Origin of the sequence: Terrabacter sp. NPDC080008 (genome assembly GCF_040702505.1) — a bacterium.
Classification (GTDB): Bacteria; Actinomycetota; Actinomycetes; order Actinomycetales; family Dermatophilaceae; genus Terrabacter.
The window spans coordinates 613,208-669,446 of sequence record NZ_JBFBLC010000002.1 but is presented as its reverse complement, the minus strand read 5'-3'; the positions used below and the strand labels follow the sequence as shown (position 1 = coordinate 669,446).

Annotated in this window: 53 protein-coding genes and 1 tRNA gene (2 of these 54 cut by a window edge); 32 read left to right on the top strand and 22 right to left on the bottom strand. The window is 72.1% G+C overall.

From position 1 onward, the window contains the following. On the top strand, nt 1-446 hold the 3' portion of the coding sequence (locus AB0316_RS09145; protein ID WP_366272414.1) for an acetyltransferase. Its footprint begins 187 nt before the window's first position; 446 of the gene's 633 nt are visible here — the last part of the coding sequence; its start codon lies beyond the left edge, outside the window; its stop codon occupies nt 444-446. Between the two features lie 11 nt (nt 447-457). After that, nucleotides 458-1,066 carry a GNAT family protein gene (locus AB0316_RS09140; protein WP_366272412.1) on the top strand — a complete coding sequence of 203 codons (609 nt, stop codon included), beginning with the start codon at nt 458-460 and terminating at the stop codon, nt 1,064-1,066. A gap of 75 nt (nt 1,067-1,141) precedes the next feature. Here the strand turns inward: AB0316_RS09140 and AB0316_RS09135 are convergent, their stop codons facing one another. The 5 genes from AB0316_RS09135 to AB0316_RS09115 form a co-directional block, all read right to left on the bottom strand. Beyond that, on the bottom strand, nt 1,142-1,330 hold the full coding sequence (locus AB0316_RS09135) for a hypothetical protein (RefSeq protein WP_366272410.1): 189 nt from the start codon (nt 1,328-1,330) through the stop codon (nt 1,142-1,144). Next, complete coding sequence (locus AB0316_RS09130) at nt 1,327-1,710, bottom strand: DUF3037 domain-containing protein (RefSeq protein WP_366272408.1); 384 nt, start codon at nt 1,708-1,710, stop codon at nt 1,327-1,329. The genes AB0316_RS09135 and AB0316_RS09130 overlap by 4 nt, the downstream gene beginning before the upstream one ends. After that, a complete protein-coding gene (locus AB0316_RS09125) occupies nt 1,707-2,477 on the bottom strand; it encodes a HipA family kinase (protein WP_366272406.1) in 771 nt (256 codons plus the stop codon). The genes AB0316_RS09130 and AB0316_RS09125 overlap by 4 nt, the downstream gene beginning before the upstream one ends. A gap of 4 nt (nt 2,478-2,481) precedes the next feature. Then, complete coding sequence (locus AB0316_RS09120; RefSeq protein WP_366272404.1) at nt 2,482-3,750, bottom strand: MFS transporter; 1,269 nt, start codon at nt 3,748-3,750, stop codon at nt 2,482-2,484. Between the two features lie 83 nt (nt 3,751-3,833). Continuing rightward, the gene (locus AB0316_RS09115) at nt 3,834-4,376 is read right to left on the bottom strand and encodes a MarR family transcriptional regulator (RefSeq protein WP_366272402.1); all 543 of its coding nucleotides are present in this window, start codon (nt 4,374-4,376) and stop codon (nt 3,834-3,836) included. 216 nt (nt 4,377-4,592) lie between these two features. Between AB0316_RS09115 and AB0316_RS09110 the strand changes: the two genes are divergently transcribed. Beyond that, on the top strand, nt 4,593-6,044 hold the full coding sequence (locus AB0316_RS09110; protein ID WP_366272400.1) for a glycoside hydrolase family 3 N-terminal domain-containing protein: 1,452 nt from the start codon (nt 4,593-4,595) through the stop codon (nt 6,042-6,044). A gap of 74 nt (nt 6,045-6,118) precedes the next feature. Here AB0316_RS09110 and AB0316_RS09105 read toward each other — a convergent pair. After that, nucleotides 6,119-6,205 (bottom strand) — tRNA-Leu (locus tag AB0316_RS09105). Nucleotides 6,206-6,359: 154 nt separating this feature from the next. On the opposite strand from AB0316_RS09105, the gene AB0316_RS09100 reads away from it, so the two are divergent. Beyond that, nucleotides 6,360-7,703, top strand: coding sequence for a M20/M25/M40 family metallo-hydrolase (locus tag AB0316_RS09100; protein WP_366272398.1), 1,344 nt, complete (start codon nt 6,360-6,362; stop codon nt 7,701-7,703). A gap of 60 nt (nt 7,704-7,763) precedes the next feature. Here AB0316_RS09100 and AB0316_RS09095 read toward each other — a convergent pair whose 3' ends face one another. Then, a complete protein-coding gene (locus AB0316_RS09095; protein ID WP_366272396.1) occupies nt 7,764-7,949 on the bottom strand; it encodes a DUF5703 family protein in 186 nt (61 codons plus the stop codon). Nucleotides 7,950-8,182: 233 nt separating this feature from the next. Here AB0316_RS09095 and AB0316_RS09090 point away from each other — a divergent pair, with 233 nt between their 5' ends. Together AB0316_RS09090 and AB0316_RS09085 are read left to right on the top strand one after the other, a co-directional pair. Next, nucleotides 8,183-9,019, top strand: coding sequence for an LppX_LprAFG lipoprotein (locus AB0316_RS09090; protein WP_366272394.1), 837 nt, complete (start codon nt 8,183-8,185; stop codon nt 9,017-9,019). Between the two features lie 171 nt (nt 9,020-9,190). Continuing rightward, nucleotides 9,191-9,652, top strand: coding sequence for a hypothetical protein (locus tag AB0316_RS09085; RefSeq protein WP_366272392.1), 462 nt, complete (start codon nt 9,191-9,193; stop codon nt 9,650-9,652). Here AB0316_RS09085 and AB0316_RS09080 read toward each other — a convergent pair. Beyond that, nucleotides 9,649-10,584 carry an aldo/keto reductase gene (locus AB0316_RS09080; RefSeq protein WP_366272390.1) on the bottom strand — a complete coding sequence of 312 codons (936 nt, stop codon included), beginning with the start codon at nt 10,582-10,584 and terminating at the stop codon, nt 9,649-9,651. The two genes, AB0316_RS09085 and AB0316_RS09080, sit on opposite strands and share 4 nt — an antisense overlap. A gap of 75 nt (nt 10,585-10,659) precedes the next feature. Between AB0316_RS09080 and AB0316_RS09075 the strand changes: the two genes are divergently transcribed. Then, nucleotides 10,660-11,727: an LLM class F420-dependent oxidoreductase gene (locus tag AB0316_RS09075; RefSeq protein WP_366272388.1), complete on the top strand. Its 1,068-nt coding sequence runs from the start codon at nt 10,660-10,662 to the stop codon at nt 11,725-11,727. A 191-nt stretch (nt 11,728-11,918) separates the two neighbouring features. Continuing rightward, nucleotides 11,919-12,779: an undecaprenyl-diphosphate phosphatase gene (locus AB0316_RS09070; RefSeq protein ID WP_366272386.1), complete on the top strand. Its 861-nt coding sequence runs from the start codon at nt 11,919-11,921 to the stop codon at nt 12,777-12,779. A 67-nt stretch (nt 12,780-12,846) separates the two neighbouring features. On the opposite strand, the gene corA is transcribed toward AB0316_RS09070, so the two are convergent. Further along, nucleotides 12,847-13,848: a magnesium/cobalt transporter CorA gene (corA, locus tag AB0316_RS09065; RefSeq protein WP_366272384.1), complete on the bottom strand. Its 1,002-nt coding sequence runs from the start codon at nt 13,846-13,848 to the stop codon at nt 12,847-12,849. A 155-nt stretch (nt 13,849-14,003) separates the two neighbouring features. Here corA and AB0316_RS09060 point away from each other — a divergent pair, with 155 nt between their 5' ends. From AB0316_RS09060 to mshC, 4 genes are all read left to right on the top strand, one after another. Continuing rightward, complete coding sequence (locus AB0316_RS09060; RefSeq protein WP_366272383.1) at nt 14,004-14,735, top strand: MSMEG_4193 family putative phosphomutase; 732 nt, start codon at nt 14,004-14,006, stop codon at nt 14,733-14,735. Between the two features lie 10 nt (nt 14,736-14,745). Further along, the gene (locus AB0316_RS09055; RefSeq protein ID WP_366272382.1) at nt 14,746-15,291 is read left to right on the top strand and encodes a DUF3090 domain-containing protein; all 546 of its coding nucleotides are present in this window, start codon (nt 14,746-14,748) and stop codon (nt 15,289-15,291) included. Then, nucleotides 15,275-16,084 carry an SCO1664 family protein gene (locus AB0316_RS09050; protein WP_366272380.1) on the top strand — a complete coding sequence of 270 codons (810 nt, stop codon included), beginning with the start codon at nt 15,275-15,277 and terminating at the stop codon, nt 16,082-16,084. Before AB0316_RS09055 ends, AB0316_RS09050 begins: the two co-directional genes overlap by 17 nt. A 76-nt stretch (nt 16,085-16,160) precedes the next feature. Next, nucleotides 16,161-17,417 carry a cysteine--1-D-myo-inosityl 2-amino-2-deoxy-alpha-D-glucopyranoside ligase gene (mshC, locus tag AB0316_RS09045; RefSeq protein WP_366272379.1) on the top strand — a complete coding sequence of 419 codons (1,257 nt, stop codon included), beginning with the start codon at nt 16,161-16,163 and terminating at the stop codon, nt 17,415-17,417. A gap of 200 nt (nt 17,418-17,617) precedes the next feature. On the opposite strand, the gene AB0316_RS09040 is transcribed toward mshC, so the two are convergent. After that, nucleotides 17,618-18,472, bottom strand: a complete 855-nt coding sequence (locus AB0316_RS09040; RefSeq protein ID WP_366272377.1) for a PAC2 family protein — start codon at nt 18,470-18,472, stop codon at nt 17,618-17,620. A gap of 322 nt (nt 18,473-18,794) precedes the next feature. On the opposite strand from AB0316_RS09040, the gene metH reads away from it, so the two are divergent. Then, nucleotides 18,795-22,511: a methionine synthase gene (metH, locus tag AB0316_RS09035; protein ID WP_366272837.1), complete on the top strand. Its 3,717-nt coding sequence runs from the start codon at nt 18,795-18,797 to the stop codon at nt 22,509-22,511. Between the two features lie 4 nt (nt 22,512-22,515). Continuing rightward, nucleotides 22,516-23,226 carry an HAD family hydrolase gene (locus AB0316_RS09030; RefSeq protein WP_366272375.1) on the top strand — a complete coding sequence of 237 codons (711 nt, stop codon included), beginning with the start codon at nt 22,516-22,518 and terminating at the stop codon, nt 23,224-23,226. Nucleotides 23,227-23,235: 9 nt separating this feature from the next. On the opposite strand, the gene AB0316_RS09025 is transcribed toward AB0316_RS09030, so the two are convergent. Continuing rightward, on the bottom strand, nt 23,236-24,018 hold the full coding sequence (locus tag AB0316_RS09025; RefSeq protein ID WP_366272373.1) for a LysR substrate-binding domain-containing protein: 783 nt from the start codon (nt 24,016-24,018) through the stop codon (nt 23,236-23,238). A 101-nt stretch (nt 24,019-24,119) separates the two neighbouring features. On the opposite strand from AB0316_RS09025, the gene AB0316_RS09020 reads away from it, so the two are divergent. Both AB0316_RS09020 and AB0316_RS09015 read left to right on the top strand, forming a co-directional pair. Further along, the gene (locus AB0316_RS09020; RefSeq protein WP_366272371.1) at nt 24,120-24,482 is read left to right on the top strand and encodes a DUF5997 family protein; all 363 of its coding nucleotides are present in this window, start codon (nt 24,120-24,122) and stop codon (nt 24,480-24,482) included. Nucleotides 24,483-24,514: 32 nt separating this feature from the next. Continuing rightward, entirely contained in the window at nt 24,515-24,970 is a 456-nt protein-coding gene (locus AB0316_RS09015; RefSeq protein WP_366272369.1) for a YdeI/OmpD-associated family protein, read from the top strand. A gap of 29 nt (nt 24,971-24,999) precedes the next feature. Here the strand turns inward: AB0316_RS09015 and AB0316_RS09010 are convergent, their stop codons facing one another. Then, a complete protein-coding gene (locus AB0316_RS09010) occupies nt 25,000-26,352 on the bottom strand; it encodes a PLP-dependent aminotransferase family protein (protein ID WP_366272367.1) in 1,353 nt (450 codons plus the stop codon). A gap of 60 nt (nt 26,353-26,412) precedes the next feature. Between AB0316_RS09010 and AB0316_RS09005 the strand changes: the two genes are divergently transcribed. From AB0316_RS09005 to AB0316_RS08985, 5 genes are all read left to right on the top strand, one after another. Then, complete coding sequence (locus AB0316_RS09005) at nt 26,413-27,918, top strand: CoA-acylating methylmalonate-semialdehyde dehydrogenase (RefSeq protein ID WP_366272365.1); 1,506 nt, start codon at nt 26,413-26,415, stop codon at nt 27,916-27,918. A 20-nt stretch (nt 27,919-27,938) separates the two neighbouring features. Further along, the gene (locus AB0316_RS09000; protein ID WP_366272364.1) at nt 27,939-29,321 is read left to right on the top strand and encodes an aspartate aminotransferase family protein; all 1,383 of its coding nucleotides are present in this window, start codon (nt 27,939-27,941) and stop codon (nt 29,319-29,321) included. 379 nt (nt 29,322-29,700) lie between these two features. Beyond that, entirely contained in the window at nt 29,701-30,387 is a 687-nt protein-coding gene (locus AB0316_RS08995) for an acetate uptake transporter (protein WP_366272362.1), read from the top strand. 266 nt (nt 30,388-30,653) lie between these two features. Continuing rightward, nucleotides 30,654-30,824 (top strand): hypothetical protein, encoded by a 171-nt coding sequence (locus AB0316_RS08990; protein WP_366272360.1) that lies wholly within the window; start codon nt 30,654-30,656, stop codon nt 30,822-30,824. A gap of 265 nt (nt 30,825-31,089) precedes the next feature. Continuing rightward, on the top strand, nt 31,090-31,893 hold the full coding sequence (locus tag AB0316_RS08985; RefSeq protein WP_366272359.1) for an alpha/beta hydrolase: 804 nt from the start codon (nt 31,090-31,092) through the stop codon (nt 31,891-31,893). A 57-nt stretch (nt 31,894-31,950) separates the two neighbouring features. Here the strand turns inward: AB0316_RS08985 and AB0316_RS08980 are convergent, their stop codons facing one another. Beyond that, nucleotides 31,951-32,790: a PD-(D/E)XK nuclease family protein gene (locus AB0316_RS08980; protein WP_366272358.1), complete on the bottom strand. Its 840-nt coding sequence runs from the start codon at nt 32,788-32,790 to the stop codon at nt 31,951-31,953. Nucleotides 32,791-32,906: 116 nt separating this feature from the next. Here AB0316_RS08980 and AB0316_RS08975 point away from each other — a divergent pair, with 116 nt between their 5' ends. The 4 genes from AB0316_RS08975 to arc all read left to right on the top strand — a co-directional run bounded on the left by AB0316_RS08975 (nt 32,907) and on the right by arc (nt 37,923). Next, on the top strand, nt 32,907-34,049 hold the full coding sequence (locus tag AB0316_RS08975; RefSeq protein ID WP_366272357.1) for a site-2 protease family protein: 1,143 nt from the start codon (nt 32,907-32,909) through the stop codon (nt 34,047-34,049). 150 nt (nt 34,050-34,199) lie between these two features. After that, a complete protein-coding gene (locus tag AB0316_RS08970; protein WP_366272356.1) occupies nt 34,200-34,757 on the top strand; it encodes a single-stranded DNA-binding protein in 558 nt (185 codons plus the stop codon). 11 nt (nt 34,758-34,768) lie between these two features. Further along, a complete protein-coding gene (locus AB0316_RS08965; protein WP_366272355.1) occupies nt 34,769-36,079 on the top strand; it encodes a tRNA (adenine-N1)-methyltransferase in 1,311 nt (436 codons plus the stop codon). A gap of 56 nt (nt 36,080-36,135) precedes the next feature. Continuing rightward, nucleotides 36,136-37,923: a proteasome ATPase gene (gene arc / locus AB0316_RS08960; RefSeq protein WP_366272354.1), complete on the top strand. Its 1,788-nt coding sequence runs from the start codon at nt 36,136-36,138 to the stop codon at nt 37,921-37,923. Nucleotides 37,924-38,094: 171 nt separating this feature from the next. Here arc and AB0316_RS08955 read toward each other — a convergent pair whose 3' ends face one another. From AB0316_RS08955 to AB0316_RS08945, 3 genes are read right to left on the bottom strand one after another with little or no spacing between them, the layout of a single operon-like run. Beyond that, entirely contained in the window at nt 38,095-38,490 is a 396-nt protein-coding gene (locus AB0316_RS08955; protein ID WP_366272352.1) for a DUF3054 domain-containing protein, read from the bottom strand. After that, nucleotides 38,487-39,476 (bottom strand): ribose-phosphate pyrophosphokinase, encoded by a 990-nt coding sequence (locus AB0316_RS08950; protein WP_366272351.1) that lies wholly within the window; start codon nt 39,474-39,476, stop codon nt 38,487-38,489. The genes AB0316_RS08955 and AB0316_RS08950 overlap by 4 nt, the downstream gene beginning before the upstream one ends. Before the next feature lie 52 nt (nt 39,477-39,528). Then, nucleotides 39,529-40,527 (bottom strand): alpha/beta hydrolase, encoded by a 999-nt coding sequence (locus AB0316_RS08945; RefSeq protein ID WP_366272349.1) that lies wholly within the window; start codon nt 40,525-40,527, stop codon nt 39,529-39,531. 127 nt (nt 40,528-40,654) lie between these two features. Between AB0316_RS08945 and AB0316_RS08940 the strand changes: the two genes are divergently transcribed. From AB0316_RS08940 to prcA, 5 genes are all read left to right on the top strand, one after another. Further along, nucleotides 40,655-43,207: a lysylphosphatidylglycerol synthase transmembrane domain-containing protein gene (locus AB0316_RS08940; RefSeq protein ID WP_366272347.1), complete on the top strand. Its 2,553-nt coding sequence runs from the start codon at nt 40,655-40,657 to the stop codon at nt 43,205-43,207. 82 nt (nt 43,208-43,289) lie between these two features. Further along, nucleotides 43,290-44,810 carry a depupylase/deamidase Dop gene (dop, locus tag AB0316_RS08935; protein WP_366272345.1) on the top strand — a complete coding sequence of 507 codons (1,521 nt, stop codon included), beginning with the start codon at nt 43,290-43,292 and terminating at the stop codon, nt 44,808-44,810. 76 nt (nt 44,811-44,886) lie between these two features. After that, nucleotides 44,887-45,093, top strand: a complete 207-nt coding sequence (locus tag AB0316_RS08930; protein WP_366272343.1) for a ubiquitin-like protein Pup — start codon at nt 44,887-44,889, stop codon at nt 45,091-45,093. After that, nucleotides 45,090-45,923 (top strand): proteasome subunit beta, encoded by an 834-nt coding sequence (gene prcB / locus AB0316_RS08925; RefSeq protein WP_366272341.1) that lies wholly within the window; start codon nt 45,090-45,092, stop codon nt 45,921-45,923. The genes AB0316_RS08930 and prcB overlap by 4 nt, the downstream gene beginning before the upstream one ends. After that, on the top strand, nt 45,920-46,711 hold the full coding sequence (gene prcA / locus AB0316_RS08920; protein WP_366272339.1) for a proteasome subunit alpha: 792 nt from the start codon (nt 45,920-45,922) through the stop codon (nt 46,709-46,711). The genes prcB and prcA overlap by 4 nt, the downstream gene beginning before the upstream one ends. A gap of 64 nt (nt 46,712-46,775) precedes the next feature. On the opposite strand, the gene AB0316_RS08915 is transcribed toward prcA, so the two are convergent. The 6 genes from AB0316_RS08915 to AB0316_RS08890 all read right to left on the bottom strand — a co-directional run bounded on the left by AB0316_RS08915 (nt 46,776) and on the right by AB0316_RS08890 (nt 54,385). Further along, nucleotides 46,776-48,089 carry a hypothetical protein gene (locus AB0316_RS08915; protein ID WP_366272337.1) on the bottom strand — a complete coding sequence of 438 codons (1,314 nt, stop codon included), beginning with the start codon at nt 48,087-48,089 and terminating at the stop codon, nt 46,776-46,778. Between the two features lie 133 nt (nt 48,090-48,222). Next, nucleotides 48,223-49,182 carry an ABC transporter permease gene (locus AB0316_RS08910; RefSeq protein WP_366272335.1) on the bottom strand — a complete coding sequence of 320 codons (960 nt, stop codon included), beginning with the start codon at nt 49,180-49,182 and terminating at the stop codon, nt 48,223-48,225. 8 nt (nt 49,183-49,190) lie between these two features. Then, nucleotides 49,191-50,249: an ABC transporter permease gene (locus AB0316_RS08905; protein ID WP_366272333.1), complete on the bottom strand. Its 1,059-nt coding sequence runs from the start codon at nt 50,247-50,249 to the stop codon at nt 49,191-49,193. Next, the gene (locus AB0316_RS08900; RefSeq protein ID WP_366272331.1) at nt 50,246-51,412 is read right to left on the bottom strand and encodes an oligopeptide/dipeptide ABC transporter ATP-binding protein; all 1,167 of its coding nucleotides are present in this window, start codon (nt 51,410-51,412) and stop codon (nt 50,246-50,248) included. Before AB0316_RS08900 ends, AB0316_RS08905 begins: the two co-directional genes overlap by 4 nt. Next, nucleotides 51,409-52,500 carry an ABC transporter ATP-binding protein gene (locus tag AB0316_RS08895; protein ID WP_366272329.1) on the bottom strand — a complete coding sequence of 364 codons (1,092 nt, stop codon included), beginning with the start codon at nt 52,498-52,500 and terminating at the stop codon, nt 51,409-51,411. Before AB0316_RS08895 ends, AB0316_RS08900 begins: the two co-directional genes overlap by 4 nt. A 70-nt stretch (nt 52,501-52,570) precedes the next feature. After that, nucleotides 52,571-54,385 carry an ABC transporter substrate-binding protein gene (locus AB0316_RS08890; RefSeq protein ID WP_366272327.1) on the bottom strand — a complete coding sequence of 605 codons (1,815 nt, stop codon included), beginning with the start codon at nt 54,383-54,385 and terminating at the stop codon, nt 52,571-52,573. Nucleotides 54,386-54,624: 239 nt separating this feature from the next. On the opposite strand from AB0316_RS08890, the gene AB0316_RS08885 reads away from it, so the two are divergent. After that, a complete protein-coding gene (locus AB0316_RS08885) occupies nt 54,625-55,305 on the top strand; it encodes a response regulator transcription factor (protein WP_366272326.1) in 681 nt (226 codons plus the stop codon). A 7-nt stretch (nt 55,306-55,312) separates the two neighbouring features. Then, nucleotides 55,313-56,239: the 5' portion of a HAMP domain-containing sensor histidine kinase gene (locus AB0316_RS08880; protein WP_366272325.1), read on the top strand. The gene runs 492 nt beyond the window's last position; only the first 927 of its 1,419 coding nucleotides appear in the window; the start codon lies at nt 55,313-55,315; the stop codon falls past the right edge of the window.

Below are 56,239 nucleotides of genomic sequence, written 5' to 3'. Positions count from 1 at the left end.
CCGACGTGCCCGCGATGCTGGAGCTCGACGCCGCTACCGCCGGCGACTATCCCGGCAGCGTCGCGACCGCACACGAACCCCTGACCGAGGGGCGCGCCTGCCCGACCCCCGCCCGGCGCGCCTTCGGCGTTCTCGACACGGACGGGCGGCTGGTCGCCCTGACCTTCGTCGACGTCGATGGTCGAAAGGCGGAAGTCGACTTCACCGTCGTGGCGCCGGACCGACGCGGCCAGGGCCTCGCGGTGGCGGTCAAGGCCGCCTCGCTGCTCGCGCTGGCCCGCGACGGTGTGACGGTGGTTCGCACGGGAGGCTCAGCCGACAACGGCCGCATCCTCGCCGCGAATGTCGCCCTGGGCTTCCGCGTGGACGAGCACTGGCTGACCCTGACCGCGCCGGAGACCCGCACCGGCGGCGTCGAGGCAGCCCACGCCCCGCAGCCCCGGTGAGCGGCGGGGGAGTGAACACCGGCGGGGCCCCGCCCGAGCCGATGCAGCAGATGCGCTACGGTCCGGTCGCTATGGACCTCTCCCGGCCGTTGACCGATGGGCACGTCACCGTGCGAGCAGCGGAGGACGCCGACGCTGCCGCCTTCCTCGACTACAAGCGTCGCCCCGAGTGCCAGGCATACGTCTCCCGCACCGTCGACACGCTGGAGCAGTCGAGCACCTTCATCGACAGGTGCCGGACCGAGCCGGACGCCCTGCTCTGTGCCGTCGTGGTGGACGGACACGTCGTGGGTGACATCGGCGGCCGCCGCTACCGGCCCGAGTCGTTGGGCCCGGAGCCGGACGTGCACGACTTCTACCTCGGCTACTCGATCAGCCCCGACCACTGGAACCGGGGCCTCGCCGGCGCCGCCGTCGCGCTCGTCGTACCGGCCCTCCACGAGGCAGGGATCCGCCGCGTCGTGGCGAAGACCTTCGCCGAGAACGCGGCGTCGCTCCGCGTCCTGACGAGAAACGGCTTCCGTCTCGAGGGCACGGAGCGTCAGGCGGTCCTGGGCCGCGACGGCCGCTGGCTCGACGACTGCACCCTGGCGCACCTCGCCGAGCCGGCTCCCCGCTGACGTGTCCAGCCGGCACAGGCGCGGAACCGGGCGGTGGGTGACAGAGCGCGCAACGACCCCCGGTCCCGCGGCGAGTCAGGAGACGAGAGCGAGCCAGTCCTGGACCCTGGGCACGCGCCGCGCGAGGGGATGGAAGTAGAAGACGCTCTCGTGGCGGATCTCGCCCACGAGGACCACGTGCTCCAGCTCGCCGCGAGCGGCTCGACTGTCCGCGGCACCCAGCTCGACGAACATGCGGCGGCCGTCGTGCTCGGGCGTCTTCATCGTGGCCGGCGCACGAGCCGGTCGAGCAGGCGCTCGAGCTCCGCAGCCGGGTCCTCGCAGAGGCCCCCGTGCACCGGCCCGGGCTGCAGCACGGTCGAGCGCGGGGCGATGATCCAGCCGAAGCGCTGGCCGGGCTTGTCGAGGGTCGGCAGCCCCCGCCCGGTCTCGCCGCGGCACACGGCGCGGACGCGCTCGAGCATCGACCGCACGCCGTCGAGGTCGCACGCGGGTGCCAGGGCCAGCGCGCGGCGCTCGTCGAGGTCCCATGCCGCGTCGAGGAAGCCGGCGTCCTGGGAGTAGAGGACGACGCCGACGTTGATGAACTCCTCACGGTCGACGCGCGGGACCAGTCGGAGCAGGACGTACTGGTACGCGTTCACGCCGCCGCTCCCGTCGGCACCCACGTGAGCGGACCGTCCAGGCGGGCCTGCAGCATGAGGGCGTATGCCGCTCGCACCGCAGGCGCGTCGGCGAGGTCCGGGGTGGGCTCGATCCACTCCTCGGGCACCTCGGCGACCACGGCGTCGATCGCCTCGGGCGTGAGCCGGGCGGCGAGCTCGTCGTGGCGGCGGGCGACGTCGCCGGCCACGTCACGCAGGACGTGCCGGCTGGCGTCGAAGGGCTGGGCGGCGAAGCGCTCGGGGGCCGGCGGCCGACTCGGCCAGGAGTGGTGGAAGTAGAGGGCGGCGCCGTGGTCGATGGCCCACGTGCGTCCGTGCCAGACCAGCAGGTTGGGGTTCGACCACGTGCGGTCGACGTTGGCCGTCAGGGCGTCGAGCCAGATGATCCGCTCGGCCAGGTCGGCGTCCGGCGGCCGCGAGCCGTCGTAGCCGAGGGAGCCCGGGAGGAAGTCGACGCCCAGATTGGTGCCCAACGAGGCCGTGAGCAGGTCCTGGACCTCCTCGTCGGCCTCGTACCGGGCGATGCGCGGGTCGAGGCGCACGACGGCCAGGTCGGGGACCGGGATCTCGAGCAGGCGGGCGATGCCGGCGACGAGGACCTCGGCCACTAGGACCTTCAGTCCCTGGCCTGCGCCGCGGAACTTCAGGACGTAGGTGCCGTCGTCGTCGGCCTCGACGATCCCGGGCAGCGAGCCGCCCTCCTTGAGCGGCGTCACGTAGCGGGTGGCGGTCAGCTCGGGAAGCACCGCGTCAGCCTAGTGGCCGCTCGAGGTCGGCCGTGGTGGCCCGCTGCCACAGTCCGCCGAGCGCCATGGCGGTGGCGCCGTAGAGGCAGGCGAAGGCCACGAGCGGCCACCACGCCAGCCCGGTGGCCGGCAGCACGACGGCGCCGAGCGCGGCCGCCGCCACCATGCCGGCGTTGTAGACGACGTCGTACGCGGAGAACGCGCGACCCAGCAGGTGGTCGGGCACGTGCGCCTGCATGAGCGAGTCGACGGTGATCTTGACGCACTGGGAGGTGAACGAGACGGCGAGCCCCACGGCGACGATCGTCCACGGGTGCAGGAACGGGCCGAGCACGGCACAGACCAGGGCGCCGAGCGCGAGCATGCGGGCGGCATACGGCACGGCGCCCAGTCGCGGGGCGAGCCACGGCGTCACGACCGCGGCGGCCACGAACCCGACTGCGGACGCGGCGGCGGCGACGCCGAAGCCGAGAGGTCCGTGACCGTCCTCGAAGGGGCCGCGGAAGAGCAGCAGGCTCTGGAGCAGCAGGAAGCCGAAGGGGATCCGTGTCACGAACACGAGCAGCAGGAGCAGTCGAGCGCGGCGAGGCAGCGTGCGGGCGGCCTCGACGAGGCCGCTGACGACGGACCGGGCGATCTGGCCCATGGACGGCCCGCGACCCGTGTCGTCCGGACCGACGAAGGGCAGTCGCGCGGCCGCCCACGCGGCCACCGCGACGCCCGCGGCGGCCAGGAGCACGTCGGTCACGTCGCTGCCCCCGAGGGCCCGGACACCGGTGCCGACGGCTCCACCCAGCAGGTAGGCCACCGAACCGCACGTGGGGGCGACGGAGTTGGCGCTCACCAGTTCCTCGCGCTCGACGACGTGTGGCATGGCGGACGACAGGCCGGCGAGGATGAAGCGGTTGACGGAGAAGACGAGCAGCACGAGGCCGTAGAAGGCGGGCGGCGAGTCGGCCCCGGTCACCAGGGCGGCGACCGCGAGCATCGCCGCGACACGGATCAGCTGGCTGACGACCAGCACCCGCCGCCGTGGCCACCGGTCGAGCAGGACACCCACGAAGGGCCCGAGCACGCTGTAGGGGAGCAGGACGATCGCGAACGCGATGGCGATGGCGCGGGCGTCCGCACCCTGCTCGGGGTTGAAGAGCACGTGGCTGGCGAGCGCCACCTGGAAGAGGCCGTCGGCGAACGACGACGTCATGCGACTGGCGAAGAGCCGCCGGAACCCATGCCCCCTGAGCAGGGTGAGCAGGGCCCGCAGGAAGGTCACGCGGCACAGCGTACGGTCACGTCACCCACGGACGGGGTCAACCCCACCCAGTGCACGGCGCAGGCCGACGGCAGCGGCTCCGGCTATCCGTCCAGAACAGGCTGTCTGCTGGTCTCGGGACGCGTGTCCGCCTGAGCGCCCAGGGGGATGGTCGGCGCGCTCTCGACCGGGTCGGGCGCATCGGGGATGCCCGCGGCGACGCGGGCGATGGTGGGCAGCGCCTCCGCCAGGCGCCGGCGCTCCTCGTCGGGCAGCTGGGCGAGGACTGCCGCCGTCGCCTGCGAGCGCCGGTCGCGCCACTGCTCGAGACCTTCCCTGGCCGACGGCGTCAGGTCGAGGCGTGCGAGCCGGCGGTCGCTCAGGTCGCGGGTGCGGACGAGCGCGTCCACGGCCAGCAGCTGCCCGACGAGGGTCGACACGGTGTTGGGCGCGAGGCCGAGCATGCGCGCCGCCTCGGCGACCGTGATGCCGGGGTTGCGGCGCACGGCTCTCAGCAGCTCGAGCTGGGCTCCGGAGAGGGCGAGCTCGGGAAGCGGCGCCCCGACGAGGCGCCGCGAGCGGCGACGCAGCAGCCCGACGACGTCGTACAGGTCGTCCACCAGCCCGGGCAGGTTCTCGTCGCTCACGCTCGAAGGGTACGGCGCCCGGGCAGTGGCAGCCAGAGCCCGTTCAGCCAGAAGACGGCCGCCGGCCGTCTTGCGCCCCTGGAGGGCGGCGCCGGCCCGGAGGGAGGGGCGGCACGATCTGCCGATTCCACCTCGGCAGCGGTCGCCTTCCTCCTACACTCCGACGACCCGGACCGGACGAATCGGTCCAATCCGCCACGACACCAGGTGGTCCTGTTGCCCCGTCGCACCCGTTCACTCGTCACCGCCTGCCTGTTCCCGGTCCTCACCGCGGCAGCCGCCGGCGCGCTCGCCCCACCGGTCGCGTCCGGCGTGACGGCTCGTCCGGAGACGGTTCCGGCGGCAGCCACCCTCACACCGTCAGCGCAGGCACAGGCCGTCTACAACCGCATGTCCTCCGCGCAACGGATCGGGCAGCTCTTCATGGTCGGAGGATCCGCCACCGGTGTCGGCACCGCGACGGCGACCGCTATCACCCGCTACCACGTCGGCAACCTGATCCTGATGGGACGCGCGACCACGGGGGCCGCGGACGTGCGCTACCTGACCGGGCGGGCGCAGACCTTGACGACGACCGCCGCGACGGCCGGTGTGCCGCTGTTCGTCTCGGCCGACCAGGAGGGCGGTCAGGTCCAGGTGCTGCAGGGACCCGGCTTCTCGCGCATGCCGACCGCCCTCACCCAGGGCACGTGGGCGGACCCGACCCTCACCGCATCCGCCAGGACCTGGGGCACTCAGGTGCTGCGGTCGGGGGTCAACGTCGACCTCGCCCCGGTCATGGACACGGTCGCCAAGGGCTTCGCCGCGTCGAACAGGCCCATCGGCTTCTACCAGCGCGAGTTCGGCTACACCCCGGCGGCCGTCGCCGACAAGGGCACGGCCTTCCTCAGGGGCATGCAGGCCTCCGGCCTCGCCATGACCCCCAAGCACTTCCCGGGCCTCGGACGCGTCACGGGCAACACCGACACGACTGCGGGGGTCACCGACACGGTCACCACTCGCACGTCCGCAGACCTCGTGCCGTTCAAGGCCGCCGTCACGGCCGGCGCCCGCTTCCTCATGGTCTCCTCGGCCTACTACTCGCGGATCGACCGCAGCCACCCGGCCGTCTTCTCCTCCACCGTCATCGGCGGCATGATCAGGCACGACCTCGGGTTCACCGGAGTCGTCATCAGCGACGACCTCGGGGCCGCCAGGCAGGTGGCGGCCTGGTCGCCCGGCGCCCGGGCGGTCAACTTCATCAATGCCGGGGGAGACATGGTGCTGACCGGCAACGCGCCCGGCATCCCGGCCATGGTGGCCGCCGTGACGTCCCGTGCGGCGTCGGACAGTGCCTTCCGCTCCCGGGTGCAGGCGGCCGTGATGCGGGTGCTCACCGTCAAGGCGGAGTACGGCCTCCTCGCGCCACGCCTGCCCGTGACCGGTTCCCTGGACGTCCGGACGAAGACGGCTCTGCAGCGCTGGCTCGGCGTCGCCCAGACCGGTGTCTTCGACACCGCCACCGTCAGGGCGCTGCAGACTCGCACCGGTGCGCCCGTCACCGGCTCCTGGGGCGCCCGATCCGCTGCTGCGCTCCAGGACTACCTGGGCCTCTACCGCGACGGAGTGAGCACCTGGAACGCCCGCACCGTCGCCGGCCTCCAGCGCTACCTCGTGACCCAGCTCTGAGCTGCCGCTCCGCCCGGCGGTGCACGGAAGAGGGCGAGGGCCCCGGTCTCCCGGGGCCCTCGCCCTCTTCCTGCTGGTGTCGAGGGGGGGACTTGAACCCCCACGCCCGTTAAGGGCACTAGCACCTCAAGCTAGCGCGTCTGCCATTCCGCCACCCCGACAAGGTGATGCAAGGGGCTCGTGGGATTCCCTTGCGGCGAGGCGAAACGTTACACGTGGCCTTGCCAAAAGGCCAAACGGCCCCGGCGCCCTTGCCGGGCGGGCCGCGAAGGGCACGAGCAGCGGGTGCGCGGGCCCCGGCATACGCTGGCCGGCATGAGCCAGGACCCCGCCCGCACCGCCCAGTCCGCAACCGCCCCGGAGGAGGAGGTCGCGCGCATCTGCGCCGAGCTCATCCGCGTCGACTCCTCCAACTACGGCGACGGCTCGGGGCCGGGGGAGCGGAAGGCGGCCGAGTACGTCATGGGCGAGCTCGCCGAGGTCGGGCTCGAGGGCACGCTCCTCGAGAGCGAGCCCGGTCGGGCCACCGTCGTCGTCCGGCTCGAGGGTGAGGACCCGTCCCGTCCGGGCCTGGCTGTCCATGGTCATCTCGACGTCGTGCCCGCCGACGCGGCCGACTGGCAGGTCGACCCGTTCGCCGCCGAGGAGCGCGACGGCTGCATCTGGGGCCGCGGCGCCGTCGACATGAAGGACATGGACGCGATGATCCTCGCGAACATCCGCCACTTCGCGCGCACCGGGACCAAGCCCGCGCGCAACACGACCTTCGTGTTCTTCGCCGACGAGGAGGCCGGCGGCAGGCTCGGCAGCCACTGGCTCGTCGACCACCAGCCGCAGTGGTTCGAGGGCGTGACCGAGGCGATCAGCGAGGTCGGCGGCTACAGCGTCACGGTGCCGACACCGCAGGGCCAGCAGCGCGCGTACCTGCTCCAGACGGCCGAGAAGGGCATCGCCTGGCTTCGGCTGCGGGCGCACGGCCGTGCCGGCCACGGGTCGGTGCCCAACGACGAGAACGCCATCGTGCGCCTCGCCGCCGCCATCGGTCGCGTTGCCGCCCACGAGTGGCCGCGCGAGTACATCGCCTCGGTCCGCGAACTGCTCGACACGCTGGGCACCATGACCGGCCTGTCCTCGACCGACTCCGACCTCGAGCCGCTGCTCGCGACGCTCGGGGGCGCACAGGGGTTCGTGCGTGGCACGCTGCGTGACACGGCGAACGTGACGATGCTCGACTCCGGCTACAAGCACAACGTCATCCCGCAGACCGCGACCGCCGCCGTCGACTGCCGCTTCCTCCCCGGCCACGAGGACCAGCTCATGGACACCATCCGGGAGCTGGCCGGCGAGCACGTCGAGGTCGAGGTCGTGCACCACGACGTCGCGCTCGAGGCGCCCTTCTCGGGAGACCTCGTCGAGTCGATGAAGCAGGCCCTGCTGCGCGAGGACCCGGAGGCGGTCGTGCTGCCGTACTGCCTCTCCGGCGGCACCGACAACAAGGCGCTGGGCCGGCTCGGCATCCAGGGCTACGGGTTCGCGCCGCTGCGGCTTCCGGCCGACCTCAACTTCGCGCCGATGTTCCACGGGATCGACGAGCGGGTCCCCGTGACGTCCCTGGAGTTCGGGGCGCGGGTGCTCGGCGACTTCCTGCGGACCTGCTGAGCGCGGTGCGGCGTGACCGTGGCGGCTTCGGCGGCCAAGCGGGTCAGGCGGGTGAGGGGGTCAGGCGGTGCGCTGCACCCGCATGATCCGCCGCCGCAGCCACATGCGACGGACGCCGCCGACGTAGACGACCGTCCGCGAGAGCTCCCACCGGCCGTACTCGGCGTGCTCGCGCACCGCCTGTCGGGCCTCGGCCTTCGAGGTGTGCCGGTCGAAGGTCAGGACTCGGTACTCGTAATCCGTCATCGCCCTCCATTCTGGCACCAACCACGATGTGACCAACCGAGACGGCACCGAGACCGTATGCCGTGGGCGGGCGTCCCCGGGCCGCGGTACGGTCTTCGGGTCATTCGTCCGCCGGCCCGGCGAGCCCCCGAGGAAGCTCGGGAGCTCGCATCCCAGCAGCACAGGGCCGGCACCGGGGCGATCAGGGGAACCGCCCGGCACCGCCTGGCGTTATCGGCCCAGGAGGTCATCTCATGAAGTGGAACACCCGCCGCGTCGCCGCCGCAGCCATCGTCCTGCCCGCGGTCCTCGGCGTCGCCGCATGCGGCAAGAGCGAGTCGCCCGCCCCCACGAGCGGCCAGACGTCGGCCGCCGGCTCGACCGCCGCCTCGACCGCAGGCTCGTCGGCCTCGGCCGCTCCGTCGACGACGAGCGACACGCAGGCCAGTGGCCAGCCCTACCAGGACAAGGCCTCCTTCGTCGCTGCGATGAAGGCCGCCGGCAAGGACACGACCACCGCGCACGTGACCATGACGATGGACGCTGCCGGCCAGAAGGTCTCGATCAGCGGCGACACCAAGGTCGACGCGAGCAACCCGGCCATGAAGATGACCATGGACATGGGCCAGTCGATGAAGATCGACATGCTGCTCGTCGACAAGAAGGTCTACATGAAGGGCATCCCCAACCTGCCGGCGGGCAAGTGGGCCGTCATCGACAGCAGCTCCGCCATGGGCAAGCAGCTGATGCAGTCGCTCGGTCAGGCGGACCCGACGAAGATGTACGACCAGTTCGGTGCAGCGGTCACGGACGTCAAGCCCGTCGGTGAGGACACCGTCGACGGCGACAAGACCTGGAAGTACGACCTCACCCTCGACACCAAGGCGATGCAGGCGCAGATGCCCGCCGACGCCAAGTCGGCGATGCCCGCGAGCATCGACTACACGGTGTGGCTCGACCAGCAGGACCACCTGCGCAAGGTGACCTTCGACCTCTCCGGCGTCAAGGCGGACATGACCATGAGCAAGTACGGCGAGCCCATCGACGTCACCGCCCCCAAGGCGGCCGACACCGTCAAGGCGCCCATGTGAGCCACCGCAGGACCGGCTGACCCCGTCGGCTGACCCTGTCGGCAGCAGCCGCACCCAGAGGTCCCGCCGCGAGCACGACTCGCGGCGGGACCTCTGTGTCGCAGCAGCATTCCCGGCGAGCCGGGCCGCGATCCGGTTCTCACCCTCCCGCCGGTCGACTACGGTCGAGACATGACCGTCGACCCCCGCTCCGCCCTCGAGCAGCTCATCGCCGCCCTCGAGCGTCACTTCGAGGCCGCGAACGCGAGCCGCGACCCCGACCACCCCATGGTGCTGGCGGCGGCCCAGGACCTGGCCGAGGCCTTCGACGACTACGACGAGGCGCTCTACGACGCCACCGAGGTCGCCACCCCGCTCGCCATCTACGGCGATGACCTGGGCGGCCCCGAGGACGAGGACGGTCCCGACAACCGCGTCTACGCCGGCCTCGAGTCGGAGGACTACGACGACGAGGACGACGACGACCTCGACGAGGACGACGACGAGGACGACGAGGACCTCGACGAGGACGACGACGACCTCGACGACGAGTACGAGGACGACGACCCCGACGAGGACGACGACGAGGACGACGACAGGCGTGACGGGGCCGGGTCGCGTACCCGGCCGGACGGCACGGACCGGCGCGGCTAGAGCGAGACGTCGTCGAGCGCGGCGACGATCTCGTCCGGGAGCGTGAGCTCCAGGCTGGCCAGCGCCGAGCGCAGCTGCGTGGACGTGCGCGCGCCGACGATGGGGGCGGCCACGCCGGGGCGCTCGCGCACCCAGGCCAGCGCGACCTCGGCCGGCTTCGCCCCCAGGCCCCGGGCCGCCATGGCGACGGCGTCGGCGACCCGCCGCGCCGGCTCGTCGAGGAAGCGCTCCGCGAAGCCCGGGAAGTCCTTCGACGCTGCGCGCGAGCCCGACGGGATGCCGTTGCGGTACTTCCCCGTGAGCACACCGCGCCCGAGGGGCGACCACGGCAGCAGGCCGAAGCCGAGCGACGAGGCCGCGGGCGCCACCTCGTGCTCGGGGGTGCGGCACACCAGCGAGTACTCGACCTCGTTGGCCACCAGCGGGATCCGCGCCGACTCGAGCATGCTGAAGGCGCGGGCGGACTGCCACCCGGAGTAGTTCGAGACGCCGACGTAGCGGGCGCGGCCGGTGCTGGCGGCCCACTCGAGCGCCGACAGGGTCTCGGAGAGCGGCACCTCGTCGGACCACGTGTGCACGAGCCAGAGGTCGACGTGGTCGGTGCCGAGCCGCCGCAGGGACGTCTCGAGCTGCCCCATGAGCCCGCGCCGCGAGACGTCCACGCGGCGCTGGCCGCCGGCCCGCGAGATGCCCGCCTTGGTGCACACCACGAGGTCGTCCCGGTCGACGCTGCCGCCGAGCAGCTCGCCGAGGATCGTCTCGGCGTCGCCTCCGCCGTAGCCGTATGCCGTGTCGACGAGGTTGCCGCCCGCGTCGACGAACGCGCGTAGGTGGTCACCGGCCTCGTGGCGGTCGACGGCGTTGCCCCACAGCATCGTCCCGAGGGCCAGTGGGGTGACCGTGAGACCGGACGAGCCGAGACGCCTGCGCATGGCAGGAACGGTAGTGGGCCAGACCACGCCGACCGCGGGCGGCACGTCGGTCGGCGCGCCGATAGCCTGCGCTGCATGAGGATCGGCGTGAATCTCGGCTACTGGGGACGCGGTACGAGCGGCCCCGACCAGGTCGCGGTGGCCCGGGCGGCCGACCGCCTCGGCTACGACAGCGTGTGGGTCGCGGAGGCATACGGCTCCGACAGCCCGTCGATGCTGGCGTGGATCGGGGCGCTCACCGAGCACGTCGGGCTCGGCAGCGCCGTCATGCAGATCCCGGGTCGCACGCCGGCCATGACCGCGATGACGGCAGCGACCATCGACACGATGTCGGGCGGCCGGTTCCGGCTCGGCCTGGGGGTCTCCGGCCCGCAGGTCAGCGAGGGCTGGCACGGCGTGCCGTTCCGGCACCCCCTGGGGCGCACGCGCGACTACGTCGAGATCGTGCGGGCGGCACTGCGCCGGGACACCGTCGCGCACGCGGGGCCGCACTACCCGCTGCCGCTGCCGGGCGGCCAGGGCAAGGCGCTCAAGCTCGCGGCCCGGCCGGTGCGTCCCGACCTGCCGGTCTACCTCGCGGCGGTCGGGCCCAAGAACCTCGAGCTGACCGGTGAGATCGCCGACGGCTGGCTCGCGATCTTCTTCAGCCCGGAGCACGCGAGTGACCTGCTCGCCACTCTCGAGAAGGGGCGCCGCCTCGGTGGACGTGGCCCGGCCGAGGCGCCGATGGAGGGCTTCGACGTCGTGGCCGCCACGCCGGTCGTCCTCGTCGACGACGTCGCTGCCGCCGCGGACCACGTGCGCGACTACTGCGCCCTCTACATCGGTGGGATGGGCTCGCGGGAGCAGAACTTCTACAACCAGCTCGCCTGCCGGATGGGGTTCGAGGAGGACGCGGCCCGCATCCAGGACCTCTACCTCGCCGGGCGCCACCGCGAGGCGGCCGCGGCCGTGCCGCTCGAGTTCATCGACGAGACCGCGCTGCTCGGCTCGCCGGCGCGTGTCGCCCGCCGGATGGGCCGGTACGCCGACGCGGGCGTCACCACGCTCGCCGTCGCCGTGGGCGGCGGGATGACCCGGGCGCAGGCTCTGGCCACGCTCGAGGTCGTGGCCCGGGTGGGCGGCCTGGCGGAGCGCACCTGACGTCTCGGAGGTGCGCGCCGGCGCCACCCGACGGCCGACGCCGGCCGTTCACCCGGGCTTCGTCCGGTGGCCACCGTCTGTCGCGTTCGTGCGGCGGCGGTGGCCGCTAGGGTGCGACACTGTGCCCCGCGGCCGTCACCCCCGGGTGGAGCGGCCGGCCCCGTCCCCGCGCAGAACGGCCCACCCCACCCATGGCTGACCTCAGCTACCTCGACGCCGTCGTCCTCGGTGTCGTCGAAGGCCTCACCGAGTACCTCCCGGTCTCCTCGACCGGCCACCTCACCATCACCGAGCAGCTGCTCGGGCTCAAGGTCGACGACCCGGCAGTGACCGCGTACACCGCGATCATCCAGCTGGGCGCGATCGCAGCGACGCTGCTCTACTTCTTCCGGGACATCATCCGCTTCGCCGTGGCGTGGTTCCGGGGCCTCGTGCGCCCGGCCGAGCGGGAAGGCAGCGACTACGGCCTCGCCTGGGCGGTCGTCATCGGCTCGATCCCCGTCGGCATCGTCGGCTTCCTGGCCCGCGACGTCATCTCCGGGCCTCTGCGCAGCCTCTGGGTCGTGGCCGTCGCCCTCATCGTCTGGAGCGCCGTCATGGTCGCCGCCGAGCGGATGCACGCCGGCCTCGAGTCGCGAGGCGTGGTGCGCGGCGAGAGCGACGTGCGGCCCGTCGACGGCCTGGTCATCGGCCTGCTCCAGTGCTTCTCCCTGATCCCCGGGGTCTCCCGCTCCGGTGCCACGATCTCGGCCGGCCTCATGCGCGGCCTCGACCGCGTGACGGCGACACGGCTCAGCTTCTTCCTCGCGATTCCCGCGCTCACAGCAGCGGGCCTCTTCCAGGCCGTGCAGGAGCGGCACGGGCTGTCGGCGCTCGGCGTCGGCCCGATGGTCGTGGGCCTCGTGGTCGCCTTCATCGTCGCCTACGCCTCCATCGCGTGGCTGCTGCGCTTCGTCGCGACCAACACCCTGATCCCGTTCGTGTGGTACCGCGTGATCCTCGGCATCGTCCTCGCAGCCTCACTGGCCGCCGGGTTCATCAACGCCACCTGAGGCCCAGAGCCTCGATCTGCGGTCCGACGGCCGGCTGCCCGCCACGGGGAGCCGGCCGTCGCCGCACCTACAGCCAGCCGGAGCGCTTGAAGGCCCGGTAGAGCCCGATACAGGTGGCCGCCATGACGGCGATGGCGACGAAGTAGCCGTAGTAGAACTCGCCGCCACCGACGTGGAAGCTCACCGACAGCTCGGGGATGTGTTCGAAGTTCATGCCGTAGATCCCGGCGATCATCGTGGGCACCGCGGCCATGGCGACCCAGGCGGAGATGCGGCGCATGTCCTCGTTCTGCTGGACGCCGACGCTCGCCAGGTGCGCGGACAGGACGTCGGTCAGCAGTCGGTCGTAGGACTCGACGTGGTCGTTGACGAGGCGCAGGTGGTCGGCGACGTCGCGGAAGAAGGGACGCAGCTCGGTCCCGACGTCGTGTCCGCGGATGGGGTCCATGAACAGCGCCAGCGTGTCGGCCAGGGGCTGGCTCGCGCGGCGGAACTCGAGCACCTCGCGCTTGAGCCGGTAGATCGTGTTGGCGTCGCCGCCCTGGTTGGAGGCGAAGACCTGTTCCTCGATCTGCTCGAGGTCCTGGCGCACCTCGCGGTCGACGACCGTGTAGTTGTCGACGACGGAGTCCATGACGGCGTGCAACACCGTCATGGGCCCAAGGCGCAGGCGCTGGGGCATGGCCTCGAGGCGCTGGCGCACCCCGGCCAGCGGGTTGCCCTCGCCGTGGCGCACCGTGACGACGAAGCGGTCGCCGAGGAAGAGCATCACCTCGCCGGTCTCGATGTCGCTCGTCTCCTCGATGTAGCGCAGCGTCTTGAGCACGACGAAGAGGGAGGACTCGTAGTGCTCGATCTTGGCGCGCTGGTGGCCCTTGACGGCGTCCTCGACGGCGAGCGGGTGCAGGTCCAGCTCTGCGTTGACGAGGGCGAACTCGTCGTCGGTGGGGTCCTGCAGCCCGATCCAGAGGAACCCGTCCTTGCGCAGGCGCACGGCGTCGAGCTCGTCACTGAGGTCGCCGCAGGGCCGGCGGCGGCCGTTGCGGTAGATGGCCTTGTCCACGATCACAGGGGCTACTCCACCACGTCGGAAGCCTGCGGTCGCGGACACCCGCCGAACAGCCACGAGGCGGACGGTCACCGGTGCCTCAACCCTGACGCCAGCCCCGGCGCGACGGGACGTCGGGCCACGGGTGCAGCCGGAGCGCGGGCTAGGGTGGCAACGTGCCCACCGTCCTCTTCGTGCGCCACGGGCGCTCCACCTCCAACACCGCCGGAACCCTTGCGGGTTGGATGCCGGGGGTCTTCCTCGACGAGACGGGCGAGGCCCAGGCGGCCGCGGTGGGGCAGCGCATCGCCGCGGCCGTGCTGCCGGTCGTGGAGGTCGTCAGCTCGCCGCTCGACCGGTGCGTCCAGACGGCCGACCTGCTCTCGGCCGCCCTGCCCGACCACGTGAGCCGCAGCGTGCACCAGGGCCTGGGGGAGTGCCGCTACGGCGCGTGGACCGGCCGCCCGATCTCCGAGCTCGCCAAGGAGGAGCTGTGGAAGGTCGTGCAGGACCGCCCCAGCGAGGCGCGCTTCCCCGACTCGGCGGCATACCCGGGGGAGTCGATGGTGCAGATGCAGGACCGCGCGCTGCAGGCGGTGCGGGAGACGGACGCGCGCATCCTCGAGACACACGGCAAGGACGCCATCTGGGTGGCCGTCTCGCACGGTGACGTCATCAAGTCGATCCTGTCGCACGCGACGGGGGCGCACCTGGACGACTTCCAGCGCATCTTCGTCGACCCGGCCTCGGTGAGCGTGGTGCACTACACCAGCCGCAAGCCGTTCGTGCTGCGGCTCAACGACGTCGGCGGCGACCTCGCCGGCCTGCGACCCGCTGAGAAGCCTGCCGCCGAGGAGGGTGACGCGGTCGTCGGTGGGGGCGCCGGTGCGGCCCCGGCCGTCGGATAGGGTCGGGAGCATGACGGTCCAGGACTTCGATCCCGCTGACCGGTTCGTCGCCGGGACGGTCGGCCCCGCCGGCCAGCGGGCCTTCTACCTCCAGGCGAGCACCGGGCCCCTCGTGGTCACGGTGGGCGTCGAGAAGCAGCAGGTCTCCATCCTCGCCGACCGCATCAACGACGTCCTCGACCAGCTCGCGCCGGCCGAGGCGGTCGAGCCCGGTGAGCCGGGCGGCGTCGCGGAGGACACCGAGCCGCTGCAGACGCCGTTCGACGAGGACTGGCGCGTCCAGACCCTGTCGCTGGCCTGGGACGAGGACCGGCAGAAGCTCGTCATCGAGTGCCACGACCACGACCCCGACGAGGTCGACGAGCAGGCCGACGACGAGGTGGCCCCGCTGGCGCGCAACTCCATCCGGGTGAGCCTCAGCCCGGCGGAGGCCCGGGCCTTCGCCCGGCGCAGCAACGCCCTCGTGGCCGCGGGGCGCCCACCCTGCCCGTTCTGCGGCAACCCCCTCGACCCCACGGGCCACATCTGCCCGCGGGCCAATGGCTACAAGCGCTGACCCCACTCCGTCGGCGGTCGACCTGACCGGCGAGATCGAGGTGCTGGGGCGGGTAGCCGACTCCTCGAACCTCGCCGTCATCGCGCGCGTGTCCACGCTGCCCGGCGGCCACGTGATCTACAAGCCCGTCCGCGGCGAGCGCCCGCTCTGGGACTTCCCCGACGGCACGCTCGCCGGTCGCGAGGTCGCGGCCCACGTCGTGTCCGAGCTGGGCGGCTGGGACGTCGTGCCACCGACCGTCCTGCGTGACGGCCCCCTGGGTCCCGGCTCGGTGCAGCTGTGGATCGGTGACCCGTTCGACCCGGTCGCGGGCGACGTGGTCGTCGACCTCGTGCCTGAGGGCCAGACCCCCGAGGGCTGGCACGAGGTGCTCGACGGCGAGACGCCCGGCGGGCGGGCCGTGACCGTCGTGCACTCCGGCGCCGACGACGTGCGGTCCCTCGCGGTCCTCGACGCGGCGCTCAACAACTCCGACCGCAAGGGCTCGCACTGCCTGCGCGACAAGGACGGTCGCCTCTGGGCGATCGACCACGGGGTGACCTTCTCGCCGACGCCGAAGCTGCGCACCGTCCTGTGGGGCTGGGCGGGGGAGCCGCTCACCGACGCCGACAGCGCCCGGCTGCGACGGCTGCGCACCGCCCTCGACGACGAGGCCGACCGTGACCGGCTGCTCGCGCTGCTCCCGGAGGCCGACGTCGAGGCACTCGCCCTGCGGGTCGCGCGTCTCCTCGAGCGCGGCGTGCACCCCTATCCGAGGGGCGACTGGCCGTCGGTGCCCTGGCCGCCGCTGTGAGCCTGCCTGCCGAGGCTGCCGGCCGGGCTGCCGAACCGGTCCGGGAGCGCTGAGAGCCCCGGGATAGAGTCGGCGCGTGAGAAGCTGGCCGACGCCGTTCATCCCCAAGGTCCCGGGCAGCGCCCCCGAGGTGCTCGTGCGCGACACGGCAACCGGCGAGCTGGTCCCCGCCGCCCGAGGCGAGCAGGTGACGCTCTACGTCTGCGGCATCACGCCCTACGACGCGACGCACATGGGCCACGCCGCCACCTACGTCACCTTCGACCTGCTCGGCCGTGTGCTGCGCGACAGCGGCCACACCGTGCGCTACGTGCAGAACATCACCGACATCGACGACCCGCTGCTCGAGCGCGCCGAGCGTGACGGCATCGACTGGCGCGACCTCGCCACCCGCGAGATCGCGCTCTTCCGGGAGGACATGACGGCCCTCGCCGTCATCCCGCCGGACGAGTACCTCGGCGCCGTGGAGAGCATCCCGACGTTCGTCGGCCCCATCGAGAAGCTCGTGGCCGACGGGTGGGCGTATGCCGTGCCGGCGCCGGACGCGTCCCGCAAGGGCGCGTGCGACTACTACTTCGACGTCGCCCGCGATCCGCGCTTCGGCTCGGTGAGCCACCTCGACGAGGCCGGCATGATGGAGGTCTTCGCCGAGCGCGGGGGCGACCCCGACCGCGAGGGCAAGCGGAATCGCCTGGACGCGCTGCTGTGGCGCGCCCACCGCGAGGGTGAGCCCGAGTGGGACGGCGGCAGCCTCGGCCCGGGCCGTCCCGGCTGGCACATCGAGTGCGCGTGCATCGCCCTCGACCACCTCGGCATCCCGGTCGACGTCCAGGGCGGCGGCACCGACCTCGTCTTCCCGCACCACGAGATGAGCTCGGCCCACGCGCGGGCGATCAGCGGATCCGAGTCCTTCGCGGGCGCGTTCGTGCACCAGGGCATGGTCGGCCTCGACGGCGAGAAGATGAGCAAGAGCCGGGGCAACCTGGTGCTCGTCTCGCAGCTGCGCCGGCAGGGCGTCGACCCGATGGCCATCCGCCTGGCGCTGCTGGCCCGGCACCACGCCCACGACTGGATGTGGACCGACGCCCAGCAGGCCGAGGCACAGCAGCGACTCGCGACCTGGCGCGACGCCCTGTCCGGCAACGGCGGCCCGGTCGCCGACCAGACGGTCGACGACATCCGCGCCGCCCTGGCAGACGACCTCGACAGCCCCCGGGCCCTCGAGGCCGTCGACCGCTGGGCCAGCCAGGCACTCAGCCGCGGGGGCGATGACCCCGGTGCACCCGGCATACTCGGTCGTGCCCTCGACGCCCTCCTCGGCGTCCGCCTCTGACGGCAGAGCGTCGCCCCTCGCCGGCCAAGGTGGCGGCAGGTCGGTGACGGTGCCCCCCCCGCTCGGGCCCGCTGACCGAACCGGCACGACAGGCCACCACGTGGCGGGTTGTTGCGGTCGGGTGGGCCCGATCGGCGCGACGAGCCGCCACGTGGCGGCTTGTTGCGTTCGCGCTGCAGGTCCGCCCTCGACGGGCCGGACTAGCGGCCCGGCTGGTCGTCGTCGCGGCCGCGGAGGTAGCGCTCGAACTCCCTGGCGATCGCATCGCCGCTCGCCTCGGGCAGCTCCGCGGTGTCCTGCGCCTCCTCGAGCGACTGGACGTACTCGGCGACCTCCTCGTCGGACTGCGCGAGCTCGTCGACCCCGCGCTCCCAGGCCCGCGCGCTCTCCTCGAGGTCGCCGTGCGGCACGGTGATACCGAGCAGCGACTCGATACGGCGCAGCAGGCTGAGGGTGGCCTTGGGCGAGGGCGCGCCACCGGCGTAGTGGGGCACCGCGGCCCAGGCCGACACCGTGGGGACGCCGGCGTCGCTGGCGGTGTGGGTCAGCACGCCGACGATGCCGGTCGGGCCCTCGTAGCGGGAGGCCTCGACGTCGAAACGGTGGATGGCCGCCTCGTCCTCGGCGGTCGCGGTCACCGGGATGGGACGGGTGTGCGGCACGTCGGCCAGCAGCGCCCCCACGGTGACGATGGTCGTCACCCCGAGCTGCTCGGCGAGCTCGAGCAGCTCGACGGAGAAGGCGCGCCACCGCATCGACGGCTCGATGCCCTGCACGAGCACGACGTCGCGTTCGAAGCCGGTCTCGGTGGCCACGAGGATGCGCGTGGTCGGCCAGCTGAGCAGCCGACGGCCGTCCTCGAGCGAGACGCGCGGCCGGTTGACCTGGAAGTCGTAGTAGTCCTCGGGGTCGAAGGCGGCGACCACCTCGGCGCCCCACACGTCGGCCAGGTGCCGCACGGCGCTCGTGGCGGCCTCCCCGGCGTCGTTCCAGCCCTCGAAGGCCGCGATGAGCACCGGGTCGGTCAGCTCCGGCACGTCCTCGAACTCCAGCACGTCTTCTCCTTCACCGTGGCGCGGTCGCGCCGACCCCTTCAGCCTAGGTCCTGCCGGTGTCGTGGGGCCCGTGACGGCCGCGGCGCGTCCCGTGCGGCTCACCGGGCTCCCGCTTCGTGCCGGTATGCCGGCCGCTGGGTATGCGGCTGCCGGGTGACCGCAGAGCGGGCGGGCGGCGCGAGCCGACGACGCGCTCCGTAGAATCGGCCCGGTCCCGTCATCCGGCGCGAAACCCGCGCCGCCGAGAGGAGCCACGTTGTCCCAGTCGCAGCAGCGACCCGATGCCACCGAAGTCCTGACCGCCACCCTCGGCCGGCGGATCATGATCCTCGACGGCGCCATGGGCACGGCCATCCAGCGCGACCGGCCCGACGAGGCCGGCTACCGCGGGGAGCGGTTCGCCGACTGGCCGAGCGACGTCCAGGGCAACAACGACCTCCTGACGCTGACGGCGCCGCACATCATCGCCGGCATCCACCGCGAGTACCTCGAGGCCGGCGCCGACATCATCGAGACCAACACCTTCAACGCCAACGCCATCTCGCTGTCGGACTACGGCATGGAGGAGCTCGCCTACGAGCTCAACTTCGAGGCGGCGGCACTGGCGCGCCGCGAGGCCGACGCCATGACCGAGCGCACTCCGGACCGGCCGCGCTACGTCGCCGGCGCGCTCGGGCCGACGACGCGTACGGCCTCGATCTCCCCGGACGTCAACGACCCGGGCGCGCGCAACGTCTCCTACGACCAGCTCGTCGCGGCCTACCTCGAGGCCGCCCGCGGCCTCGTCGACGGCGGCTGCGACCTCATCTTCATCGAGACGATCTTCGACACCCTCAACGCGAAGGCGGCCATCTTCGCCGTCGAGACGCTCTTCGAGGAGCAGGGCCGGCGCTGGCCGGTCGTCGTCTCGGGCACCATCACCGACGCCTCGGGCCGCACGCTCTCCGGGCAGGTCACCGAGGCCTTCTGGGACTCGATCCGGCACGTGTCGCCGCTGGCCGTCGGCCTCAACTGCGCCCTCGGCGCGAAGGAGATGCGCCCGTACATCGCCGAGATGGCGCGCCTGGCCGACTCGTTCGTCTCCTGCTACCCGAACGCCGGCCTGCCCAACGCCTTCGGCGAGTACGACGAGGCGCCCGAGGAGACCGCGGGCATCGTCGGCGAGTTCGCCGAGGCGGGCCTCGTCAACCTCGTCGGCGGCTGCTGCGGCACCACGCCCGAGCACATCCGGGCCATCGCCGAGGCCGTGGACGGCAAGCCGGTGCGCGAGTTCGGCCCGATCGAGCCGGCGATGCGCCTCTCCGGCCTGGAGCCGTTCACCATCAGGGACGACAGCCTCTTCGTCAACGTCGGCGAGCGCACCAACATCACCGGCTCGGCACGCTTCCGCAAGCTCATCAAGGACGGCGACTACGACACGGCGCTGTCGGTCGCCGCCCAGCAGGTCGAGAACGGCGCGCAGGTCATCGACGTCAACATGGACGAGGGCATGATCGACGGGGTCGCGGCGATGGACCGCTTCCTGAAGCTGGTCGCGAGCGAGCCGGACATCAGCCGTGTGCCGGTCATGGTCGACTCCTCCAAGTGGGAGGTCATCGAGGCCGGCCTGAAGTGCGTGCAGGGCAAGGCGATCGTCAACTCGATCTCCCTCAAGGAGGGCGAGGAGCCCTTCCTCGAGCACGCCCGGCTCGTGCGCAAGTACGGCGCCGCTGCGGTCGTCATGGCCTTCGACGAGGACGGCCAGGCCGACTCGCTCGAGCGCCGCAAGCAGATCTGCGCCCGCGCGTACCACCTGCTCGTCGACGAGGTCGGCTTCCCGGCCGAGGACATCATCTTCGACCCCAACGTCTTCGCCGTGGCGACGGGCATCGAGGAGCACGCGTCCTACGGCCTCGACTTCATCGAGGCGACCCGCTGGATCAAGGAGAACCTCCCGGGCGCCAAGGTCTCCGGCGGCATCTCAAACGTGTCGTTCAGCTTCCGCGGCAACAACCCGGTGCGCGAGGCGATCCACGCCGTGTTCCTCTACCACGCCATCGCGGCGGGCCTGGACATGGGCATCGTCAACGCCGGCGCCCTCGCCGTCTACGACGAGGTCGACCCGGAGCTGCGCGAGCGCATCGAGGACGTCGTCCTCAACCGCCGGCCCGACGCCGCCGAGCGGCTGCTCGAGATCGCCGAGCAGTACAACAAGACCGGCGAGGCCGCCGAGGTGAGCGAGGAGGAGTGGCGCGCCCTGCCCATCGGCGAGCGCATCACCCACTCGCTCGTCAAGGGCATCGACGCGCACATCGAGTCGGACACCGAGATCCTCCGGGCCGAGATCGCCGAGCGCGGCGGCCGTCCGATCGAGGTGATCGAGGGCCCACTCATGGACGGCATGAACGTCGTCGGCGACCTCTTCGGCGCCGGCAAGATGTTCCTGCCGCAGGTGGTCAAGAGCGCCCGGGTCATGAAGAAGGCCGTCGCCTACCTCATCCCGTTCATCGAGCAGGAGAAGATCGACGACCCGTCGCTGGCCACGCAGAAGGACACCAACGGCACGATCGTCATGGCCACCGTCAAGGGCGACGTCCACGACATCGGCAAGAACATCGTCGGCGTGGTGCTCCAGTGCAACAACTACGAGGTCATCGACCTCGGCGTCATGGTGCCGGCCCAGAAGATCCTCGACGCCGCCCGCGAGCACGACGCCGACATCATCGGCCTCTCGGGCCTCATCACCCCCTCGCTCGACGAGATGGTGGGCTTCGCCGCCGAGATGCAGCGCCAGGGGATGACCATCCCGCTGCTCATCGGAGGCGCCACCACCTCCCGCGCCCACACGGCCGTCAAGGTCGACCAGCGCTACGACGGCCCGGTCGTCTGGGTCAAGGACGCCTCCCGGTCCGTGCCGACCGCCGCGGCCCTGCTCAGCGACGAGCAGCGACCTCGCCTGATGGCGCAGATCAAGGAGGACTACGACTCCCTCCGGGCCCGGCACGCGAACAAGCACGAGCGCCCGCTGCTCACGCTCGAGCAGGCGCGCGAGCGCCGCACCCCGATCGAATGGGGCGGCTACCACCCGCCGCACCCGCACCTGCTGCTGCAGCAGGACCACGACGTCTCGACGGTCACCCGCTCGCACGGAGCGGCCCAGCACGTCAAGGTCTTCCACGACTACCCGCTGGGCGAGCTGCGCCGCTACATCGACTGGCAGCCCTTCTTCAACGCCTGGGAGATGAAGGGCAGCTTCCCCGACATCCTCAACAACCCGGCCAGCGGGCAGGCCGCCCGCAAGCTCTACGACGACGCGCAGGCCATGCTCGAACGCATCGTCGAGGAGCACTGGCTCACGGCCAACGGTGTCATCGGCTTCTGGCCGGCCAACTCCACCGGGGACGACGTCGAGGTCTACGCCGACGAGGACCGCACCGAGCCGCTGGCCGTGCTGCACCACCTGCGCCAGCAGGGCGACCACCGCGCCGGCGTGCCCAACCGCTCGCTCGCCGACTACGTCGCCCCGAAGGGCACCCACGACTGGGTCGGTGGCTTCGCCGTCACCGCCGGTCTCGGCGGCGCCGAACGCGTACAGCAGTTCCGGGCGGAGCTCGACGACTACAACGCGATCCTGCTCGAGTCGCTCGCCGACCGGCTGGCCGAGGCGTTCGCGGAGCGGATGCACGAGCGCGTCCGCAGGGAGTTCTGGGGCTACGCGCCCGACGAGCACCTCGACAACGTCGCGCTCATCAAGGAGCAGTACGCCGGCATCCGCCCGGCCCCGGGCTACCCGGCGTGCCCGGAGCACACCGAGAAGGAGACGCTCTGGCAGCTGCTCGACGTCGAGGCCAACACAGGGATCAGCCTGACCGAAAGCATGGCCATGGCGCCGGGCGCGTCGGTCTCGGGCTGGTACTTCTCGCACCCGGACTCGCAGTACTTCGTCGTCGGCCGGCTCGGGCGCGACCAGGTGCAGGACTACGCCGACCGCAAGGGCTGGACCCTCGCCCAGGCCGAGCGCTGGCTGTCGGCCAACCTCGCCTACGACCCGGAGGACTGATCGCGTGACTCTCCCGGACACCACCGCCGAGGCGCGGCCCTTCGCGGCGGCGCTGCCCGCCGCCGTCCTGTGGGACATGGACGGCACGCTCGTCGACACGGAGCCCTACTGGATCGAGGCCGAGCACGAGCTCGTCGGCGCCCACGGGGGAGTGTGGAACGACGAGTTCGCCCACAAGCTCGTCGGCAACGCCCTCGAGGTCTCGGCCCAGCTCATCATCGACCAGTCGGGCATCACCCTCTCGGTGCCCGAGATCGTCGACGCCCTGCTCCAGCGCGTCATCCGCCGGGTCGAGCAGCGGGTCCCGTGGCGTCCCGGCGCCCGCGAGCTGCTGCTCGAGCTCGGCGAGCTCGGGGTCCCGTCGCTGCTGGTGACGATGTCGTGGCGCTCGCTCGCCGACGTCGTGGTCCGCGCTCTCCCCGAGGGCGCCTTCCAGCACCTCGTGACGGGCGACGAGGTGAGCCACGGCAAGCCGCACCCCGAGCCCTACCTCGCCGCCGCGCGGCTCGTCGGGGCCGAGCCCGCCGACTGCATCGCCCTCGAGGACTCCCCGGCGGGTGTGCGCTCGGCGACGGCTGCCGGGGTGCCCACCATCGCGATCCCCCACGTCGTCCCGGTGCCGGCGGTCGACGGGGCCGTGCACATCGACACCCTGGCGGGGGTGCGGGCGACCGACCTCACGGGCATCGTGGCAGGCGTGCGCGCCGGCCGCTGACCGGAGCGGTCAGCGACGGCCCTTGCGCCGGCTGCGCGCCGGTCCCGCACCCCGACGTCGAGGGGCCGCCCCTCGCTGGGGGAGGGCGCGACCGCGCTCCTGCCGGCGTCCCTCCGAGGACGTATGCCGCCCGCCCGGCTCCCCGGGACCCCGGGACTCCCGCGCGTCCTCGGTCGCCTGCCCGGCGCCGCGGCTGGAGCGCTCCGTGCGGCCCCGGACGATCCCGATGAAGTCCTCGATGCGGGGGTCGTCGTCGTCCACGCGCCACGCGAGGCCCACGCCCGACGGCGCCACCCCGGTGACCGGCCGGTGCACGACGTCCTTCCGGTGGTGCAGGCGGGCCACCGACATCGGCACGACGAGGACTCCCGAGCCGGCCGCCACCACCGAGATCGCCTGCCTCGTCGTCATCGCCGGCATGGCCCGGCTGCGGTCGAGGGCCTCTGCCGTCGCGACCCCCGCCCATTCCGGCACGTGTGCCGGGTCCTGCACCAGCACCTCCTCGGCGAGGTCCGCGACGTCGACCTCCTCGAAGGCGGCGATGACGCTCTCCTTGGCGGCCACCACCACCGGCACCTCCTCGTAGAGGGGGATGACGTGAAGACCGTTCCGGTCGATCGGCAGCCGCAGCAGCACCATCGACGCGGACCGGTCACGCAGGTGGGCCGTTGCCTCCTCCTGCTCGACGGGGACAGCGTCCACCGCGGACTCGGGGAACCGGGCGGCCCACGTGCGCAGCCACTTGTCGGGCGTCACGCCGGGCACGAACTCGACCCGGAAGGGTTGGGTCATGCCGGCCTCCCGTCGTGGCCCCCACGGTCGTGGCGGCACGGTCCGAGGCTAGTGCAGCCCGCGTGGTCGGACGCCCGGGCGGCAGCCCCTACGCTTGGCCCATGCCGAAGCCGCAGACCATGAAGCCCCAGACGGCCGCGAACAAGCTCGGGGTCCTGCTCGGTGAGACGCCGCCCGAGTTCCAGGCCGGCGTGGTCAGCCGCGACGAGCTCAACGCCCTGCAGGCGGACCCGCCGCAGTGGCTCTCGGACCTGCGCCGCAACGGCCCGCACACCCGCCAGGAGACGGCGCGCCGCCTCGGCATCTCCGGCTCCGGGCTGGTCCGCGCAGGCGTCGGCGAGCACCTGACGACCGCGCAGATCAAGGCGATCCTCGACGAGATGCCGGACTGGCTCGTGGCCGAGCGCGACATCCATGCCCAGGTGCGCGCCGAGGAGGCCCGGGTCAGGGCAGCCAAGGGCTGAACCGCCCTCCACCGCTCACCCAGGGAGCAGCCGTGACCGAGACCGTCCAGACCTTCCGCACCGTGCTCGAGCCCATGGGCGGCAACAACGTCGCCATCGTCGTCCCGGACGACGTGGTGACGTCGTTCGGACGCGGCAGACGTGTCCCCGTCTCGGTGACCGTCGACGGCGGCCACACCTTCGCCGGCTCGATCGCCTCGATGGGCGGCCGGTTCCTCGTCTCTTTCAACGCCGCGACCCGGGCGGCGACGGGCCGTGGGGCCGGTGACGAGATCGAGGTGCGGCTGGAGCTCGACGACTCGCCGCGCACGGTGGAACTGCCCAATGACCTCCGGGAGGCCCTGCGGGGCGACGCGTCGGCCGCGGCCGCCTGGGAGGCGCTCACCCCGAGCCGGCAGAAGGCGTACGCCCTCTCGGTGTCCTCGGCCAAGACCGAGGAGACCCGTCGGCGGCGCGTGGCCACGGTCCTCGACGCGCTGCGCTCCTAGCGGCCCGTTCGGCGGCGGCTCCCCGGGCCTCAGCGGTGCTGGGCGGTCCAGGCGCCGGCGTGCGCGGCATCCGCAATCAGGTCTGCGATCTCGTCGTGGCGCTCGGCGACCAGCCCGGTGGTGACTCGGACGTGCCCTTCGGGCCCGGTCACCTGCCCGACAGAGAAGGGGGAGCCGGGGGTCACGGCGATGCCCTGGCTCGCCAGGCGCAGCACCGCAGCCGCCTCGTCGCGCACGGGCACCCAGATGTTGAGGCCTTCCGTGCCGGGCACCTCGATGCCGTGGCGCGAGAGGCCGTCCACGACGAGCTGGCGTCGGCGGGCGTACTCCGTGCGCGCCCGCTCGATGTGCTGCGCGCACTCCGCGTCGCGCAGCAGGGCGGTAAGCACCCGCTGGAGCAGACGGCTCGTCCAGCCCTGACCGATCGCCCTGGCGTGCCGGATCGGCGCCAGCAGCGCGTCCGGCCCACTGAGCGCGGCGATGCGCAGGTCGGGGCCGTGGGACTTGCTGTAGCTGCGGACGTGCAGCACCTGGTCGGGAATCCACGCGCCGAGGCTGAGCGGCTCCGACGTCGCGATCGGCCCGCTCGAGTCGTCCTCGACGACGACACAGTCATGGCCGCGAAGCAGGGCCGCCAGATGCTCCGCCTTCTCGGCAGACATGGACACGCCGGTCGGGTTCTGGCCGCGGGGCTGGATCACGACGGCGGCAGGCCGCCGGGCGAGCAGGGACTCGACGCGCGCCAGGTCGAGCCCGTCCTGCTGGACGGGCACACCGACGACGACAGCCCCGCGGTCCTCGAGCAGGTCGAGCAGCGGCGGGAAGCCGGGGTCCTCGACGAGCACGACGTCCCCAGGACGCAGCAGGGCCCTGGTGATCAGGTCGAGCGCGTCCATGGCGCCGTCGACGACGAGGAGGTCGTCGGCGGCATACGGCCAGTCGCGAGCGAGCTCGGTGCGCAGGTCGTGCAGGACGGGGTCGTCGAGGTAGCTGCTCGGCGTGGCGGGGTCGTGCAGCGTCGAGAGCACCGGGACGAGCGGTGGCAGCAGCGCGCCGTCCGGGATGCCGGTCGACAGGTCCAGCTGCACCGGCGACTCGTGCCTCAGGGCCCGGGAGTAGCGCTCGCCCCCGCGCGCGGTGGGGGCCACCGTCGTGCCGCGGCGCCCGTCGGAGCGGATGGTGCCCGAGCGTGCGAGCAGCTGCCAGGCGGCGCTGACGGTCGTGGGCGACATCATCAGCTCGGCAGCCAGCTGTCGGATGGGCGGCAGCTGGTCGCCCGGCCGGAGTGCCTGGTCGCGGATGGCTCTGGAGACGGCCTGGGCCAGGCCCTTGGCGGTCGGGGCGTCGAGGCGCTCCTCGAGGGAGGAGATGACGGCGCGCATGTTCGTAACATAGCAACGACTTCATTGTGTGGCCCGAAAGTGGAACGTAATCTTGGGTCCATGACGACGACTCCGACCGTGTCAGCCATCGACCACTGGATCTCGGGCAGCCGCCGGCCCGGTGCCTCCGGGCGCACCTCGCCCGTCTACGACCCTGCCACCGGGCAGCAGACCGGCGAGGTGCCGCTGGCCTCCGCCGGCGAGGTCGACGAGGCGGTCAAGACCGCCGTCGCAGCCGCCCGCGAGTGGCGCGCCAGCTCCCTCTCCAAGCGGTCGGCGGTCCTCTTCGCCTTCCGGGAGCTGCTCCACAGCCGCACCGACGAGCTGGCGGCGATCATCACCGCCGAGCACGGCAAGGTGCTCTCCGACGCGGTGGGCGAGATCGCCCGCGGGCTCGAGAACGTCGAGTTCGCGACGGGCGTCCCGCAGCTGCTCAAGGGTGGCTTCTCCGAGCAGGCGGCCTCGGGCGTCGACGTCTACAGCATCCGCCAGCCGCTCGGCGTCGTCGCCGGCATCACCCCGTTCAACTTCCCGGTCATGGTCCCGCTGTGGATGTGCGCCAACGCCATCGCCTGCGGCAACACCTTCGTGCTCAAGCCCAGCGAGAAGGACCCGTCGGCCTCGCTCTTCCTCGCCGAGCTGTGGAAGGAGGCGGGGCTGCCCGACGGCGTCTTCACCGTCGTGCACGGTGACAAGGAGGCAGTCGACGCGCTCCTCGACCACGAGGACGTCGCCGCCATCAGCTTCGTCGGCTCGACCCCCATCGCCAAGTACATCTACGAGCGCGGCACGGCGAAGGGCAAGCGCGTCCAGGCCCTCGGCGGTGCCAAGAACCACGCCCTCGTGCTCCCCGACGCCGACATCGACATGGCAGCCGACGCCATCGTCTCGGCCGCCTACGGCGCCGCCGGCGAGCGCTGCATGGCCCTGTCCGTCGCCGTGGCGGTGGGCGAGGTCGGCGACGAGCTCGTCTCGGCCATCTCCTCCCGCCTGCCGCAGCTGACGGTCGGCGCCGGCGCCGCGGAGGGCACCGACATGGGTCCCCTCATCACCCGTGAGCACCGCGACAAGGTGGCCGGCTACGTGGCCGCCGGCGCCGAGGCCGGGGCCACCGTCGTCGTCGACGGCCGTGAGCAGGACGTCCCCGAGGACGGCTTCTTCCTCGGGATGACGCTGCTCGACGACGTGACGCCCGACATGACCGTGTACCGCGACGAGATCTTCGGCCCGGTGCTGTCGGTCGTGCGGGTCGCCACCTACGACGAGGGGCTGGCGCTCATCAACAGCAACCGCTACGCCAACGGCACCGCGATCTTCACCCGCGACGGGGGAGCGGCCCGCCGCTTCCAGAACGAGGTCGAGGTCGGCATGGTCGGCATCAACGTGCCCATCCCGGTCCCCGTCGCGTACTACTCCTTCGGTGGCTGGAAGGACTCGCTCTTCGGCGACACCCACATGTACGGCCCCGAGGGCATCAACTTCTACACCCGCGGCAAGGTGGTGACGCAGCGCTGGCCCGACCCGGCCACCTCGAGCGTCGACCTCGGCTTCCCGCGCACCCGCTGACCGCAGAAGGGACCCATCACATGACCGAGCTCGACCAGCGCACCGTCGTCAAGGACCTCCTCGACCACATGAGCGGGGACGAGGTGCGCGCGCTCGACCGCGAGCACGTCTTCCACTCGTGGTCGGCCCAGGGCCTCATCGACCCGCTGCCGATCGCCCGCGCCGAGGGCTCCTACTTCTGGGACTACGACGGCAAGCGCTACCTCGACTTCAGCAGCCAGCTCGTCAACGTCAACATCGGCTACGGCCACCCCAAGGTGGTCGCGGCGATCCAGGAGCAGGCCGCGCGCCTCGCGACCATCCAGCCCTCGTTCGCCAACGACGCACGCAGCGAGGCCGCGCGCCTCATCACCGAGGTCGCCCCCCAGGGCCTGTCGGCGGTCTTCTTCACCAACGGTGGGGCCGAGGCCAACGAGAACGCCATCCGGATGGCGCGCCTGCACACCGGCCGGCACAAGGTGCTCGCGACGTACCGCAGCTACCACGGCGCCACCGCCGGCTCCATCACGCTCACCGGTGACCCGCGCCGCTGGCCGTCCGAGCCGGGGCTCTCGGGGATCGTCCACTTCTGGGGCCCCTACACCTACCGCTCGGCCTTCCACTCCGAGACCGAGGAGCAGGAGCGCGACCGTGCCCTGCAGCACCTGCGCGACACGATCATGGTCGAGGGAGCGCACACCATCGCGGCCATCATCCTCGAGACGGTGGTCGGGACCAACGGCATCCTCGTGCCGCCGGACGGCTACCTCCAGGGCGTGCGCGACCTGTGCGACGAGCACGGCATCGTCCTCATCGCCGACGAGGTCATGGCCGGGTTCGGCCGGTGCGGAGAGTGGTTCGCGGTAGACCACTGGGGCGTGACGCCCGACCTGATCACCTTCGCCAAGGGCGTCAACTCCGGCTACGTCCCGCTCGGCGGCGTCATCATCTCCGACGCGATCCGCGCCACCTTCGACCAGCGGGCCTACCCCGGTGGCCTGACCTACTCCGGCCACCCGCTGGCGTGCGCCTCCGCCGTCGCGTCGATCAACGCCTTCCGCGAGGAGGGGATCATCGACAACGCCCGGATGCTCGGCACCGACGTCATCGGCCCCCGTCTGCGCGAGATCGCCGAGAAGCACCCCAGCGTCGGCGACGTGCGCGGGCTCGGCGTCTTCTGGGCGGTGGAGCTGGTCCGAAACCGCGAGACGCGCGAGCCGCTCGTGCCCTACAACGCCGCCGGCGACGCGGCGCGCCCGATGACCGCCTTCGCCGCAGCGTGCAAGGAGCGCGGCCTCTGGCCGTTCACGCACTTCAACCGCACCCACGTCGTGCCGCCGTGCACGACCACTCCGGCGGAGATCGAGGAGGGCCTCGCCGTGCTCGACGAGGCGCTCGCCGTCGCCGACGAGTTCACCGCCTGAGCCGTATGCCGTGTGCTCCCTCCGCCGTGGGGCCGGGTCCTCGGGGCCCGGCCCCACGGCGTCTCCTCCCAACTTCCGCGGGGCGGGCCGGCCCCGCCCAAGCGGGTGTGCCATTTCATGGACGGGCCCGTGAGCCGGTGTCAGACTTGTTGGACAAGTTCAGTGAGCGGTGAGACGGGTAGCGCCTGACGCGAACGCAAGGCGTCGCCGGGCTCGAGTCGCCGAGGCGACGACACGGCATACGGCAGCCCACGGGCAGTCCGTCGATCCGCGCGCACGGGTGCTCTCGCCCGACCGTCCGGCCGTCCGCTCAGCGCCCGCAGGGAAGCGAGAGCCCGGCTGACCGGCAGCCGGCTGATCCGGACAAGGAGAGGCTCCGATGTCTGACACCAACATCACCACACCCCAGGCGGGCATGACCGCGGCCACGACGCCACTGACCCCGGTACCGCCCGCGACCGCCGCCACGGCCGACCCCGCCCCCTTGGGGCTCGCCGCCTTCGCCATGACGACGATGGCCCTGAGCGTCGTCAACACCGGCATCCTCAACGCCGCGCTCGCACCCACGGTGCTGGCGCTCGCCCTCTTCTACGGCGGCGGCACCCAGCTGCTCGCCGGCATGTGGGAGTTCCGCCGGGGCAACACCTTCGGAGCCGTGGCGTTCAGCTCGTTCGGCGCCTTCTGGCTCTCCTACTGGTTCCTGGCCACGTTCATCCTCAGCGCACCGGCCCTGGCCGTGGTCGCCGGAGACGTGCACAAGGCGGTCGGTCTCTACCTGCTCGGCTGGGCGATCTTCACCGCCTACATGACGGTGGGCTCCTTCCGGGTGAGTGGCGCCACCGCAGCGGTGTTCGTCCTGCTGACACTGACCTTCATTGCCCTGTGCATCGGTGCCTTCGCCGCCACGGTGCCGTCCACCTCGTCGTGGACGAAGATCGGCGGTTGGCTCGGCCTCGCGACGGCACTGGCCGCGTGGTACGCCTCGTTCGCCGGCGTGACGAACGAGACGTTCAAGCGCACCGTGGTGCCCACCTGGCCGATGTCGCCCGCTGCACGCGCCCGCTGAGCTCTGATCTGCCGGACCCGGCCGCCGAACCGCTATGCGGCCGGGTCCGTCAGGTCTGGCGCCTGAGCACGAAACGTCCAAAGGGGATGCGCCCGGACACAACGGGCTGCCCCGTGACGGCGTGCGCCCACAGTGCGGGACGCGGTGACCGCCAGTTGGCGTGAGCCGGGGCCACCGACCTAGGCTCGAACGCCATGACATGCCCCTCCGCCACCCCGTCTAACGCCACCCCTGCCACGCCGCACGTCCGCCGGCGGGGCGGCACCGTGAGCCGCCTGCTGCGTCGTGTCCGGCGCGTCTACGAGCTGCACTGTGCCCGCGAGGACGCCCGGGTGCGCGGCATCGTCGTGCCGCTCGGGGTCTGGGTGTGCAACTGCGAGCACGTCAGCCTCGACCGCCTGGCGTTCGTGCGCCACCTCGGCGAGGTCCACGCCTGATCCGCCGACTGGATCGCGTGGCGGCTGCTCTCCTGCCGGGGGTTGCACCCCGACCGTCACCGCTGTCGCCTGGGGGCGACCCCGGCCTCGACGTGCTCACAGGGTCGTCGACGACACTGGCGCACCGGAGAGCGGCCCGACCAGGAGCGCTGAACGGTGAGAAGGATGTCGAGTGCAAGGACGACGCCACCACGGTCGTGGACGGCCCCTGACGGCCCCGTCGCGGCAGAGGATGCGGCGGCGCGACCGTTGGGCGCTCGCGACCGTGACCCTCGTGACACTGCTCGTCGGGGCGGCGCCGGCAGTCGGACAGTCGCTGAGCGACGGCACCCCCGTGGAGGTAGCCGGGCCGGCGGCCACGGTCCTGAGCTCCGACCCTAGCGGCCAGGGCCGCCTCGTCGAGGCCTTCGGCGACGTACGCCACGCCCGTGACATCGCCGTCATCGTGCCGGGTGTCGGCTGGACCGGTCCTCTCCTGAAGGACGAGAGCGGCGCCGGCCGTCGCCACCCAGCGGTCCAGGCCCGCAGCCTGCTCGCGGAGATGGAGCGCCGGGCTCCCGGCACCCCCGCGGCGGTGGTGGTCTGGCTCGACTACGACCCGCCGGCCGGCATCGACGCAGACGCCGCCCGCTCCGACCGCGCCGTCCAGGGCGCGCCTCGGCTCGCAGCCTTCCTCCGCACGCTCCCTCGGTCGTCGCGAGTGAGCCTCGTGTGCCACAGCTACGGCTCGGTGGTGTGCGGCCGGGCTGCACCGCACCTGAAGGTGTCGGCGCTCGTGGTCGTCGGCTCGCCGGGGATGGACGTCTGGTCGCGGTCCGGGTTGCACACGTCGGCGAGGGTGTGGGCCGGCGTCGCTGCCGACGACCCCATCGGCCTCGTGCCGCACACCCGGATCGACGGCCTCGGTCATGCCGCCGACCCGACGACGCCCGCCTTCGGTGCGTTGCCGCTGCCGGTCGAGGGCGCGCACGGACACAACGGCTACCTCGTCGCGGGCACTGCGTCGCTGCGCGCGATCGCGCAGATCGCCTCCGGGCAGCAGCCGAGCAGCGCCGGGGCCACGCCGTAGCACGTTCGGCCGACCGGAACCGCGGCACGGCCGTGCCGGCGTGTCGGCGTGCGATGGTCAGGCGTCGATCTCGACCAGGCCGGTCACGCTCGGGTCCACGGCGCGCGAGGCGGCATCGACGGGCAGCGGCGGGGGAGTGCCGCCCCAGGCCGGGCACAGCGCCCGGTGGTCGCACCAGTCGCACAGGCGGCTCGGGTTCGGTCGCCAGTCGCCGGTGGTCGCCGCACGCTCGATGGCCTGCCACAGCGCCTTGACCTTGCGCTCCGTGCCGAGGAGGTCCTGCTCGTCCGGCTCGTAGGCGACGATCTCGCTGTTGCCGAGGTAGACGAGCTGGAGCCGCTTGGGGATGACGCCGCGCTGGCGCCAGAGCACGAGGGCATAGAACTTCATCTGGAAGAGCGCCTTGGCCTCGAAGTGCTCCGACGGCGACCGTCCGGTCTTGTAGTCGACGACGCGCATCGCCCCGCTGGGGGCGACGTCGAGTCGGTCGACGTAGCCGCGCAGGACCAGGCCGTCCACCTCGGTCTCGACGTAGAGCTCGCGCTCGGCGGGCTCGAGGCGGGTGGGGTCCTCGAGGCCGAACCAGGTCTCGAGGAGCGCGGCCGCCCCGGCGAACCACTCGTCGGTGCGTCCGTCGTGCTCGGTCAGCAGGTCGAGCATCGCCGGCTCCTCCTGGGCGAGCCGCTCCCACTCCGAGGGCACGAGGCCGACCGCCGCGTCCACGGTGCGCTCAGCGGCAGGAAGGTCGAAGAGCCGCTCGAGGACGGCGTGGACCAGGGTGCCCCGCGCCGTGGCCTGGGTCGGGGGCGACGGGAGCTTGTCGATGACCCGGAAGCGGTAGAGCATCGGGCACGACATGAAGTCGGCGGCTCGACTCGGGGACAGCGCTGCAACCATGGGCCCGACTGTATGACGGGGCGCCGACACCGTCGTGACGGCACCCACAGCAGCTCCACACCCTCCTCATGGCCGGGGCCGCGTCCACCCACCGCAGCAGGGCATAGGGTCGGGCCATGAGCACCCGCGCGCGTCCTGACGCGGCTCACGGCTGGCGCATCGGCACCCTCGCGGGCACCCCCGTCTATCTCGGTCGCTCCTGGCCGGTGATCGCGATCGTGATCGTCGTCGTGTTCGGGCCCAACCTGTCGCGTCCCGACCGTGGCGCCTCCTACGGCTACCTGCTCGCGGCCGGCTACGCGGTGCTGCTGCTCGTGTCCGTGCTCGTCCACGAGGCGGCTCACGCGCTCGCCGCCCGCTGGCGGGGGCACCCGGTCAGCCGGATCGTCGCCGATGTCTGGGGCGGGCACACCGTCTACGACTCGACGCGCAGCTCGCCGACGACGACGGCACTCGTGGCGCTCGTCGGGCCCCTCTCCAACCTGGTCCTCGCTGCAGTGGTCTGGGGCGTGCGCTCGGTCGTCGTCAACGACACGGCTCAGACGCTGCTCGGGATCGTCGCCTTCGCCAACCTGCTGGTCGGCATCTTCAACCTTCTGCCGGGGCTGCCCCTCGACGGCGGCCAGATCGTGAGCGCGCTGGTGTGGCGTGCGACCGGAAGCAAGGGTCGTGGGCTGGTGGCAGCCGGCTGGCTCGGGCGCGTCATGGCCGTGGCGACGGTCGCGTGGTTCGTGCTGCGCGCCTTCCTCTCCGGCGCGACGCCCCAGCTCTTCGACATCGTGTGGCCGGTCGCCATCGCGTTCTTCCTCTGGCAGGGCGCCACGGGGGCGGTGCGGGCCGGGCAGATCCATCTGGCCAGCGCGTCGCGTGCCGTGGACGTCCTCGAGCCGCTCGTGATCGTGCCCGGCAGCTCGACCCTGTCCGAGGTCGCGGCGATCGCGCGGGGGGCCTGGGTGGGCGCGGCCGACGACGACGGGTGGCCGACGGGGCTGCTGGACCTCGAGTCCGCCGCGCGGGTGCCACTGGAGAGCCGTGACCGCACGGCCATCGAGTCCGTGACGCTGGCACAGCCGGCTACCTGGGTCATCGCGCTCCCGCGGGATGCTGTCCTCACCGACCTCATACGCGTCATGAGCGATGCGGAGCTGTCACTGGCTGTGGTCGTCGACGAGTCGACGCGTGACGTGCTGGGCCTCGCGCGCGCCGAGCGGATCAACAGCGTCGTCGGTGCCGAGCTGGCGCGGCGCGGGCGGCGCTGACCCCGCAGGGCGCAGCGACTTCGCGCGACTGTCCACACCTCCCGGCAGACCGGGGGGCTGTCCACAACCGGTCGCGAGGCACTGGGTGGCGCACCCTCGACCGGTCCACAGTCGGGTGGAGGCCCGACGGGCGGGCCGAAGGAAGGCGCCATGACCGCGAGCCGCACCACGACCAACCGCAGCACGAGCAACGGCAGCACGACCAACGGCACCACGACCAGCCGCACCGCAACGAGCGGAGCCGCATCCAGCGGGACCGAGAGGGTGGCCGCCCCACCGCAGCGTCCCCGTGGGAGGCGGTCCACGGAAGCTTCAGGCCCTGCCGCGTCCGAGCAGGTCCAGGGGCCGGCCCCACGCAACGAGGTGCGCCTCGGTGGTCGCCTCGCAGCACCCGCGGAGGAGAGGGAGCTGCCCAGCGGAGACCGCATCGTCACCTTGCGGGTCGTGGTCGCGCGCACTCCTGCCACCGGCCGCCGGCGGCAGGCGCTCGAGGGGCCCAGGCGTGCCACGGTCGACACCATCGACGTGGTCTGCTGGACGGCAGCCACCCGCCGCACGGCGCTGCGCCTGCGGGCCGACGACCTCGTCGAGGTGGACGGCGCGCTGCGGCGCCGGTTCTTCGGGGGCGCGACCGGTCGCCAGAGCCGCTACGAGGTCGAGGCGACGGCGCTGCGCAGGGCGTCCGGAGGTGCTCCCACAGGCACCTAGACTGTGCTCCCATGACGGACGCCGAGCAGGCCCAGGACGGGCAGCACCACGCCGAGCACCTCGGTGACCACGCCCCGGCCCAGGAGGCGCCGGCCGGGCAGCCGCGGGCCGAGATGCTCTCGGCCGAGCCGGTCCCCAGCGACGAGCTGCCCACGGACAGACTTCCCACCGGGTCGCAGCCCGACGGCGATCGCTCCGCGGACACGCAGGAGGCGGCTCAGTCGGAAGCTCAGGCGGCGGCGCCCGAGACCGCCGGGCACCGCGGCGTCACCGGCGCGCACGCCCGGCGCGGCGTCTTCGAGGTCGGGGAGCGGGTGCAGCTGACCGACCCCAAGGGCCGCCTGCACACCATCACCCTCGAGCCCGGCCGCGAGTTCCACACCCATCGCGGGTTCCTGCGCCACGACGACCTCATCGGGTCACACGACGGCTCCGTGGTCACCAACACGGCGGGGGTCGAGTACCTCGCGCTGCGTCCGCTGCTCAGCGACTACGTCATGTCGATGCCGCGCGGTGCTGCGGTCGTCTATCCCAAGGACTCCGGCCAGATCGTCCAGATGGCCGACATCTTCCCGGGGGCGACCGTCGTGGAGGCCGGCGTCGGCAGCGGGGCGCTGTCGATGTCGCTGTTGAGAGCCATCGGCGAGCGCGGCCGGCTGCTCTCGTTCGAACGGCGGGCCGACTTCGCCGACATCGCCCGCGGCAACGGCCGCGCCTTCTTCGGCGGGGACCACCCGGCCTGGACGGTGACGGTGGGAGACCTCGTCGAGTCCCTACCGGCCATGGTCGACCCGGGCACCGTCGACCGTGTCGTCCTCGACATGCTGGCCCCCTGGGAGTGCCTCGACGCCGTCTCGGACGCACTCATCCCCGGTGGCGTCCTCATCTGCTACGTCGCCACGACCACGCAGCTGAGCCGCGTCGCAGAGGGCATCCGCGCCCACGGGGGCTTCACCGAGCCCTCGGCCTGGGAGTCCCTGGTCCGCGGCTGGCACCTCGAGGGACTGGCCGTGCGCCCCCAGCACCGCATGCACGGCCACACCGGCTTCCTCATCACGACCCGCCGGCTGGCGCCGGGCGTCCCGGCTCCCGAGCGCAAGCGGCGTCCGGCCAAGGGCGCCTACGGTGAAGCCGACCCCACGAACGGGGACGGCGCCGCGGGCACCACGGCCGGGGCCGCGGTCATCGCCGGATCCACTGCATCCACCGACGTGCCGGCAGAGGCCTGGACGGCCGAGGCCCTGGGGATGCGGGTCAAGAGCGACAAGACGATTCGACGCGTCCGTCGATCACTGGCTGATACATCCGACGACATCGCGTGATGCAGGGTTAGGGTCGAATGGTCACTGTGTGCGAGTGACCATTCGAGGAGGCCGAGATGTCTGACGACGTCCGATACCCAGACCAGCAGGGTGCCGCCGGTGCCCGAGACCCCCGGGAGCAGCAGCCCACGGACCTGGCGGCGGGCGACCGGGAGCTCTCGGCGCTGCGCGCCGAGGTCCAGGCGCTGCGTGATGCGGCACGCCACTCTCCCCAGCGGACCCGCGAGCTCGAGGCACGGCTGGCCCACGTCCAGACGAGCCTGTCGACCCTCTCGTCCCAGAACGAGCGCCTCGTGCGCACGCTCAAGGACGCCAGGGAGCAGATCGTCACCCTCAAGAAGGAGGTCGACCGGCTGGCCCAGCCGCCGAGCACCTACGGGCTGGTCATCGACGCCCCCGAGGAGGGGGCCATCGACATCCTCACCGGGGGGCGCAAGATGCGGGTGGCGATCAGCCCGTCCGTCGACCAGCAAGACCTCGGCCTCGGTCGTGAGGTCATGCTCAACGAGGCGCTCAACGTCGTCTCGGTCCACGGGTACGAGCGCGTCGGTGAGGTCGTCACGGTCAAGGAGCGCATCGACGACGAGCGCGTCGTCGTGGTCACCCACGGCGACGAGGAGCGGGTCTGCCGCATCGCGACGCCCCTGCTGGCCGAGGTCATCCGCGTCGGGGACTCACTGACGCTCGATCCCCGGTCCAACTTCGTGCACGAGGTCATCCCCAAGCTCGAGGTCGAGGAGCTGGTCCTCGAGGAGGTGCCCGACGTCGACTACGCGGACATCGGTGGCCTGTCGGGACAGATCGAGCAGATCCGCGACGCGGTGGAGCTGCCCTTCCTGCACCCGGAGCTCTACAAGGAGCACGCCCTGAAGCCGCCCAAGGGCGTGCTGCTCTACGGGCCTCCCGGCTGCGGCAAGACGCTCATCGCCAAGGCGGTCGCCGCCTCGCTCGCCCGCCAGGTGTCGGCGCGCACCGGGAAGGCGACCGAGAAGAGCTACTTCCTCAACATCAAGGGTCCTGAGCTGCTCAACAAGTACGTCGGCGAAACCGAGCGGCACATCCGGCTCATCTTCCAGCGGGCGCGCGAGAAGGCGTCCGACGGCTCGCCGGTCGTCGTCTTCTTCGACGAGATGGACTCGCTCTTCCGCACCCGCGGGTCGGGCGTCTCGAGCGACGTCGAGACGACGATCGTGCCCCAGCTGCTCGCCGAGATCGACGGCGTCGAGCGGCTCGACAACGTCATCGTCATCGGCGCCAGTAACCGCGAGGACATGATCGACCCGGCGATCCTGCGCCCCGGCCGGCTCGACGCGAAGATCAAGATCGAGCGGCCCGACGCCGAGAGCGCCCGCGACATCTTCAGCAAGTACCTCACGAGCAACCTGCCGCTGCACGAGCACGACCTGGCCGTGCACTCGGGCGACCGCGACGCCACGATCGAGGCGATGATCACGGCTGCGGTCGAGCGGATGTACTCCGAGATGGAGGAGAACCGCTTCCTCGAGGTCACCTACCAGGGCGGTGACAAGGAGATCCTCTACTTCAAGGACTTCAACTCCGGCGCCATGATCCAGAACATCGTCGACCGGGCCAAGAAGCTGGCGATCAAGGACTTCCTCACGACGGGTCAGAAGGGCATCCGCGTCGAGCACCTGCTGGCCAGCTGCGTCGACGAGTTCAAGGAGAACGAGGACCTGCCCAACACCACCAACCCGGACGACTGGGCTCGCATCAGCGGCAAGAAGGGCGAGCGCATCGTCTACATCCGCACCCTCATCAAGGGCAAGGACGGCACCGAGCCGGGCCGCTCGATCGCGACGGCCAACACCGGCCAGTACCTCTGACCGAGCCCGTATGCCGGGTGGCCCGAGTTCCCGGGCCACCCGGCCTCTCGCCGTGCCCGGCCGTGCCAGGACCATTCGTGGCCTCTCGACGTTGGAGAAGGGGCCACTCGTGGCCTCTCGACGTTCGAGAAGGGGCCACTCGTGGCCTCTCGACGGTTCAAGGCGGGGGCTCTAGGCGGCGTTGCGGGCGCGGACGCGGCGGGCGGCATACGCCCCCAGCGCCCGCCAGCCGAGCAGGAAGAGCGCGAGCACGACCGACGCCACCACCACGAAGCTCACCGCCGTGCCCAGGCCGACCGCGCGGCGCAGCAGCATGCCGACGAGCACCGTCGCGAACCACACGGTGACCCCCGGTGCCACCTCGACCGGCCAGGCACCCCGCCGCGCCCGCACGACCAGCCAGCCCAGGCCCGTGCCGACGAGGAAGGGCCACGCGGTCAGGGCCGCGCCGACCACCGGTCCCGCCTCGTCGTGGCTGGCGCGGCCGATGCCGGCGAAGACGAGCACGAGGACGACGTCGAGGAGCAGGGCGACCGCGGGCCGGCGCCACCAGGGCACGCGGCTCACGGCAGCGTGTCGAACGGCAGGCGAGGCTGGGGCGGGGCGTGCGTCGGGTCCACGCCCTCGAAGAGCGAGCTGACCGAGCGGCCGTGGTGGATGCGGCTGATCGCCTCGGCGAAGAGGCCTGCGACCGAGCGGACCGTCAGCTCGGGCCAGCCGTCGGGCGCCGGCACGGTGTCGGTGGTCACGACCTCGGTGACGAACGGGTGTCCACGCAGCCGCTCGACGGCCTTGCCGGCGAAGAGCCCGTGCGTGCACACGATGGCTGCCTCGGTCGCTCCCGCCTCGCGCAGCCGGTCCATCAGCTCGAGCATGGAGCCACCGGTGGCGATCTCGTCGTCGAGCACGATGGCGCGACGTCCGGCGACGTCGCCGACGATCGAGTCGATGACGACCCGGTCGTCCGCCACCCGCTGCTTGGACCCGGCCGCAACGGGCAGGCCCAGCAGGCGGGCGAACTGGGTGGCCACCTTGGCATTGCCGAGGTCGGGGCTCACGACGATCGAGCGGGACAGGTCGGTGCCGCGGAAGTGGTCGGCGAGCACGCCGATGGCGGTGAGGTGGTCGACCGGGGTGGAGAAGAACCCGTGCACCTGCGGTGCGTGCAGCGCCATCGTCAGCACGCGGGAGCACCCGGCGGTGGCGATGAGGTCGGCCACGAGGCGGCCGCCGAGCGAGATGCGCGAGGCGTCCTTCTTGTCGGAGCGGGCGTACGCGTAGTGCGGCATGACCGCGGTGATCTGGGCCGCCGAGGCGCCGCGGGCGGCGTCGATCATGAGCAGCAGCTCCATCAGGTGCTCCTGCGTGGGCGGCACCAGCGGCTGGACGATGTAGACGTCGCGCTGGCGGCAGTTCGCCAGCAGCTGCGCCTGCAGGCAGTCGTTGCTGAAGCGCTTGATCTCCGCGGGGGAGCGCGTGACCCCGAGGTGCGCGCAGATGCGGTCGGCCAGCTCCAGGTGGGCCGAGCCGCTGAAGACCACGACGTCGTTCACTTCGAGACCATCCCTTGCACCATCCCTCATGCGCCCGACGTGCGGTTGCAGACTATCCGAGCCGGGTGTCGTATGCGTGGTCGCGCACCCATGCCACGAGCTCCTCTCGAGCGGCCCGGCCCACCCGCGTCGCACCCGGGAAGCTGAGGAAGCCGTGCGGCACCCGCTCGTAGTTGGTGTGGCGGGTCTCAACGCCCGCGGCTCGCAGCGCGACGGCGTAGGCGGCGCCCTCGTCGCGCAACGGGTCGAGGTCGGCGGTCTGGACAAGGGTGGGCGGCAGACCGCTGAGGTCTGTGGCGTGGATGGGGGAGACCAGAGGGTCGAGCAGGTCGAGGGCGTCCTGCTCGTCGCCGAGGTAGTGGGCCAGGAAGGCGTCCATGTCCGCGCGGGTGAGGATCGGGGCCTCCGCGTGCAGGGCCACGGACTCCGAGCTCATCGTGGCGTCGACGGCGGGGTAGACGAGCGCCTCGTAGGCGACCTCGCCCCCGCCCCCGTCCCGCAGGACCTGCGCCACGACCGCCGCGAGGTTGCCGCCCGCGGAGTCGCCGGCCAGCCCGAGGCCGGTGTGCCTGATGCCCGCTCCGGAGGCCTCGGACGCCGCCCAGCGCGCCGCGTCGACGCAGTCGTGGACGGCCTGCGGCGCCCGGTGCTCGGGCGCCAGTCGGTAGTCCACGTTGAGCACCATGACCCGGGCCCGGTCGGCCAGCCAGCCGCAGATGGGGTCGTAGCCGCGCGTGTTGCCCACGACCCATCCACCCCCGTGGAACCACAGCAGGGCGGGCAGCGCCGTCTCCTCGGCGTCCCGGGGACGGTAGGTGCGCACCTCGACGCGGTGGCGGTCGCGCGCCTCGAAGGCGGTGTCGGCGATCTCGACCCCGGCCGGTACGGGCCCGGTGACCCAGGTGTACGGAGGCCGCGAGGGTGCGAACCAGGCTCTGCTGCGGGCGATCTCGTCCTCCACCAGCAGGCGGTCGCTACCTCGGGACCGCGCCAGGGCACGGACGAAGAGCTTGGTCCGGAGCGGCATGTCCCACGAGTCGCTGGTCGTCACGAGGGCAGTGTTCCAGCAGGCCGCAGCGAACGACATACCCGCATACGTCCCGACCTGGCAGGAGACCGCACGCGTGCCGCCGCCCACCCTGCGGCCATTCGGTCCGCGGCTCGGGCAGGATTGGCCCATGCCCGGCGACGCGGAGAAGGCGCGGACCCCCACTGAGGGGACCCCCACGAGGCCGTCGCGGCAGTCGGACCACACCACGGGGGAGACCATGCGCCGGACGGCGGAGCACGTGCACGAACCGCTCGAGGAGCAGGCGGTCGGCGCACCCGTCGGCGGGCAGCCCGGCACGTCGGACGTGCCCGAGCTGCCGCCCGGGGTCGAGGTCGTCGAGCCGCCGATCCCGGGGCGCGTGCGGCGTCCTGCCGACGGCGTGCGACTGGCCGTCGCCGTGGTCGTGCTCCTTCTCGCGCTCGTCATCGCCGACCTCACGTCCGGCACCGGCGGGACCGTGCAGCAGCACCTCACCGACGTCACGAGCGGCCTGCCGCGCCTGCTGCTCACCCTGCTCGGCTGGCTGAGCGGCATCGGCGTCCTGCTGCTGCCCATCGGCGTCGGGGCGGACCTGCTCGTGCGGCGTCGTCCCATGCAGCTCATCCAGGCCCTGGGCACCGCCGTCGTCGCAGGCGTCCTCGTCATCGTGCTCAGCCTGCTCGTCCAGTCCGGCAACGGAGGCCTGCTCACCGAGCTGCTGACCCGGCCCACCCCGACCGGCCACACCGCGCCGCTCGACATCGTCGTGGTGTCGATGCTCGCGCTGCTCACCGTGGCCGACGTCTCGGGACGCAAGTGGGTCTCGCCGATCGCGACCGGTGTCGTCGTGGCGACCCTGGTGACCACCCTGCTCTCGGGCGCCATGACGCTGGCCGCCCTGACCTGCTCGCTCCTGGTGGGGTGGATCGTCGGGCTGGCGTCACGCCTCGTCTTCGGCGTCAGCTCGACCCGGCCCCCGGGCACCGAGGTCGCCGCAGTGCTCTTGTCGGGCGGTATCGCCCTCACCCGTCTCGAGCTCATCGACGCCAACGACTCCGGCGACCGCCGCTACGTCGGCTCCACGCCGGACGGGCCGCTCGACGTCCACGTCATCGACCGCGACACCTTCGGCCTCGCCTCAGGCCGCCGCCTGTTGCGCGTGCTGCGGCTGCGCAGCGGCTTCACCCGGCCGCCCTCACTGAGCCTCCAGTCCGAGATCGAGCACCGGGCCCTGATGGGCCTCGCGCTGCACGACGCCGGCATCCGCGCCCCCAGACCCGTGGCGGTTTCGGAGGTCGGACCGTTCTCCGCCGTCATCGCCTACGTGGAGCCGGCGGGCACCCCGCTCACGGAGCTGACCGACCTCGACGCGACCCAGCTCGAGGCGATCTGGCACCTGGCCGCCACGCTGCAACGCCGCCGGATCGTGCACCGGCAGCTCGGCCCGTCCACCGTCCTCGTGGACGACGGGGCACAGGTCGCGCTCGCCCAGCTCGGCAGCGGCGACGTCGCGGCCGACGACATCAGCCTGCGCATCGACCTCGCCCAGCTGCTCACGACCGTGGCGCTCACGGTCGGCCCCCGGCGCGCCGTCGAGTCGGCCGTGTCGGTGCTCGGCGAGGACGTGGCGCTGCGGGCCGTGCCCGTGCTCCAGCCGGTGGCGCTCAGCTCCGACGCCCGCGCGGCCCTCAAGGCCTCCAAGTCGGTGATGGGGGAGCTGCGCGAGCGGCTCGTCGCGCTGCGGCCGCAGGCCGAGCCGGTGGAGCCGGTGCAGCTGCGCCGTATCTCGATCAAGGGCGTCGTGACCTTGGTGATGGGCGGCATCGCCGGCTACCTGCTGCTGACCCAGCTCGCGCAGGTCGACATCGCCAAGGTCGTCAGCACCGCCGACTGGCGGTGGGCCGTGCTGCTCCTCGTCTTCGCCGCCGCGACCTTCGCCGGCGCCTCTCTCGCGCTCGGCGGAGCCGTGCAGATCCGCCTGCGCTTCGTGCGCACCTACATGACCCAGCTGGCCGTGGCGTTCACCGGGCTCGTCGCCCCCGCGGCCGTGGGCAACATCGCCCTCAACACCCGCTACCTGCAGACCTCCGGGCTGAGCCCCACGGTGGCCGGCGCCAGCGTGGGCGTGGCTCAGGTGGCCCAGTTCTGCTCGTACTTCGTGCTGCTCGTCATCTCCGGCGTGCTCGCCGGCACCGGCCCCGCGGTCTCGTTCAGCCCGTCGCCGATCCTCGTCGCCGGCATCCTCGCGGTCGTCATCCTCGCGCTGGGCCTGCTCGCCGTCCCGAGGATCCGGGCCGTCCTGACCGACCGGGTCCTCCCGCAGGTGCGCTCGGCGCTGCCGCAGGTGCTCGCCGTCCTGCAGCACCCGCGCAAGCTGGTGCAGCTGCTCGGCGGTGCGCTGCTGCTCGACATGTCCTTCGTCGCGGCGCTGGTGTGCGCGACGCGAGCGTTCGGCGGTGAGGCTCCCGTCGCCGCGATCGCGGTGGTCTACTTCGCCGGCGCCATCGTGGGCTCGGCCGTGCCGACCCCCGGCGGCCTGGGCGGCATCGAGGCGGCCATGTCGTTCGGCCTCATCTCCATCGGCGTCGACAGCGGCACCGCGGTCTCGTCGGTGCTGCTCTACCGTCTCGCCACCTACTGGCTGCCGATCCCGTTCGGCTGGTTCTCACTCAGCCGGCTGCAGAAGGTCGGGGTCATCTGAGGCGCGCGGACGGCATACGCCCCGGGGTGGGCGCTCGCGGACCGCGGACGCCACTCGGAGCGGGGGAAGTTATCGTCGGGCCATGACGGTGCGGCGGATCATGGGCCTGGAGACCGAGTACGGCATCAGCGTGCCCGGCGACCCGATGGCCAACCCGATGTTCCTGTCCGGGCAGGTCGTCAGCGTGTACGCCGCCGCCCAGGGCATCCGGTCCAACCAGTCCAGCTGGGACTACGCCTTCGAGGACCCCCTGCGCGACGCGCGCGGCTGGCAGCTCGACCGGCAGACCGCCGACCCCAGCCAGCTGACCGACGTCGAGGACCCCACCCTGGCCAACGTCGTGCTCACCAACGGCGCCCGCTACTACGTCGACCACGCTCACCCGGAGTACAGCTCGCCCGAGGTGACGCTCCCGCGCGACGCGGTCGCGTGGGACCGCGCCGGCGACGCCATCGCGCTCGAGTCTGTGCGCCTGCTCGCGACCCGCCCGGGGCAGGCGCCCGTCAACCTCTACAAGAACAACGCCGACGGCAAGGGCCAGTCCTACGGCACCCACGAGAACTACCTGATGCCCCGGCGCACGCCCTTCCCCGACATCGTGCGCCACCTCATCCCGTTCTTCGTGACCCGCCAGGTCGTATGCGGTGCCGGCCGGGTGGGGCTGGGCGTGGACAGCCGTGGGGCCGGCTACCAGATCTCCCAGCGCGCCGACTTCTTCGAGACCGAGGTCGGGCTCGAGACGACCCTCAAGCGCCCGATCATCAACACCCGCGACGAGCCGCACGCGGTCGCCGACCGCTACCGCCGGCTGCACGTCATCATCGGCGACGCCACCCACCTCGACGTCGCGACGCTGCTCAAGACGGGGACGACCTCGCTCGTGCTCGGGATGATCGAGGACGGCCACCTCACGGAGGACTGGTCGATCCGCCGCCCCGTCGCCGCCCTGCAGACGGTCTCGCACGACCCGTCGCTGCGGGCCACCGTCGAGCTGGTCGACGGGCGCGTCGTCACGGCCCTCGACCTGCAGTGGATGTACCTGGAGGCCGCCCGCGCCTGGCTCGACCGGCGCGGCGACGACCAGGTCCCCGAGGCCACCGCCGAGGTCATGGGTCTGTGGGAGGAGGTGCTCACCGGGCTCGGCCGCGACGTCATGTCCTGCGCGTCCCTGGTCGACTGGGTCGCCAAGCTGAAGCTGCTCGAGGGCTACCGGGCCCGCGACGGCCTCTCCTGGGACGACCACCGCCTCGCCGCCATCGACATCCAGTGGGCCGACGTGCGCCCCGAGAAGGGCCTCGTGCACCGCCTGCGCGACCGCGGCATGCTGCGCGACCTGGTCACCCCCGAGGAGGTCAAGGCGGCGCAGACGACGCCTCCCGAAGACACCCGCGCCTGGTTCCGGGGTGAGTGCGTCCGCCGGTTCACGCCGCAGGTGTTCTCGGCCAGCTGGGACTCGGTCGTCTTCGACGTGCCGGGCCGCGCCAGCCTGCAGCGGGTGCCGATCCTCGAGCCCGAGCGCGGCACCCGGGCCCAGGTGGGCACCCTGCTCGAGCAGAGCGCCGACGTGGCCGAGCTGCTGCGTGGGCTCGCCACTCCCGAGTAGGTCCCGGCGGATCCCGGCGCGCACGCGTTAGGGTCGAGGCACAGGACTTCGCGTCTTTCACGTCTGGGAGGTAGCCATGCCGGGTCAGGAGCACGTCAAGCCGCAGCGTCGTGACGAGGAGCCGCCGGAGACACCGGACGCGCCTCCCGCCGCCCCGGCCGGCGCAGCCGTCAAGGAGGGCCTGTCCGACGACATCGACAGCGTGCTCGACGAGATCGACGGCGTCCTCGAGTCCAACGCGGAGGAGTTCGTCCGCGGGTTCGTGCAGAAGGGCGGCCAGTGACCCCAGCGTCCCCGGGACGCTCGCGACAGCTCGACGACGCCTTCCTGCGGGTGGGCTCGTCGTCGTTCACCGAGTTCGTCTCCGCCTACCGCCCCGAGCTGCTCCCCTCAGCCCGCCGACTGCCCTCCGGCGCCACCATCGAGGCGCCGCACGGCACGACCATCGTCTCCCTGCTCTTCGCGGGCGGCGTCGTCATGGCCGGTGACCGCCGCGCCACGATGGGCAACGTCATCGCCAACCGCGACATGGAGAAGGTGTTCGCCGCCGACGAGTTCAGCGTCGTCGGCATCGCCGGCACGGCGGGCCTGGCCATCGAGCTGGTCCGGCTCTACCAGGTCGAGCTCGAGCACTACGAGAAGATCGAGGGCGCGATCATGTCGCTCGAGGGCAAGGCCAACCGGCTCGCCTCGATGATCCGCGGCAACCTCGGCCTCGCCATGCAGGGACTGACGGTCGTGCCGACGTATGCCGGCTTCGACCTCGAGTCGGCCACCGGCCGCATCTACTCCTACGACGTGACGGGCGGCTGCTACCTCGAGGGTGGTCACCACTCGACGGGCTCGGGCTCGGTCTTCGCGCGGGGCGCGCTGAAGAAGCTGTGGCGCCCCGGCCTGGACGAGCAGCAGGCCGTGTCCGTGGCGATCGAGGCGCTCTACGACGCCGCCGACGACGACTCCGCCACCGGCGGTCCCGACCTGGGCCGGCAGATCTGGCCGACCGTCGCCGTCGTCGACCACTCCGGCGCCCGCTTCGTCGCGCAGGACGTCCTCGAGGGGCACGTCGAGCGCGTGGTCGCGTCCCGCCGTGACAACCCGGGAGGTGCGCGATGACCATGCCGTTCTACGTCCCGCCCGAGCAGGTGATGAAGGACCGGGCAGACTTCGCGCGCAAGGGGATCGCCCGCGGCCGCTCGGTCATCGTCGTCGGCTACGACAAGGGCATCGCCTTCGTCGCGGAGAACCCGTCGCGGGCCCTGCACAAGGTCTCGGAGATCTACGACCGCATTGCCTTCGCCGCGGTCGGCCGCTACAACGAGTTCGAGAGCCTGCGCGTGGCGGGCATCCGATACGCCGACCTGCGTGGCTACTCCTATGATCGCACCGACGTGACGGCCCGGGCCCTGGCGAACACGTATGCGCAGACGCTGGGTGCCGTCTTCACGCAGGAGTCCAAGCCCCTCGAGATCGAGATCGTCGTGGCCGAGGTGGGCACCGACCCCGACAGCGACCAGATCTTCCGGCTCACCTACGACGGCTCCGTCGCCGACGAGCGGGGCTTCGTCGCGATGGGCGGTGCCAGCGACGCCGCCGAGGAGCGCCTGAGCACCGGATGGCGAGCAGGGATGACCCTCGAGGAGGTGCTGCGCCTGGCCGTCGACGTGCTGGGCGCCGGTGACAACGGCGAGCGCCGGAGCCTCGACGAGGGGCAGCTCGAGGTGGCGGTGCTCGACCGGGAGCGGCCTCGACGCTCGTTCCGGCGCATCGTCGGCCCCGTGCTCGCGCGCCTGCTCGGCACGCCGTCCGCGACATCCGCGACATCCGCGCCCGCTGAGGTCCTGCCGGGGAACACCTCGGAGTCGTCTCACGAGTCGCCGCAGGAGCCGGGACCGACCGGCTGACAGCAGGACGCACGAGGGCCGCCCCGCAGACGGGGGCGGCCCTCGTGCGTTCGTGGGGTGGCGCTCAGCGGCGGCCGGCGCCCACCCGCCCGCCCCCTGCAGCGGACGAGTCCGAGCCCCCCTTGTCGGCCTTGCCGGACGCGTCGGACTGCTGGCCACGGGTGTCGCCCCCGTCCTCGGCTGCGGACGACGTTGCCCGCTCGCCCCGGGCCGCGCGGGCCTCGGCCGGGGCGTCGGCCTTCGCGTCGGCGTTGCCGTCAGCGGGACGGTCCGATGCCGGGTCCGTTGCCGAGTCGGCGGCGGCCTCGGTGGCGCTGTCGGTGACGCTGTCGGTGGCGCTGTCGGTGGCACTGCCGCCTCCACGGCCGCTGTCGGCGTCCGGGGCGGCCGTGCTGTCGCCGACGGGGGCCGTCCTGGCGTCGTCACCGGCCGGCGTGGCGCCGGAGGCCTTCTCGGGCGCGTCCAGCGACTCCACGAGGGCACCACCGCCGAGGGTGGCCAGCATCTGGCGCACGTTGGCAAGCTGACCGGTGATGCTGTCGCGCTGCGCGGCTGCGGCGGCGAGCTCGCGGTCGGACTCCTCGCGCACCCGGGAGGCGTGGTCACGGGCCTCGGAGACGATCTGGTCGGCCTGGCTCTGCGCGGTCTCGAGCATGCGCCTGGCCCGGTCCCGCATCTCGTTGGCGTCCTGTTCGGCGCGCTGCGTGAGCTGGCGCACGCGCGCCTCGCTCTCGGTGAAGGAGGCCTCCATCTGCTGGCGGCGGGCCTCGAACTCCGCGTCCGCGGACTCGCGCCGGGCAGCCAGGCTCACCTCGAGCTCGGCAGAGGCGGTCGAGGCCTTGAGCCGCTGCGCCTCGAGCTCGGCAGCGGCCTCCTGGCGCTGGGCCGCCATGACGCTCTGCGCCTCCGCGACGATGGCCTGGGCCTCCCGGTTGGCCTGGGCGATGACCCGGACGGACTCCTCGTCGGTGCGCGCCCGCGCCTGGTCGGCATACGTCGTCGTGGTCGTCTTGAGGTCGGCCGCGGCCCGGTTGGCCCGCTCGCGGATCTCCTCGGCGTCGGCGGCGGCCCGGCTGCGCATCTCGGCGGCCTCCTGGTCGGCCAGCGAGAGGATCTGGGCGATGCGCTCACCGAGGTCGGTGAAGCTCTGGGACGGGGCGGACGCGCTCCTCTTCAGCTCGGCCATGACGCGCGCCTGCTGGCCGAGCTGGCCGCGCAGGTCGTTCAGGGCGGCGTTGAGCTTGGTCAGCTCCACGCTCCGCTCGGCGGCGTCCTTCTTGGCCGCCTGGAGCGTGCGGTTCTGCGCCTCGATGAAGGAGTCCACCTCCTCCGGCTCGTAACCGCGGCGGGAGAACTTGAAGTGGGGTCTGTCGATCATTTCCGTCCAATGCAGAGGTGGTGGAGGCACAGGGCATGAGGGGACGGCGCCATTGTGGCAGCCCCGGCTGGGCGGCGCCCGCCGGCCGGTGCCCGAGCGGGCTCAGCGCAGGGTCAGCGGGGTCAGCGAGGAGTCAGTGCAGGCGTACGCGGGGGTCCAGCACGGCGTAGACGACGTCGACGACGATGTTGGCCACCACGACGGCCGCCGAGGCGAAGAGCACGATCCCGATGATGACCGGCAGGTCCTGCTGGTTGATCGCGTCGATCGCCGTCTTGCCGAGCCCCGGCAGCGAGAAGACCGTCTCGGTGACCACGACCCCGCCGAGGAGGGCGCCGACGTCGATGCCGAACTGCGTCACGACCGGCGTCAGAGCCGCGCGCAGGCCGTGCCGCAGGATCACCCGTCGCTCACCGATGCCCTTGGACCGCGCGGTGCGCACGTAGTCCTCACCCAGGACGTCGAGCATGGAGGCCCGGGTGAGGCGGGTGTAGGTCGCCGCGGAGACGAGCGCGAGGGTGAACCACGGCAGGACCATGTGCTGGAACCACGTTCCGAAGCCGTCGGTGAGCGGCGCGTAGCCGCCCGGCGGGAAGATCGCGATGCCTGCGAGGGTCAGGCGGAAGTAGAAGAAGTAGAGCAGCAGCAGGCCGAGCAGGAAGGTCGGCATCGAGTAGAAGAAGAGGCTGAACGCCGTCAGCGACCGGTCGGTGAACGATCGGGGGTGGATCGCGGACAGCACCCCGTTGGTCAGGCCCAGGACCATCCAGATGATGGCGCCCCCGATCACGACGGAGATGGTGATCGGGAGGGCGGCGCCGATGATCTCGGTGACGGGGACCTGGTGGTAGTAGTCGTAGCCGAGGTCGCCGTGCAGCGCCTTCCAGAGGAAGTCCGTGTACTGCTTCCACACGGGCTGGTCCAGGCCGAGGCGGTGCGAGATGAGGGCCACCGTCTCGGGGGTGGCCTGCCGCCCCGCGAGGGTCCGTGCCACGTCGTTGGGGGCGACGAAGAAGAGCGCGAACACCGCGACGGTGATGAGCCACAGGACGAGCACGCCGAGGGCGATGCGGCGCACGAGGAACCGGGCCATGACTCCTCCTAGTCCCGGGTCTCGATGGTCGGGACCGACTCGACGGCATCGACGTCCGCGAGCGGCTCGACCGTGACAGCCGAGACCTCGGCCATGATGCGGTCGGCGCGGGGGTCGAACGCGTCACGCACCCCGTCGCCGAAGAGGTTGAAGGCGAGCGTCGTCACCAGCAGTGCGGTGCCGGGGAAGACGACGAACCACCAGGCGACCGTGTAGTAGTTCTGCGACTCGCTGATCATGCCGCCCCAGTCGGCGGTGGGCGGCGGCAGGCCCAGGCCGAGGAAGCTCAGGGTCGCCTCCACGACGATGACGACCGGGATGAGCAGCGACGCGTAGACGATGACGGGCGCGAGCACGTTGGGCAGGATGTCGACGAACATGATCCGGCTGTCCGAGGCGCCGAGCGACCTGGCGGCCTCGACGAACTCGCGTTCTCTGAGGGACAGCACCTGCCCCCGCACGATGCGGGCGACCGACGCCCAGCTGAAGAAGCCGATGACCAGCACCGTCACGAGCAGGCTGGGGCCGGTGATGGACACCAGGGCCACGGCCACGAGGATGAACGGCACCGAGAGCACGACGTCGATGAGGCGCGCGAGCACGGTGTCGACGACCCCGCCGAGGAAGCCGGCGGCGAGCCCGACGATGACCCCGATGACCACCGTCAGGGCCGTGGCGACGACGCCGACGAGCAGCGAGATGCGCGCGCCGTAGGCGATGCGCACGAAGATGTCACGGCCCAGGTCGTCCGTCCCCAGCCAGAACTCGCCCGACGGGGGAGTGGGCAGCCCGTCGGGCGTCAGGCCGGTCTGGCGGTACTGCTCGTTGACCGGGTGGCCCGTGATCGCCGTGGTCAGCGGCGCGAAGACGGCCATCAGCACGATGAGGACGATGACGACCAGGGAGATCATCGCCACCCGGTCGCGTCGCAGGCGCTGCCACGCCAGCAGCCACGGGCTGCGGCCCTCGATCGCGCGTCGCGCGCCCTCCGGCGCGGCCGCCCCACCCTCGGCCGGTTCGGGCTCGACGCCCTCGCTCGAGGTGGAGGTGGGAAGGATCCCGCTCACGGTCGCTCGCCTCCTTCGTCGGTCTGGTGTGGGCTCACGGCTGGGCTCGATGGGCCCGCTGGGCTGCCGGCTCCCGAGGCCTCTGGGGTCAGCGGCGCGAGCGCCGGGTCGGAGGTGAGCTCCTCGCCGGCGGCCAGGGGGTGGAAGCAGGCGGTCCGGTGGTCGGCACGGTCGCCGAAGACCGGCTCCAGGGGCGGGGCGGCGGCCGAGCAGTCCTCCTGGGCGCGCGGGCAGCGGGTGTGGAAGCGGCACCCGGAGGGCGGGTCGGTGGGGGACGGGAGGTCCCCCACGAGGATCGTCTGCCGGCGGCTGTCCGCCACGTCGGGGTCGGGGACGGGCAGGGCCGACAGCAGCGCGCGGGTGTACGGGTGCCGTGCCGTGCTGAACAGGTCCTCGGTGGGCGCGATCTCCACGAGCTGGCCGAGGTACATCACGGCGACGCGGTCGCTGACGTGGCGCACGACGGACAGGTCGTGGGAGATGAAGAGGTAGGTCAGGCCGAAGTCCTTCTGCAGGTCGATGAGCAGGTTGATGATCTGGGCTTGGATCGAGACGTCCAGCGCCGAGACCGGCTCGTCGCAGATGAGCAGCCGTGGCTGCAGGGCGAGGGAGCGCGCCACCCCGATGCGCTGGCGCTGCCCACCGGAGAACTCGGCCGGGAAACGGTTGTAGTGCTCGGGGTTGAGCCCGACGCGCTCCATCAGCTCCTGCACCTTCTGCTTGACCTCGCGGCCGCTGCCGAGGCCGTGGATGACGAAGGGGTCACCGATGATCGAGCCGACGCGACGGCGCGGGTTGAGCGAGCCGTAGGGGTCCTGGAAGATCACCTGCACCTGGCGGCGCACGGCGCGCAGGTCCCGCCGGCTGAGGGAGGTGATGTTGCGGCCGTCGAAGGTGATGGTCCCGGACGTCACGTCGTAGAGGCGGGCGATGCAGCGCGCCAGCGTGGACTTGCCGCAGCCGGTCTCACCGACGAGGCCGAGGGTCTCGCCGGCGCGGATCTCCAGCGACACGTCCTCGACGGCGTGGACCAATACGTCGCCGCGGCGCCAGAACGAGCTGGAGCCCACCGGGAAGGTCTTCGTGACGTGCTCGGCCTGCAGGAGCGGCGCTCCCGATGTCGGCGCCGTGGCGCGCTCGGTGGCCTCGGGGTCGGCGCTCATGCCGGCTCCTCCTCACGCTCGTCGGAGGGGGTGGCGGTGCCCGGGACCGGGCGCAGCGAGGCGCCGTCCTTGGGCAGGAAGCACGCCGACGTATGCCGTGGGTCCCGGTCCACGGGATCGAGCCGCGGCACCTCCTGCCGGCAGTGGTCGAACACGTCCGGGCACCGAGGGGCGAACGGGCACTGCTCAGGTGGGTCGATGAGCGACGGCGGGGTGCCGGCGATGGGGGTCAGCCGGGTGCGGGCGCCGCCCTGGGCGGGCAGCGACGCGAGCAGCCCGCGCGTGTAGGGGTTGTGGGGGAGGTAGAAGATGGTGCGGCGCGGCGCGCGCTCCATCGCCCGGCCGGCATACATCACGACGACGTCGTCGGACATCTGGGCCACGACGCCGAGGTCGTGGGTGATCAGCACGATCGCCGTGCCGAACTCCTCCTGCAGCCGCTGCATGACGCCCAGCACCTGTGCCTGGACGGTGACGTCGAGCGCCGTCGTCGGCTCGTCGGCGATGAGCAGGGCGGGGTCGAGGGCCATCGCCATGGCGATCATGACGCGCTGGCGCATGCCGCCGGAGAACTGGTGGGGGTAGTCGTCCAGGCGCCCGGCGGCGCCCGGGATGCCGACGAGCCCGAGCAGCTCGGCGGCCCGGGCCCGCGCAGTGGCCGTCGCGGTCTCGGGCCGGTGGGCCTTGATCATCTCCACGATCTGCCACCCCACGGTGTAGTAGGGGTGCAGGCTCGAGAGCGGGTCTTGGAAGATCATCCCGATCCGCGCGCCGCGGATCCCCTGCAGGGTCTTGGTCGACGCGCCGATCAGCTCGATGCCGTCGAAGCGGGCCGAGCCCGACACCCGCGCACCGCGGGTGAGGCCGGTGATCGTCTGCGTCGCGACGCTCTTGCCGGAGCCGGACTCCCCGACGATGGCGAGCGTCGTGCCCCGCTCCACCTCGAACGACAGGCTGCGCACGGCCTGGACGACGCCGTCGGGAGTCGTGAACGAGACGGAGAGGTCACGCACCTCGAGCAGGGCCATCGGATCGCCTTCCATCGAGTGGGCCGTCGGCGACTGCGCGGCGGCAGGGAAGTCCGCCACGCCCTCCCGTGGACCGGGAGCGGGTCCACGGGAGGTGTGGCGGAGGGGCGGGCGGCACGGCGCCGGATGGTCAGCCGCCCTGCTTGTCGGCCGTGAGCCACACGTTGGTCGGGTCGTAGTTCTGCATCGCGGGGACGTAGATCGCGTTCTGGACCTGGCTGGCGTGGTAGTTGGCCTGCTTCGGGTTGGTGATCGGGAAGAACGGCGCGTCACCCATGACCTTCCGGTCGGTCTGCGCCCACTGGGTCGCTGCGGCCTGGGTCGTCGGGGCGGTGACGCCCTGGGTGATCATCGAGTTCGTGGTCGCGTCGTTGTAAAGGCCGAAGTTGCTCCCGCTGGGCGGGAACGACGGCGGACCGCTGAAGAGCGGGTTGAAGAACGACACGGCGGCGTTGCCGTACCAGTCGGCACCCCACCCGGCCACCGCCATGTCCCACACGCCGCGCTTGGCGACCGTCGGCACCTGGAGGTACTTGGTGTAGAAGTCCGCGTTCGGGGACGGGACGCCCTGGACGGTGATGCCGGCCTTCGAGAGGTCCTGCTGGGCCGTCTGGAACGTCTTGCTGCTGCCCTCCGAGGAGTTGCGGTACAGCATCTTGAGCGTCAGCCCGTTGGGGAAGCCCGCCTCGGACAGCATCTGCTTGGCCTTGTTCGGGTCGTAGGGGTAGAGGTCGAAGTTCTGCTCACCGCCGACGATGTTGGAGGGGAGCACGTGGCTCAGCGTGTCGTTGAGGTTCGGGCCGCCCAGGACCTGGATGATGTTCGTCCGGTTGAGCGCGTACGAGAGGGCCTGGCGCACCTTGAGGTTGGCCATCGCCTTGTTGTTGTTGGGCGAGACGGTGTTGAACACGATGTACGGGTTCGACGACGCCGACGGGCCGATCGTCAGGTTCGGGTCCTTCTTGGCGATGAGCCCCGGCAGCTGCGACGGCGGCGGGAAGTTGTCCCACTCCATGTCGGCGCTGGGCGTGCCGGTCTGCAGCTGCTGTTGCGTGGAGTCCTGGGTCACCGTCTCGTTGATGACGATCTTGTCGACGTAGGCCTTGCGCACCGGGTCCGAGGCCGCGTCCCAGGCCGCGTTGCGCACGAAGGTGATGTTCTTCGTCGGCGAGTAGCTCTGGATCTGGTAGGGCCCGTCCGACAGCGTGTGCTGCGCCAGCTCCGGGCTGGCCGGCAGGTAGGTGTCGTACTCCTTCGGTGCGGGCGAGAAGGCCGGCAGGGTCAGCATGTCGGTGAAGAAGCTGGCGGGGTGGTTCAGCGTGAAGACGACCGTGAGGTCGTCCTTGGCGACGACACCGGGCAACGGGGTGTTCTCGAGGTAGGAGGCGATCGCCGCGGGCGTCTTGCCGACCTTGGCGAAGCCGTCGCAGAAGGTCGACAGACCCTGGATCAGGTCGAGGTAGTCGGGCAGGCCGCCGAAGGGCTGCACCGGGTTGCAGGTGCGCTTGACGCCGCGGACCATGTCGGCCGCTGTCACCTGGCGGGCCGGTGAGGTGTTCCACTTCGCGCCCGAGCGGATCTTGATCGTGTAGGTCTTGCCGTCGGCGCTGATGCCGTCTCCCTGGGTGGGCAGCGACTGGGCGAGGTCGGGCACGGACTTGGTCGTCTGGCCCTCGACCGCGGGGTAGGTGAAGAGCTGCCGGCTCCAGGGCCGCAGGCCCAGGTAGCCGATGGAGTAGTAGCTGATGTTCGGGTCCATGTAGTCGACGTCGCCGCTGCCCAGCATGTTCAGCGTGCCGCCGCGAACGGCGTTCGCCGTGTTGCCGGTGCCGCCTGCGCCGGTCCCGCCGGTGGTGGTGCCGCCGCCGGAGTTGCAGGCCGCCACGGCCAGGCAGCTGGTAGCCACCGCCGCGACGGCCGTCACCGGCCACTTCCTCAGGGGCATGGTCTCTCCTTCGTCACGTAGGACGGGCCGGGTGACGACCGGTCCCAGGGCCCCCCTCGGGCGCCCGTCGTCACCACGCTAGGCACGCCCTCCTGCGGCCGAACCGCGCGCGGACCGGATGTCACGAGATCGCAAAGCGCCCGTCACACAGCAGGACGGCAGGTCACGAAACGTCAACGACTGGCGCTCTCCCAGCACTTCTCCTGCAGGCTCCCAGACGGCGTGCCTACCCTGCTGTCATGCGGCGGGTTCTCCTCGTCGAGGACGATGCGAGAGTGAGACGGGTCCTGCGGCTGGCGCTGGAGGACGAGGGGTTCTCCGTGCTCGAGGCGGCCGACGGAGGTCAGTGCGTCGAACGCGTCAGGACCGCGGTGCCGGACATCATGCTGCTCGACGTGATGCTGCCGGACCGGGACGGCTTCTCGGTGTGCCGGGAGGTGCGGCGCGGCAGCGACGTCCCGATCATCATGGTGACCGCCAGGACCGACAGCCACGACGTCGTGGCGGGGCTGGAGTCGGGTGCGGACGACTACGTGACGAAACCGCTCGTGGCCAAGGAGCTCGCGGCACGCATACGTGCGCTGTTGCGGCGGGCCGAGCCGCTCGTCGACCGGCCGGCGCGGCATGTGGTCGCGGGGGAGCTCGACATCGGGATCGACGACGGCGTCGTGTGCCGGGACGGGCAGCCCATCAACCTGACGCGCACCGAGTTCCGGCTGCTCGTCGAGCTCGCCTGCGCCGACGGGCGCATCTGCAGCCGTGAGCAGCTGCTCGACCGGGTCTGGGGCTACGGCTACTTCGGCGACAGCAGGATCGTCGACGTGCACATCCGCCGGCTGCGGACCAAGGTCGAGCTCGACCCCGCCAGCCCACGACACGTCGTCACCGCGCGGGGGCTCGGCTACCGGCTGGCGGGATGAGGGCGGCGTGCGGGCCGACGGGGATCCGGGCAGGACGCACCGGCGGCGGTTGCGCCCCCGTCGCAGGGCCGTCGCAGTCCCCGCACCGCGGTCGATCGGGCTGCGCACCAGGCTGGAGCTGACCTTCGGCCTGCTCGCGCTGTGCGTCTCCGTCCTCGTCGCAGTGCTGGCCTGGGTCGTCGTGTCCGGCCAGCTGCTCTCGGACCGGCAGCACACGGCCGTGAGCGAGACGATGCTCGACCGGACGGCCGTCGCGACCGGGCTCGCCAGGGGCGCGACGCCCGCGAGTTCCCTGCTCGGCGGCCTTCCGAGCAGCGACGCCGAGGCGTCGCTGGTTCGCGTCTCGGGGCGCTGGTACGCCGGCCGGCCGGCACTCGCTCCGAGCAGCCTCCCGCCCGCCCTCGTGGCCGCGGTGGCGTCCCGGGCCACGGCGACGCAGCGGGTGCTGCTCGACGGTGGCGTGCGCCTCGTGGTCGGAACGCCGCTGGGCCGCCCCGGCGACGCCCTGTTCCAGGTCTTCCCCCTGACCGACGTCGAGCACACGAGGACGGCTCTGGGCTGGGGCCTGGCCGCTGTCGCCGCGATCACCTCGCTCGCCGGGGTGGCGCTCGGGCGGCGGGCCGGTGTGGTGGCGCTGCGCCCACTCGCGGAGCTGACCTCGCTCGCCGGGGCGGTGGCCGGTGGCCGGCTGGACGCCAGGCTCGCGGTGCGCGGCGATCCCGACCTCGACCCCCTGGCCCGGTCGTTCAACCGGACGGTCTCGGAGCTCGAGCACCGGGTGCGGGCCGACTCCCGCTTCGCCGCCGACCTCAGCCACGAGCTGCGTACACCGCTCACCACGATGCTCAACTCGATGGAGGTCATCACGAATCGGCGCGACCTGCTGCCCGAGGCGGTGCGTGAGCCGGTCGACCTGCTCGCCGACGACCTGCAG

What these genes read in the sequence shown, in the direction of transcription:
- AB0316_RS09135 (WP_366272410.1), bottom strand. Translation starts at nt 1,330, where the DNA reads ATGAAGACGCCCGAGCACGACGGCCGCCGCATGTTCGTCGAGCTGGGT.
- AB0316_RS09100 (WP_366272398.1), top strand. Translation starts at nt 6,360, where the DNA reads ATGAGCCAGGACCCCGCCCGCACCGCCCAGTCCGCAACCGCCCCGGAG.
- AB0316_RS09095 (WP_366272396.1), bottom strand. Translation starts at nt 7,949, where the DNA reads ATGACGGATTACGAGTACCGAGTCCTGACCTTCGACCGGCACACCTCG.
- AB0316_RS09090 (WP_366272394.1), top strand. Translation starts at nt 8,183, where the DNA reads ATGAAGTGGAACACCCGCCGCGTCGCCGCCGCAGCCATCGTCCTGCCC.
- AB0316_RS09085 (WP_366272392.1), top strand. Translation starts at nt 9,191, where the DNA reads ATGACCGTCGACCCCCGCTCCGCCCTCGAGCAGCTCATCGCCGCCCTC.
- AB0316_RS09080 (WP_366272390.1), bottom strand. Translation starts at nt 10,584, where the DNA reads ATGCGCAGGCGTCTCGGCTCGTCCGGTCTCACGGTCACCCCACTGGCC.
- AB0316_RS09075 (WP_366272388.1), top strand. Translation starts at nt 10,660, where the DNA reads ATGAGGATCGGCGTGAATCTCGGCTACTGGGGACGCGGTACGAGCGGC.
- AB0316_RS09070 (WP_366272386.1), top strand. Translation starts at nt 11,919, where the DNA reads ATGGCTGACCTCAGCTACCTCGACGCCGTCGTCCTCGGTGTCGTCGAA.
- AB0316_RS09055 (WP_366272382.1), top strand. Translation starts at nt 14,746, where the DNA reads ATGACGGTCCAGGACTTCGATCCCGCTGACCGGTTCGTCGCCGGGACG.
- AB0316_RS09050 (WP_366272380.1), top strand. Translation starts at nt 15,275, where the DNA reads ATGGCTACAAGCGCTGACCCCACTCCGTCGGCGGTCGACCTGACCGGC.
- metH (WP_366272837.1), top strand. Translation starts at nt 18,795, where the DNA reads ATGATCCTCGACGGCGCCATGGGCACGGCCATCCAGCGCGACCGGCCC.
- AB0316_RS09025 (WP_366272373.1), bottom strand. Translation starts at nt 24,018, where the DNA reads ATGACCCAACCCTTCCGGGTCGAGTTCGTGCCCGGCGTGACGCCCGAC.
- AB0316_RS09020 (WP_366272371.1), top strand. Translation starts at nt 24,120, where the DNA reads ATGCCGAAGCCGCAGACCATGAAGCCCCAGACGGCCGCGAACAAGCTC.
- AB0316_RS09010 (WP_366272367.1), bottom strand. Translation starts at nt 26,352, where the DNA reads ATGCGCGCCGTCATCTCCTCCCTCGAGGAGCGCCTCGACGCCCCGACC.
- AB0316_RS09005 (WP_366272365.1), top strand. Translation starts at nt 26,413, where the DNA reads ATGACGACGACTCCGACCGTGTCAGCCATCGACCACTGGATCTCGGGC.
- AB0316_RS09000 (WP_366272364.1), top strand. Translation starts at nt 27,939, where the DNA reads ATGACCGAGCTCGACCAGCGCACCGTCGTCAAGGACCTCCTCGACCAC.
- AB0316_RS08995 (WP_366272362.1), top strand. Translation starts at nt 29,701, where the DNA reads ATGTCTGACACCAACATCACCACACCCCAGGCGGGCATGACCGCGGCC.
- AB0316_RS08980 (WP_366272358.1), bottom strand. Translation starts at nt 32,790, where the DNA reads ATGGTTGCAGCGCTGTCCCCGAGTCGAGCCGCCGACTTCATGTCGTGC.
- AB0316_RS08975 (WP_366272357.1), top strand. Translation starts at nt 32,907, where the DNA reads ATGAGCACCCGCGCGCGTCCTGACGCGGCTCACGGCTGGCGCATCGGC.
- AB0316_RS08970 (WP_366272356.1), top strand. Translation starts at nt 34,200, where the DNA reads ATGACCGCGAGCCGCACCACGACCAACCGCAGCACGAGCAACGGCAGC.
- AB0316_RS08965 (WP_366272355.1), top strand. Translation starts at nt 34,769, where the DNA reads ATGACGGACGCCGAGCAGGCCCAGGACGGGCAGCACCACGCCGAGCAC.
- arc (WP_366272354.1), top strand. Translation starts at nt 36,136, where the DNA reads ATGTCTGACGACGTCCGATACCCAGACCAGCAGGGTGCCGCCGGTGCC.
- AB0316_RS08940 (WP_366272347.1), top strand. Translation starts at nt 40,655, where the DNA reads ATGCCCGGCGACGCGGAGAAGGCGCGGACCCCCACTGAGGGGACCCCC.
- dop (WP_366272345.1), top strand. Translation starts at nt 43,290, where the DNA reads ATGACGGTGCGGCGGATCATGGGCCTGGAGACCGAGTACGGCATCAGC.
- AB0316_RS08930 (WP_366272343.1), top strand. Translation starts at nt 44,887, where the DNA reads ATGCCGGGTCAGGAGCACGTCAAGCCGCAGCGTCGTGACGAGGAGCCG.
- prcA (WP_366272339.1), top strand. Translation starts at nt 45,920, where the DNA reads ATGACCATGCCGTTCTACGTCCCGCCCGAGCAGGTGATGAAGGACCGG.
- AB0316_RS08915 (WP_366272337.1), bottom strand. Translation starts at nt 48,089, where the DNA reads ATGATCGACAGACCCCACTTCAAGTTCTCCCGCCGCGGTTACGAGCCG.
- AB0316_RS08910 (WP_366272335.1), bottom strand. Translation starts at nt 49,182, where the DNA reads ATGGCCCGGTTCCTCGTGCGCCGCATCGCCCTCGGCGTGCTCGTCCTG.
- AB0316_RS08900 (WP_366272331.1), bottom strand. Translation starts at nt 51,412, where the DNA reads ATGAGCGCCGACCCCGAGGCCACCGAGCGCGCCACGGCGCCGACATCG.
- AB0316_RS08890 (WP_366272327.1), bottom strand. Translation starts at nt 54,385, where the DNA reads ATGCCCCTGAGGAAGTGGCCGGTGACGGCCGTCGCGGCGGTGGCTACC.
- AB0316_RS08885 (WP_366272326.1), top strand. Translation starts at nt 54,625, where the DNA reads ATGCGGCGGGTTCTCCTCGTCGAGGACGATGCGAGAGTGAGACGGGTC.